Genomic DNA, 56371 nt, shown 5'->3' with positions numbered 1-56371 from the left:
CTGGCGCAAGCAGTCCGGAGCCGCGTAACAACCCTGCGTGAGAGAGCAAGGGACCTTTGCTGTCACTTTCCGGAAGAGAGTGAGAGCAAAGGTCCCTTGCTCGCTTGGCCGCCGGGACCGGGCTACCCGGGCTTAACGACCGGCATGGGTAGTATGCCGAACCGTGATCCGGCTCGAAGAGGTTTCCAAGGTCTACAAGACCTCGACCCGTCCCGCCCTCGAAAGGGTGTCGGTCGAGATCGACAAAGGTGAGTTCGTCTTCCTGATCGGTCCCTCGGGGTCCGGGAAGTCGACCTTCCTGCGTCTCCTGCTGCGCGAAGAGGTGCCGAGCAAGGGTCGCGTGATGGTCTCCAACTTCGACGTCGCCAAGCTCGCCCGTCGCCGGGTGCCGCGTCTGCGGCAGACCATCGGCTGCGTCTTCCAGGACTTCCGACTGCTGTCGAACAAGACCGTCGCCGAGAACGTCGCCTTCGCGCTCGAAGTCATCGGCAAGCCGCGTCCCACGATCCGCAAGGTCGTGCCCGAGGTCCTCGAACTCGTCGGCCTCGACGGCAAGGCCGACCGCCTCCCCAACGAACTCTCCGGTGGTGAGCAGCAGCGTGTCGCGATCGCCCGTGCGTTCGTGAACCGCCCGCTCGTGCTGCTCGCCGACGAACCGACCGGGAACCTGGACCCCGACACCAGCCAGGACATCATGTTGCTGCTGGAGCGGATCAACCGCACCGGCACGACGGTGCTGATGGCCACCCACGACCATTCGATCGTGGACTCGATGCGGCGAAGGGTCGTCGAGCTTCAGCTCGGCAAGGTCATCCGTGACGACGCCCGAGGCGTCTACGGCATCGGCCGCTGACCGGCCCCGCCCTCCTCCGTAACCCACGACTTCCAAGGGACATCAACCCCGATGCGCGCCAGTTTCGTCTTCAGCGAGGTAGTCACCGGCTTGCGCCGGAACGTCACGATGACCATCGCGATGATCCTCACCACCGCGGTCTCCCTCGCCATGCTCGGCTTCGGTCTGCTGGCCGTCGGAACGATCGACAAGATGAAGGCCAACTTCCTCGCCGACGTCGAGGTTTCGGTCTATCTGGTCAACGACATCAGCTCGGGTGACCCGAACTGCTCGCAGTCCGCCTGCCAGTCGCTGCGCCAGGACCTCCAGGGCAACGACGGCGTCGAGTCGGTCGTGTTCGAGAACCGCGAGCAGTCCTACGAGCGGTTCAAGAAGATGTTCGAGAGCCAGCCGGAACTGCTCGCGCTGACCGGGCCGGAGGCGCTGCCCGCGTCCCTGCACGTGAAGCTGAAGAACCCCGAGCGCAGCCAGGCGATCATCCAGGAGTACACCGGCAAACCCGGCGTCAGCAAGGTCGACGACCAGCAGAAGGCACTGGACCGCGTGTTCAACGCGCTCAACGGTGTGCGGAACCTGGCCTTCGGTGCCGCGCTGATCATGGCGATCGCCGCGCTGATGCTGATCGCCAACACGATCCAGGTGTCGGCGTTCACCCGGCGCACCGAGGTCGGCATCATGCGCCTGGTCGGCGCGACCCGGTGGTACACGCAGCTGCCGTTCCTCCTGGAGGCGGTGGTCGCCGGCCTTGTCGGTGCGATCATCGGCATCGTCTTCCTCGTGCTCACCAAGGTGCTGTTGCTCGACCTGGTGCTCACGGGTGACGTGTTCCCCGCGGTCGGCATGCTCGAATTGCTGTTCCCGGTGGCGCCGATCCTGCTCGCCGTCTCGGTCATCATTTCGGCCATCACCGGCTACGTGACGCTGCGCCTGTACGTGCGCCACTAACCACCCCGATAACCACCTGCCCGAACACAGAAACTCACGTAGAGTCGCCGCTATGCCCAAGGAACGTGGACACAAGGTGATCGTGTCGAACCGCAAGGCTCGCCACGATTACTCCATCCTCGATACCTACGAAGCCGGTCTCGTGCTCGTCGGTACCGAGGTGAAGAGCCTGCGTGAAGGACGGGCATCGCTGGCCGACGCGTTCGCCACGGTGGACGACGGCGAAGTCTGGCTGCGCAACGTGCACATCCCGGAGTACGTGCAGGGCACCTGGACGAACCACACGCCGCGGCGCACCCGGAAACTGCTGCTGCACCGCCAGGAGATCGAGCGGCTCATCGGCAAGACCAAGGAGAGCGGGCTTTCCCTGGTCCCGCTGTCGATGTACTTCAAGGACGGCAAGGTCAAGGTCGAGATCGCGCTGGCGAAGGGCAAGAAGTCCTACGACAAGCGCCAGGACATCTCGAAGCGTGACGCGGACCGCACCATCAGCCGGGCCTTGGGCCGGGCGCTGAAGGGCCGGTACAACGATTGATCCACGGACCCGCCTCGGACGCCGAGATCCCCGGGTGGGTCTCGGCGCTGGGCATCGACGGGCTCGTGGACCTTCACCTGCACTTCCTGCCGAAGCCGGTGATGGACAAGGTGTGGGCCTACTTCGACCAGGCCGAAGAGCACTACGGCATGGCCTGGCCGGTGCACTACCGGACCTCGGAAGAAGAGCGGATCGCCACGCTGCGCTCGTTCGGCGTGCGCAAGTTCGCGCCGCTGGTCTATCCGCACAAGCCGGGGATGGCCGAATGGCTGACGTCCTGGGCGCTGGAGTTCGCCGAACGCGTCCCGGACGCCGTGCCGACGGGCACCTTCTACCCGGAGCCGTCGGCGTTGTCCGTTGTGGACGGTGCGCTGCGCGCGGGTGCCCGCTGTTTCAAGGCGCACGTCCAGGTCGGTGCCTACGACCCGCGTGACGAGCTGCTGGACGGCGTGTGGGGCGCTTTGGCGGACGCGGGCGTCCCGGTGGTCGTCCACTGTGGACACGGACCGTTGAAGGGCGCCTACACCGGGCTACGACTGTTCGAAGAGATCCTCGTGCGGCATCCCGCTCTGACGCTGGTGCTCGCGCACGCCGGCATGCCGGAGATCGACTTCGCCTTCGAGCTGGCGCGGAAGTATCCGCGCGTGTACCTCGACACCACGATGGTCGGGGTGGAGTTCACCGAGCGCGGCAACCCGCTCCCGCCGGACTGGACGGACCTGCTGGCGGAGTTCCCGGACCGCGTCGTCCTCGGCACCGACTTCCCCAACATCCCGTACTCCTACGCCACACAGCTGCAGGCGATCGCCGGCTGGGCCGCCGACGATCGCCTGGGTGAGCCGTTCCTGCGAGCGGTGCTGCACGACACCCCCGCGAAACTGCTCAGCGTTTGAGCTGGGCCACCTCGGTGACGGCCACCGCGCGGCCGAGCAGCCGCGCTCCCAGGTCCGAGACCGGGATCTGCTTGCCCGCCAAGAGGAATCCGCCCGTCGCCAGCGCGACCCACGGCACCGGGCCCTGCGCGAGACCGTCGCTCAGCGGGGCGAAACCGTGCGCGGCCAGTCCGAGCAGGCCGCCGGCGATCGCCAGTCCGGCCACGACGAGCTGAGGCGTCTGCGCGGTCGAAGCCGGGCCCGAGCTCTGCGTTTCGAAGCGAGCGAAGAGCCGCAGGAGGCCGAGCAGCACCAGTCCGCAGGCGCCGAGCCAGGCCGGGACCATCGTCAGCCACAGCACGGAACCCGGTTCGGGGGTCTCGTAACCCAGGCCGTAGACCGCGACGCCGGAGACGACGATCAGGGCGGGCATGTGCCACAGGTAGACGCTCATGAACCGCGGGCCGATCCACTTCAGGGCGGCATCGAGGTTCGGGCGGGCGGCCAAGGCGTTCAGTTGCGGTTTGAAGGCCAGCAGGAGGCCGATCTGGCCGATCGCGAGGAAGGCCAGCAGCACGGTCGGCGGGCTCATGTTCGACACCGGGGCGCCCGGCATGCCGATCATGCTCGCGGGGTACGGGCCGAAGGCGACCATCAGCGCGGTGATGCCGAAACCGGCGGCGGACATGCCCAGCGCGGCGTTGCGGCTCAGTGCGCCGAGACGGCCCTGGGTGTAGTGGAAACCGAGCTGGTGCACGGCCATCCAGACGAAGACGGCGTTCGCGAAACCGATCAGGCCGAGGTCGTTGAAGCGGGCGACGTCGACGAGGACGGCGGCGGCGAGCATCACGAGCGGGACCTTGAGACCCCAGCGGCGATGCGCCGCGGCCAGCATCGGGGTGAGCAGCACGGTGAGCACGTACACGGCCAGGAACCACAGCAGCTGCGCGGCGATCGCACCGCCGACCTGAAGCGGCTGCTCCGGGATCCCCATGCCCCGCAGGATGTCCGGGACGAAGAGCCAGACGGCCACGAGCGGCAGCACCGGGATCATCAGCCGCTTGAGGCGGGCCGCGAGCCAGGACCGCGAACTCTCCGCGCGGCCCAAGGAGATCAGGTTCGCCGCGCCACCGGCGAAGAAAACCAAGGGCATTACTTGCGACAGCCAGGTCAAAACCCACCAGCCGGGCGTCGCGAGGGCGTTCCCGGTGGAGAGATGGCCGTCGGCGTAGGAGAGCACCGGCATGCCCCAGTGCTGGACGACGACCGCGAGGATCGCGACCGCTCGGACGATGTCCAGGAACCTGTCCCGGCCCTGTTTCTGGCTCGTGTGCATGGAAATGAGCCTGGTGCTTCAGGGCTGCGAAAACAGCGGGGTGGGCCGCCGTATCGATCTTCCGGTTTTCGCCCTTCGAAGGTGGAGTTTTCCCTACCCCACACCGTCCGATTCGGGCTCCGGTCGTGGCGCGGGCTCCGGAACCGGGGCGGAACACAGCCGGAACTCCCAGCAGTCGTCCTCGGCGCGGCCGAGTTCGTACCGGGTTTCGATCTTGGGCCCGTCGTGCAGATGGACGTGTTTGAGGACGGTGCCCGCGACCGGCTCGGTGTCACCGAGTTCCTGGACACGTCCGTCGAGGGGCCCGCCGAAGAAGCGGGCGCTGTGGGAGGGCCGGTCGGTCATGGGTCCTCCTCGGTTCGGCTCGTCACTCACCAACAGTCTGCCCATGTTAGGTGAGTGACGGCTTCGCCACCAAGAGCTACTTCAGCGTCCTAAGTAAGTGAGGACCGCGCGGACGCGGCGATGTTCTTCGGAGCTCGCTTCGAGGCCGAGCTTCGAGAAGATGTTGCCGATGTGCTTCTCGACGGCGCCGTGCGAGACGACGAGCGAGTTCGCGATGGCGTTGTTGGACAGGCCCTGCGCCATCAGCCCGAGCACCTCGGATTCGCGCGCGGTGAGCGCGTCGAGGGGGTTCTTGCGGCCTCGGGCCATCAGCTGCGCGATGACGTCCGGGTCGATGGCCGTGCCGCCGCCGGCGACGCGCTTGACCGCGTCGAGGAAATCCCCGACGTCGGCGACGCGTTCCTTGAGCAGGTAACCGACTCCGCCCGCGCCGCCGGACAGGAGCTCGACGGCGTAGCTCTCTTCGACGTACTGCGACAGCACCAGAACGGGCAGCCCGGGGATCGCCTCACGGGCGCCCAGCGCCGCGCGCAGGCCCTCGTCGGTGAAGGTGGGCGGCATCCGTACGTCGACGATCGCGAGATCCGGCCGGTGCTCCTTGACCGCGCCCAGCAGATCGTCGCCGTTGTCCACGGCCGCGACGGTCTCGATCTTCTCGTCGGCGAGCAACCGGATCACCCCCTCGCGCAACAGAACCGCGTCCTCGGCGATGACAACCCGCATCCTGCCCCCAGCGTCGTGAGTGAATGGCAGAGCCTATTCACTCACGAGCGGGTCACCATTGACACGGCAGGTCCGCGCGAATCACCGTCGGGCCACCGGGCGGGCTGACGACGGTGATGACGCCGTCGATCGTGGCCGCCCGGTCGGCGAGACCGGCGAGACCGCCGCCGGGCCGGACCTCGGCGCCACCGTGGCCGTTGTCGGTGATCTCGACGATCACCATCGAGTCGGAGCGCCACACCTTTACGCCTGCTTCGGTCGCTCCGGCGTGCTTCGCGATGTTCGTCAGCGTCTCGCCGACGATGAAATATGCCGTCGTCTCGACCGCGGCGGGCGGCCGCGGCTCGACGTCCACCTGGACGTCGACGTGGATCGGGGACTTAGCGGCCTGAGCGGACAGCGCCGCGTCGAGGCCCCGGTCGCCGAGGACGGCGGGGTAGATGCCCCGGGCGAGGTCGCGCAGTTCCGACACCGCGAGCTTGGCGTCGAGGTGCGCTTCGTCGATCAGGTCGCGGACGGCGTCCGGATCGTTGTCGAACTTCGACTTCGCGCGGCCGAGGCTCATCGCGACGGCGACCAGGCGTTGCTGCGCGCCGTCGTGCAGGTCACGCTCGATGCGGCGGCGTTCCGCCTCGGCGGCGTCGACGCCACGAGCCCGCGACGCCTGCAGCCGCTCGGCCTTCTGCTCCAGCCGCTGGGTGCGGTTCGGGCCGAGGAAGCTGAACGCCAGGTTGCCGTGCAGCCAGCCGATCCACGGCGTCACCCAGATCGCCATCGGCAGCAGCACGATGGACGCCAGCGCGATGGGGAGTTCCAGGCAAGCCAGCGGGAACGCCACCATCAAGTAGGCGAGGTCGCGCCAGGTCGTCGGGTCGGTCAGCCGGGTCAGCCAGCGCTTGACGAGCGAAAGGCCCTCCAGCGGGAGGCGTTCGACCGGCTCCAGCGGGGTGCCGAGCATCTTCCGCGCCCAGCCGCGCTCGCGGTCGGCGGACCAGCGGATGAAGTTGGTCGTGGCCAGGAGGATCGGGAAGCCGATCCACACCGCCACCGTCGCGATGCCGACCGACAGGCCGACGATGATCAAGACGAACTGGAGCAGCCGCAGGACGAAGCTGACGATCATGTAGACGATCGACTTCAAGGGCCGCGGCCGCGGAATCTCGACGTGCTGGATCTGCTGGTCGATCGTCATCCGTTCACCGTGCTCATCTTCGGAACCTCGCCCCATGAATCCTCCAGACGGCGGCGCTGGGCGTGAGTGGGCCCGAGCAGCGCCGTCGCCAGCCGGGCGTGCATCCCGGCCAGTGCCTTCGTCAACGCTACCGAGAGCGCGATGCACAGCACGCCGAGAGCGGCCCAAGGCAAGGCCGAGACCGTCGAGTCGACGGTGAACCACGGAACGTCCCAGTTCGGGAAGCGGTACTCGCCGCCCGGCAGGAACCGGTAGTAGATCGGCAGGCCCGCGAGACCGAGACTGGTCGACCAGAACGCCGTGACCAGGACGAACTCGATGATCCCGAGAGGGAAGAGCAGGAAGAAGTAGCCGAGGTCGCGCCAGGTCGAGCCGTCCTTCAACCGCGCCTTCCACCGCACGGACTGGCCGGCGGCGGGCAACGGGAGGTACGGCAGGTCGATGTAGCGGTCGAGCAGCGCGTACACCCTGGCGCGTTCCATCCGGGCCGCCCCGCGGACCGACAGGATCACCAGCGCGAGGATGGGCAACCCGATCCAGACGATCGCCGTGCCGATGCCCGCCCAGATGAACGCCATCAGGAGCGCGAACGCGCACACGCCCATCGGCAGGTTCATCAGCAGGTAGGCCAGGGAGCCGCCGAACGACGGATCGGACCTGCTCAGCTCCCGCTCGGCCGCTAGCGAACTCATGGTCGTGCTCCTCTCCAGGGTCGATGGCACAAGCATCGTCCCCAGGAGGGGCGGGCGACATGGTGCCCGCGGGCATCTCCCGGGTGGGGTTAGCCCCACCTGCGGGATTAACCCGGTTGCCGTCCGCGTTATGCTGTACAGGTTGTGTCCCACCAAGGGGGTGAACGGTTTCGACTTTGGACGTTGAATCAGGAGAAGCGTGCCGGTGCAGGCGAGAGACCACCGTAAGCGTCATCGCAAACCAATAAGCGCCGAGCCTAAGAGCCAGCGCGAGTTCGCTCTTGCTGCCTAAGCAGTAGAGTGACTCTGTCGGTCCGGGGTTGCCTCCGACCCGGTCACCGGCATCAGCTAGGAGGCTTACCGCCGCACTCGGCTACGGGGTGTGGTTGGGAATCAAACAGTGGCTGGGCTCGTCACTTCAGCTCGTTCGCGTGACTGAAGGGGCCAAGTAGAGACATAGCGGACTGCGCACGGAGAAGTCCTGGTGACACGCCAGAGGACCCGGGTTCAATTCCCGGCACCTCCACTGGTCGACGGAAGCGGCTCTGCCCCTCGGGCGGGGCCGCTTCTTCATGCGGGTCGTGCGGCGGCGTGGCAACGCTGCCGCTCTTGTTCCCAGATCGACTCGGCGTCGAGGTCGCGGTACTCGGCCCGTAAGCGCCGGGTCAGAAGGTAGAAGCCCGAGCTGGGCCGTCCGGTCACCTTGGAGACGACGAGCGCGCTCCACAACGGTTCGGTGCGGTCCGCGGCGCGAATCGACGCTTGCCGATAAGGCGGTTGTCGGCGTTACAGTTCGCGAAGCGCCTGAAGGTGTCTAGGGTGCTCTATAAAATCCCAGTTTTGACCTCTTTGGGTGGTCGTGCTCGAAGTGATGTCACATGAATATGCGATAGTACACCTGTTCGATTCGACGTATCGTTGATGTCGTGGCCAGCGACGATGCATCCCAGGCGACACCCGTCGAGTGGTGGCGTGTCGATACTGCGACGCTGCATGCCCGTAAACAGGAACTCGAAGTTCTCAAGCGGCAATTGGATGCGGAGCAGAACGCGATTCTCGCGGAAATCAATATCCGTGGGGTTCGTGGGTGTTCGGGTCATGCGACGTTGTCGGCGATGATTTTCGAGGACCTCCTTGTGACTGACAAGGAGGCCGATGCTCGTGCTGATCGGGTGTTGGCGTTGCATGCGGGTGTGGCGGTGGGTGGTGATCGGGTGCCGCCGCTGGCTCCGTTGACCGCTGATGCCGCTGCGGAGGGTGCGATCGGTGGTTCGCAGATCGACGCGATCATCCGCACTCTGGCGCGTATCCCGTCGTTTGTTCCGGAAGAGGACGTGCGGGGCGGGGAGAAGATCCTCGTGGATCTGGCCCGGCGCGCCGGGCCCCGTCAGATCACCCAAGCTGGACGGAGACTCCTGGACAAGCTCGATCCCGATGGGAAAGAGCCCCGGGACGAGAACCCGAAGGACGCGCGGCCGGAGTTGCGGTTCGTCAAGCACCGCAACGGCACCCTGGGCTTGAAGGGCACGCTCGATCTGGAGACCTACGCGCGGTTGAAATCCGACCTCGACCCCATGGCCAAACCCCACAAAGCCATCGACGGAGTCCGCGACTCCCGCACCCAGGACGAACGCTACGGGGATGCTTTCACCGACTATGTGCGGTTGAAGACCACGAGCCGGAACCTTCCCGGCCACGCGGGCGAGGCCACGCACATCCTCGTGACCATGTCTTACGAGGACTTGATCAGTGACTTGGGTGAAGCCCATTTGGATCTGGTCGGGCCGATCAGCGCCACCGACGCACGCATCCTCGCCTGCGACGCCCGTGTCCGGCCCGGAGTCCTCGGCACCGCAGGGGAACCCCTCGACATCGGCCGCTCCAAACGCACCGTGTCACTCGCCCAGAAATACGCGCTCACCATCCGAGACGGCGGGTGCGCCTTCCCGGGCTGCGACATGCCCGCGCCTCGTCGTACGGCTCACCATATTGTTTTCTGGCGACACCACGGCGAAACCAAAATCGACAACCTCGTTCTGCTGTGTACCAAGCATCATCGGTTGATCCACCACAGCCAATGGAAAGTCGCCATCGCCCAAGACGGCCTCCCGGAATTCACCGCACCCGCCTACCTCGACCCCACCGGCCAACCCCGACGCAACACCATGCACCTCAGGACATAGGCCGACCCGTTTGGCCGCCTTTTCGGGCGCCAAGGAGAAAATCCCCGGGATAGGCTCGCGAGCATGCGGCTTCACGTACATCAATGGGGATCAGGACCTCGCGTCGTGCTCGTCCATGGCGTGCTGCTCGGCGGCCGGGAGGCGTGGCGGGCTCAGCGCCCGTTGACCGAGCGGTGGACGTTGCTCGCACCCGACCGCCTCGGCCACGGGAAATCGCCGGATGGTGTGCAGGATTTCGAGGTCGACGCCGGTTTGATCGCGGAGCAGGTGCTCGACGAGCCTGCGCATCTGGTCGGGCTGTCCTATGGCGCGATCGTCGCGATGCTCGCGGCCGCGCGGAGGCCGGAGATGGTCCGGACGCTCACGGTGGTCGAGCCGCCCGCGACCGGGGTCGCCCGAGGTGACGAGGTCGTCGACGCGTGGGACGGCGAACTGCGGCAGCTCCTCGCGGGCTCGCTGGACGACCCTCGCGAGGTCTTCGAAGCGTTCTTCCCGCTCGCGGGTGTGCCGCTGCCCATCCCGGATCCGGTGCCGGAAACGTTGCGGCGCGGTGCCCGCGCGTTGCTCGGGATGCGGCCGCCGGGAGACGCGGAAATACCGCTCGATGTGTTGGCCTCAGCGGATTTCCCGATGCTCGTGATCACGGGTGGCCATCGGCAGGAGTACGAAATCATCGCCGACGCGATCGCGGACAGGACCGGCGCGGACCGCGACGTCGTGGCAGGGATGAGCCATTTGGTGCCTGACACGGGTGCGCCGTTCAATGACCGACTCGAGTCCTTTTTGAATCACGGAGCGTAGCCAAATCTAGATCATTTTCATCTCAATTCACCCGCGCCGGGAACTGTCGAGGGGTGGGATGTCATGCTAGGTGTCCGACCATGGCCCTCTTTCGAACCGACCCCGTGTCGCCGGAGGGCCGGAAGAAGGTGGCAGATGACCTGGGCTAGGCATTCCAGTCGTCCCGACCCCGCTGAAGACCAGAGCCGGATGGCGGGTGTGCGCGCGGAAGAAGAAGTCCGCCTCACCCTGCAGAACGGCAGAGCCGCGCGAACCGTCGCCGGGCACTCTTCGAGTGCTCTCGACTGTGCGGAACTGCTGGCGATGCTCGGTCTTGAGGGAGTCCAGAAGAGGCACGCTCAGCGCACCTGACCCCCGATCCGGGTGGTCAGTTCGGCCGCGGTCAGACGGACCTCTTCCGCGAGGTCAGGCCAAGTTTCCTTGCATCCCTCGGCTCCCGGGCAGAGGTGGCGGAGGGTCACGCTGATCGCGGCCATCGGCCGGCCGCCGTGGTCGAAGACCGGGCAGGCCACCGAGGCGAATCCTTCGGTCACGTGACCGTCCTCGACCGCCCAACCGAGTCTACCCTCAGCGTTCAGCGTGCGGCGTAGCTCGGCGAGGGTGCGCGGGCCGCGGCCGGTGCGCAGGACGAACGCCGACGCGGCCGGGAAGAGCGCACGCACGTGTGGTGACGGCAGGTGCCGCAGCATCGCCCTGCCCGACGCCGTGAGCTGGCCGGGCAGCCGGACGCCGACCTCGGTGACCAGGGTTTCCGGTCGTGTGGGGCGCTCTTTGACCAGGTAAAGCGACTCGTTGCCGTGCAGTACGCCGAGATGAGCGGTGTGGCCGACCCGGTCGGCCAGCTTGCGCAGCAGCGGGACGGCGAGCCGTTCCAGCGGGTCGTGCCGCAGATATGCCGAGCCCAGTTCGAACGCGGCGATGCCGAGTCCGTAGCGGCGTTCGGTGGGTAAGTGCGCCACAAAACCGGCGGCCTCCAGCTCGGCGAGCAGGTGATACGTCGTCGAGCGCGGCAGATTCAGCTCGCGCGCGATCGCGGCTGCCGACACCGGACCCGGCCGCGCCGCCAGGGCGCGAAGGATGCCGAGGCCGCGTCGTAGCGCCGGGACTTCGCTGCTCTCACCCATGCCGACCTCCTGTCTCGCTCAACGGCGATAGCAAGGGACCTTTGCTCTCACTTCTCTCAATGTTGAGACAAGCGAGAGCAAAGGTCCCTTGCTCCCGCCGGGTGTGTCTTGGATACCAGACACAACCACCGGTTGGGGCCGCCCACCAGCGGGCATGGCGTTGTCCAATGGGGCTATGCCGGAAACCGTACTTCTGGGGTCCGAATCGCTTCGGCCCGAACAGGTCGTCGCGGTCGCCCGTGACCACTCGCCCGTCGCGGTCAGCGAAGCGGCCGAGAAGAACCTCACCGCGACGCGTCAGCACATCGACAACCTCGCCCACGCCGAGGCGCCGACGTACGGCGTTTCGACCGGCTTCGGGGCGCTCGCCACCAGGCACATCCCGCTCGAGAGCCGCACCGCGCTCCAGCGGTCGCTGATCCGCTCGCACGCGGCGGGAGCGGGCCCGGTCGTGGAGACCGAGGTCGTGCGCGCGTTGATGCTACTGCGTCTCCGCACCCTCACCAGCGGTTACACCGGCGTCCGCCCGCAGACCGCGCAAGCGCTTGCGGCCCTGCTCAACGCCGGGATCACCCCGCTCGTCCACGAGTACGGCTCCCTCGGCTGCTCCGGCGACCTCGCGCCGCTGGCCGCTGTCGCGCTCGCGCTGATGGGGGAGGGCGAAGTCGAGTACAACGGCGAAGTCGTCCAGGCCGCCGTCGCGCTGAAGCACGCTGGGATCGAACCGGTCGTTCTCGCGGAGAAGGAGGGCCTCGCCCTCACTAACGGGACCGACGGCATGCTCGGCATGCTCCTGCTGGCCGCAGCAGACCTGCGCAAGCTTCTCGACACCGCCGACATCACCGCGGCGATGAGCGTCGAAGCGCTCCTCGGCACCGATCGCGCCTTCGCCGCCGATCTCCAGGCCCTGCGCCCGCACCCGGGGCAGGCGTTGAGCGCCCAGCGCATGTGGACCGCGCTCCAGGATTCGAAGATCGTCGAGAGCCACCGCGGCCCGGACTGCAACCGCGTCCAGGACGCGTACTCGCTCCGCTGCTCGCCGCAGGTGCACGGAGGCGCACGGGACAGCCTCACGCACGCCGAGCTCGTCGCCGAGCGTGAGCTTCACTCCGCGGTCGACAACCCGGTCGTGTTGTCCGACGGTCGCGTCGAGTCGAACGGCAACTTCCACGGCGCCCCGGTCGCGTACGTGCTCGACTTCCTCGCCATCCCGCTCGCGGATGTCGCCAGCATCGCCGAGCGCCGCACGGACCGCATGCTCGACAAGGCCCGTTCGCACGGCTTGCCGCCGTTCCTCGCGTTCGACCCGGGCGTCGATTCCGGTCACATGATCGCCCAGTACACGCAGGCGGCCGTGGTCAGCGAGCTCAAACGCCTCGCGGTGCCGGCGTCGGTCGACTCGATCCCGAGCAGCGCCATGCAGGAGGACCACGTCTCCATGGGCTGGTCCGCCGCGCGCAAGCTGCGCAAGGCCGTCGAGGGTCTCAACACCGTCCTCGCCATCGAACTGCTCACCGCCGCGCGGGCACTCGACATGCGCGCGCCCCTGGTCCCGTCGCCGGTCACCGGCCGGGTCCGGGATCTCGTCCGCACCAAGGTCGAGGGCCCCGGCCCCGACCGTCATCTGGCGCCGGAGATCGCCGCCGCCGAAGAACTCGTCGCGTCGGGTGCCGTCCTCGCCGCGGCCCAACTGGAGGTCTGAGCCCATGACCCGCACGGTCCGTGCCGCCCGAGGCACCACGCTCACCGCGAAGAACTGGCAGACCGAAGCCGCGTTGCGGATGTTCCACAACAACCTCGACCCCGAGGTCGCCGAGCGCCCCGAGGACCTGGTCGTCTACGGCGGCACCGGCAAGGCCGCCCGCAACTGGGCCAGTTTCGACGCGATCACCCGCGAACTGACCACTTTGGAGGGTGACGAGACGCTGCTCGTCCAGTCCGGCAAGCCGGTCGGCGTGTTCCGCACGCACGAGTGGGCGCCGCGCGTGCTCATCGCGAACTCCAACCTCGTCGGCGACTGGGCGACCTGGCCGGAATTCCGCCGCCTGGAAGCGCAGGGCCTGACGATGTACGGCCAGATGACCGCGGGGTCCTGGATCTACATCGGCACGCAGGGAATCCTGCAGGGCACCTACGAGACCTTCGCGGCCGTCGCGAAGAAGCGGTTCGGAGGGAGCCTCAAGGGCACGCTCACCGTCACCGCCGGGCTCGGCGGCATGGGCGGCGCGCAGCCGTTGGCCGTCACGATGAACGACGGCGTCGCGCTCGTCATCGAATGCGATCCGCAACGCGCCCACCGCCGCGTCGAGACCCGCTACCTCGACGAGGTCGCCGATGACCTCGACGACGCGATCCGCCGCGTGGAAGCCGCGAAGAAGGAGAAGCGCGCGCTGTCCGTCGGCGTGGTCGGCAACGCCGCCGAGGTGCTGCCGGAACTGCTGCGCCGCGGCGTCGAGGTCGACATCGTCACCGACCAGACCTCCGCGCACGACCCGCTTTCCTACCTGCCCAAGGGCATCGGTGTCGACGAGTGGCAGGACTACGCGGACAAGAAGCCCGACGAGTTCACCGAACGCGCCCGCGAGTCGATGGCGGAGCACGTGGAGGCGATGCTCGGCTTCCTCGACAAGGGCGCCGAGGTCTTCGACTACGGCAACTCCCTGCGCGGTGAGGCGAAACTCGGCGGCTGCGAGCGCGCGTTCGACTTCCCGGGGTTCGTGCCCGCCTACATCCGCCCGCTGTTCTGCGAGGGCAACGGCCCGTTCCGCTGGGCGGCGCTGTCGGGTGACCCCGAGGACATCGCGGCGACCGACCGCGCGATGCTGGAACTGTTCCCGGAGAACGAATCCCTCGCCCGCTGGATCAAGCTGGCAGGCGAGCGCGTCGCGTTCCAGGGGCTCCCGTCGCGGATCTGCTGGCTCGGCTACGGCGAGCGGCACCTCGCGGGGCTGCGGTTCAACGAGATGGTCGCCAGCGGTGAGCTGAAGGCGCCGGTCGTCATCGGCCGCGACCACCTCGACTCGGGCAGTGTCGCTTCGCCGTACCGCGAGACCGAGGGCATGGCCGACGGCTCCGACGCGATCGCCGACTGGCCGCTGCTGAACGCGCTGGTCAACACCTCGTCGGGGGCCAGCTGGGTGTCGATCCACCACGGCGGCGGTGTCGGCATGGGCCGCTCCATCCACGCCGGCCAGGTCAGCGTGGCCGACGGAACCCTGCTGGCCGCGCAGAAACTCGAGCGGGTGCTCACCAACGACCCGGGGATGGGCGTCATCCGGCACGTCGACGCCGGATACGACCGCGCGGCCGACGTCGCCGACGAGCGTGGCGTCCGCGTGCCGATGCGGGACGCCGAGTGACCGCGTCCTCGCTGCTGGCGGAGATCTCCGACGTCGGCCGCGACCCGAAGCGTGGCGGTTACTCGCGCCACGCCTTCGACGCGGGCGAAACCGAACTGCGCGCGTGGTTCGTCGAGCGTGCGGGGCGGCTCGGGCTGGGCGTCGAGACGGACCGCAACGGCAACATCTGGGCCTGGTGGGGCACGCCCGGTCCGGACGCGGTCGTCACCGGCAGCCATCTCGACTCGGTTCCCGGCGGCGGCGCCTTCGACGGCCCGCTCGGCGTCGCCAGCGCGCTCGACGCGGTGGAGAGCTTGCAGGCCAAGGGATTCCGTCCCGCCAAGCCGTTCGCGGTCGTGGTCTTCGCGGAAGAGGAAGGCGGCCGGTTCGGCGTGCCGTGCCTCGGTTCGCGACTGCTGACCGGGACCATCGACGCGGACAAGGCGCGCGGCCTGCGCGACCCGGACGGTGTCACGTTCGCCGAAGCGGCGGCGAAATCCGGCCTCGATCCCGAACGCGTCGGCCGCGATTCCGAGCGGCTCGGCCTGATCGGGCGGTTCCTCGAACTGCACGTCGAGCAGGGGCGCGGGCTGATCGATCTCGGCTCGCCGGTCGCCGTCGGCAACACGGTGATCGCGCACGGCCGCTGGCGGTTCTCCTTCCAAGGTCAGGGAAACCACGCCGGCGCGACACTGATCGGCGACCGTCGTGACCCGATGATCCCGGCGGCCGAGACCGTTCTTGCCGTGCGGAAACTGGCGAGGGCGAAAGCCGACGCCAGGGCTACGGTCGGCAGGCTCGTGCCGGTCCCGGGCGGGACCAACGTCATCGCGTCCACCGTGGACCTCTGGCTGGACGCGCGGGTGCCGGGTACGGACACGCCCGAACTGGTGGCGGAGATCGCGAAACTGGCCGAAGACGCGGCAAGTCAGGAAGGCTGCCGGGTCGAGGTGACCAGGGAGTCGTACTCGGACGACGTGATCTTCGACGACGCGCTGCGGCGCGACCTGGGCACCTGGCTGGGTGGTCCGCCGGAGCTGCCGACCGGCGCCGGGCACGACGCGGCGATCCTCGCCGGGTTCGTTCCGTCCGGGATGCTCTACGTGCGCAATCCGACCGGGATCAGTCATTCCCCGGAAGAGTTCTCCGAGGCCGAGGACGTCGACCACGGTGCTCGCGCGCTCGCGGACGTCCTGGAGAAACTGTCGACATGACGACATATTGGTGTGAGCGCGCCTGGTTGCCGGACGGGATCGCCGATGCCGTCCGGCTCGAGGTCGGCGGCGGGAAGATCACGTCCGTGACGGCGAACGCGCTCCGCGAAGGAACCGTCCTGAACGGACTGACCTTGCCGGGTTTCGCCAACGGGCACTCGCACGCGTTCCATCGGGCGCTGCGGGGGCGGACGCACCATGACCGCGGGACGTTCTGGACGTGGCGCGAGCGGATGTACTCGCTCGCGTCCCGGCTCGATCCGGACTCGTACCACCGCCTGGCGCGCGGCGTCTACGCCGAGATGGTGCTGGCCGGGTACACGAGTGTCGGCGAGTTCCACTATCTGCACCACGCGCCGGGCGGAAAGCCTTACGCGGAGCCGAACGCGATGGGCGAGGCACTGCGGCAGGCCGCCGAGGACGCCGGAATCCGGCTGACGCTGCTCGACACTTGCTACCTCGCGGGCGGTATCGGTGTGGAACCCGACGAGGTCCAACGGCGATTCTCCGACGGCTCGGCCGCGAAGTGGGCGCAACGAGTCGGCGACTTGCGGGAGAAAGAGACGTTCCGGGTGGGCGGCGCGATTCATTCGGTGCGCGCCGTTCCCGAAGCTCAACTGTCCGAAGTGGACAACGGTACGCCCGCGGATCGCCCACTGCACATCCACCTTTCCGAGCAGCGGGCCGAGAACGAGCAATGCATGGCGGCCTACGGCTGGACACCGACGGGCTTGCTCCACGACCACGGGGTGCTCACCGAACGCCTCACCGCGGTGCACGCGACACATCTGACGCCGCTCGACATCGAGCGACTGGGCGCTGCCCGCAGCCGAGCGTGTTTCTGCCCGACGACGGAGCGGGATCTCGGCGACGGCATCGGTCCGGCGCGGACATTGCTGGACGCGGGGGTGCGGCTGTCCCTCGGCAGTGACAGCAACGCTGTCGTCGACGCGTTCGAGGAGACCAGGGCGCTGGAACTGAACGAGCGGCTCGCCAGCGAGCAGCGCGGCCGGTTCACCGCGGAGGAACTGCTCGCGGCGGCGACGGATCACGGCGCGATCGGCTGGGACGAGGTCGGTTCGCTGGACGTGGGGGCGGGTGCGGACTTCGTGACCGTCGGCCTCGGTTCGGTGCGGACCGCGGGGATCGAGCCGTCCGGGGTGGTCTTCGCCGCCTCCGGGGCGGACGTCCGGGATGTCGTCGTCGCCGGGCGTGAGATCGTCCGCGACGGCGCGCATCAGCTGATCGACCGGCCGGAAACGGTCTTGGCCAAGGAGATCGAGGCATTGTGGCAGTCCTGATCACGGGTATCGGCGAGCTCACCACGAACGACGCCGAACTGGGCAAACTCCGCGACGCGGCCGTCGTCGTCGAGGGCGAGACGATCGTTTGGGCGGGCTCCGCGACGGACGCGCCCGACGCGGACGAGCGGATCGACGTGGACGGCCGCGCGGTGCTGCCCGGCTGGGTGGACAGTCACACGCACCTCGTCTTCGCCGGGGACCGGACGGCCGAGTTCGAGGCGCGGATGGCCGGGAAGGCGTACAGCGCCGGGGGCATCGCGGTCACCGTCGACGCGACGCGGTCGGCCTCCGACGAGCAGCTGGCGGCGAACCTGCGGCGTCACGTCGACGAAGCGGCGAGGCAGGGGACGACCTGTCTGGAGACGAAGACCGGGTACGGGCTCAACGTCGAGGACGAGGTGCGCTCGGCGCGGATCGCGGCCGGTGTGGCGGACGAGGTCACGTTCCTCGGCGCGCATCTGGTGCCGCCGGGTGCGGACGCGGAGTCCTATGTGGATCTGGTGTGCGGCGACATGCTCGACGCGGTGGCGCCGCTGGTGCGGTGGGCGGACGTGTTCTGCGAGACCGGAGCTTTCGACGAGGCGCAGTCCGGGCGGGTGCTGAAGGCGGCGCGGGAGCGTGGTCTCGGGCTGCGGGTGCACGGGAACCAGCTGGGGGAGGGGCCGGGAGTGCGGCTCGCCGTCGAGCTGGGGGCGGCGAGTGTCGACCACTGCACGTACCTGAGCGAAGCGGACGTAGAGGCTCTCGCCGCTTCGGACACTGTCGCGACCTTGCTGCCCGCGTGCGATCTGTCGACCCGGCAGCCGTTGGCGCCGGCGCGGCGGCTGCTGGACGCGGGGGCGACGGTCGCGCTGGCCAGCAACGCGAACCCGGGCAGCTCGTACACGACGTCGATGGCGTTCTGCGTCACGACCGCGGTGCTGCAGATGCGGATGACGATCGACGAGGCGGTCTGGTCGGCGACGGCGGGCGGCGCTCGCGCTTTGAGGCGTGACGATGTGGGCTTCGTGCGGCCAGGAGCGCGTGCCGACCTTCACGTGCTTGAGGCGCCTTCGACGACCCATCTGGCGTACCGGCCGGGGGTGCCGCTGACGGCCGCTGTCTGGCGGCGCGGTGAGCTTCTGACCAGCGGTTTCGCTTCAAAGTGATAGCAAAGGTCCCTTGCTCTCCCCGCCGGGGTCAGGAGGCTTGACCGAGGGTTTCTTCGACGCGCTCCCGCAGCTCCGGCGGGAGTTCGCCGAGCAGGTGGGACCACTGCTCGATCCGCTGCTCGCTCAGGTGGGTGAGCAGGTCGAGCACCGGCGCCCACAGGTCCTCGTCGGCGGCCGCGACCCGCAGGAGGCCCCGGAACCGGCTCTCGGAGAGCAGCCCGAGGACGTGATCGATCCGGCTCTTGTCGTCGAGGACGAACGCGATCCGGATCAGTGCCTCGTCGCCGATGACGCCGAGAGCCCTTCGCACGGTCGGATCGGGCAGGTGGCCGACGAACCGGCCGACGGTGATCCAGTCCTCGCGGCGCACCAGTTCCCCGGCGACCGCGACCACGGTGTCGAGTGGGATCCGCGCGATGATCGCGCTCGCCCGGCGCGGGTCCAGTTCGGCCGCGACGTCGGACAGGAACTGCGGTTTCAGCCGCTTCGCGACGTCGACACCCCGGGAGGCGTCGACCAGCCCGGCGATCCGGGCGCACAGAAGCGGGCCGAAGACCTTCTCGGCGATCTTCGCGAGAATCGGGCTCGGGACGAGCTTGCTCGCCATCGCCATCCGCTCGAGGGCGGCGAGATTGGCGTCGAACAGCGTGTCCGTGACCTGCTCGCGGAACGTCTGGAGTTCGGCCGCGTCCACGTTCTCCAGGTAGGAAAGCCGCTCCGGGGTGGTGCCGAGGACGCGGGCGAGTTTGAGGATCTCCGCCTGCGAGGCGAAGTTCTCCGTGCTCACAGGCCCACCACCTTGCGGACGGTGCCCCGCAGCAGCGCGGGTACGTATTTCAGACCCTCTTCGCCCGCTTCGGCCAAGGCTTTGGCCTGGCGGTGGCGCGCGTCGCGCAACGCGTCGGAGAGGTCTTGTTTCTCGTTGTCGGCCAGCGCTTCGATACCTGCCGGGACAGGACCGCCTAGCTGACCGGAGAGTGTGCGCTCGGCCATGGTCGATCATCATGCCTCATCACCCCTGTGGAGGCCGGGTGATCGGACCTTCTTGACTTTCGTCCATGGCGAAGCGGCTGTCGCGGCTTGTAGCGTCCGATCCCGTGAAGGATGCGGAGGAGCCTGTGCGGCGTGGGCGGCGGCTGGCCATGGACGTCGCGCTGTGGCTCGGTCTCTGCGGTTGGGTGGTCATCGACGCGGGATCCAGCACGAGACACTGGGAGCTGATCGTCGGGCTCGTCGCGACCACGGCCGCGATCGGGTTGTCACGCCGGTACCCGGTGGTCTCGCTCGCCATCGCGATGGTCGCGAGCTTCGTCATCCTGGGCAGTTTCGGCGGCCGGGTGCCGATCTGGGAAGGGTTCGTCCTGGTCACGGTGAGCTATCTCGCCGGCTACCGGCAGCCGATCGCGAAGCCGATGCTGCGCGTTTTCACCGTCGTCACCCTGGTCGCGATCCCCGTGGCGCTGATCTGGGGCGACGACGGGTTCGCCGACTGGGGCGCCCTGCTCGGACTCTTTGTCTTCGCTTCGGTGACGCCGTGGCTGCTGGGCAAGTACATCCGGCAGCGCGAGGACATGGCGCGCGACGGCTGGCGTCGTGCCGAGGAGATGGAAAGCCGTCAACGGCTCATCGCCGATCGGGCGCGGCTGCGCGAGCGCACCCGGATCGCCAGTGACATGCACGATTCGCTGGGGCACGAGCTCAGCTTGATCGCGGTCCGTGCCGCGGCGCTCGAGGTCGCGGGCGGCCTCGACGAGAAGCAGCGGGAGGCCGCCGGTGACCTGCGGCAGAGCGCGGCGACGGCAACCGAACGGCTGCGCGAGATCATCGGCGTGCTGCGTGAGGACGACGCGCCGACCGAGCCGGTGGACGAGAGCATCGACGAACTGCTCGACCGGGCGAGGACGTCGGGCGTGCTGATCAAGTCCTTTGTGGACGATCCGGCCGACGGTGAGCCGCGGATGGTCGACCGCGCGGCCTATCGCGTGGTGCAGGAGTCGGTGACGAACGTCGTGAAGCACGCGCCCGGCGCCGCCGTCACCGTCCGGGTCGTGCGATCCGAAGGGCGGACCGACGTCCTGGTCACCAACGCGCCGCCACCGGCGGGCCCCCTGCCCGGCCGGGCCTCGGGACGACGCGGGTTGATCGGTCTGCGTGAGCGGGTCCGGCTGGTGGGCGGGACCTTGCGGGCGGTACCGCACGACGGCGGCTTCGAGGTCAGTGCGAGCTTGCCGCATGATGCCGCGCCGTCGGAGGAGTCGCCGGAAAGCCAGGCGGCGATGGACGCCGAAGTGGGACAGTCGACGTCGGCGAGGGAACTCGAACGCGCCCGCCGGGATGTCCGGCGCAGCCTGATCCAGGCGATCGTCGTGCCGATCGGGCTCTTCGGGGTGCTGGTAGGGATCAGCGGGGCGGTGTTCCTCGTCCAGTGGTACAGCTCGGAACTCCCCAAGGGGGACTACGACCGCATCCGGCTGGGCCAGCCGAGGGCGGAGATCGCGTCCGTCCTGCCCGCTGGTCAGCGGATCGCGCGACCTCGTCAGGCGGAACCGCCGGTGCCCGCCGGGGCGACCTGCGAGTACTACGGCACCGAGCGCACCCTGTTCCACAGGTACTACGAGGCGTACCGGTTGTGCTTCGCCGACGGGAAACTCGTGGCGAAGGACGTGATCAGTGAAGACGAGCAAAGGGGGAACCCGGATGATCCGGGTGGTGCTGGCCGATGACGAGGCGATGATCCGCGCCGGGGTGTCGGCGATCCTGGCCGCGGACGCCGGGATCGAAGTGGTCGCGGAGGCCGAGGACGGCCGCGCCGCCGTCGAGCAGGTCCGTGCGACCCGGCCGGACGTCGTGCTCCTCGACATCCGGATGCCGGTCATGGACGGGCTCAAGGCGGCCGAGGAGATCCGGCGGCTGCTGCCCGAGATCGGCGTGATCATGCTGACCACGTTCGGCGAAGACACCTACATCGAGCGTGCGCTGGGCCTCGGCGCGAGTGGCTTCCTGCTGAAATCCGGGGATCCCCGCGAGCTGCTGTCCGGGATTCGCGCGGTCGCCGGTGGCGCGGCGTTCCTTTCGCCGAAGGTCGCGCAGCGGGTCATCGCCCGCTTCTCCGGCAATCGGGTTTCCCGGGCCGAAGAGGCGAAGGCGCTGATCGGCAAGCTGACCCCGCGCGAACAGGAAGTGCTGGCGCTGCTGGGTTCCGGACTGTCCAATGCGGACATCGCCGGGAAGCTGTTCGTGGTCGAGGGCACGGTGAAGGCCTACGTGAGCACCATCCTCAACCGGCTCGGCGCGCGGAACCGGGTGCAGGCGGCGATCACCGCGTACGAGGCGGGGCTGGTCGGCGGGGAACGGGAGGAATCCAGCCGCTGACACCGGCACCGGCGCGGGCGGTGAGCGCGCCGGGGAGCAGGCGGGCCACGCCGTTGCGGACGGCGACGGCGAGCGGGTTGCGCAGCTGCGGGCCGAGTTTCCCTGCCTGGACCGAGGCTTTGGCGACCGCTTGGCTGCGCGGGCGGCGCTGCTCGTCGTAACTCTTCAGCGCCGCGTCGACGTCTTCGGTGTCGCTGAGCGTGGCGGCGAGGACGACGGCGTCCTCGATCGCCTGGCAGCCGCCTTGGCCGAGGAACGGCGGCATCGCGTGCGCCGCGTCGCCGAGGAGCGCGACGCGTCCCCGCACGTACGACGGCAAGGGAGTGCCGAGCAGGTAGAGATCGTGGTGGAGCAGCGTTTCCGGAGCGGTGGCGTCGATGAGCTCGGGGATGGGTTCGTGCCAGCCGCCGAAACGGCTCCGCAGGTACGCCTTCGGGTCTTCGTATCGGATTCCCGGTTCGGTGACATAGCTCGCCCACCAGTAGACCCGGCCGTCGTGCAAGGGGATGACGCCGATCTCGGCGCCGTCGTCCCAGCTCGTGCTGAGGTCGGCCGCGTGGGGAAGGGCGGTCACCGCGCGGAAGGCCGTGCTGCCGCTGTAGACCGGTTCGGGATGCTGCGGCCACAGCTGTTTCCGGAGTGTGCTGTTGATTCCGTCGGCGGCGACGATGACGTCCGCGTCGAGATCGCCGAGGCCGGTGACCTCGGTGCCGGTGCGGACGCAGCCCGCGGGCAGGGCGTCGCGGAGCGCGTCGATGAGGTCGGCGCGGTGGATGGCGGCGAGCGGGCGCCCGTGGTGCCGGCGGAACGCCTCGGCATCCCAACGGGTGATGCGGCGGCCCGCGCGGTCGTGGAGGCCGCCCGACGCTTGTTCCTGCAGCTTGCCGAGGTGGATGCCCAGTGTTTCGAGTGACCGCAGGGCGTTCGGCCACAGGGAGATGCCCGCGCCGGCGGCGGTGAGTTCCGGCGCCCGTTCCAGGACGGTGACCTCCCAGCCGATGCCGTGCAGTCCGATGGCGGCACTCAGTCCGCCGATTCCTCCGCCGACCACGATCGCTTTGCGCATGTCGACCTCCTCTACATTTGTAGAGTACTACTACACTTGTAGAGTGCGAAAGGCGACGATCGGGGACGCGGCCATCGAGGTGATCGCGGCCGAAGGGATGCGCGGGCTGACGCATCGGGCCGTCGACCGGTTCGCCGGGCTGCCCGCGGGTTCGACGTCGTACTACGCGCGGACGCGGGCGGCGCTGCTGGAACTGGCGATCTCGCGGATGGTCGAACTCGACGACGTCACTCTGGATCCCGCGCCCGGGCAGCTGGCGGAGTACGTGGCGGGGTTCGCCCACGCGGCGATCACGCGAGGGCGGACGCGGATGCTCGCGCGGTACGAGTTCGCGCTGGAGGCGACGCGGCGGCCGGAGTTGCGCGAGGCGTACGACCGCGGGGGGCTGGTCATCCGGCGACGGTGCGCCGAGGTGCTGGCCGGACGCGGATCGGCCGAACCGGAGCGGCACGCGCGGGTGCTCGTCGCGTGGCTGGACGGGACGATCTTCGACGCGCTGGCCGGGACCGGCTCGCTGCGGCCGCCGGATCTCGCGGAGCTGACGCGGGGAGCGCGGGAGGTCCTGGCGGGGCTCGGAGTGGCGGGGTAGCGGGGGACCTTTGCTATCGCCTGGGCGCTGACCTGCGGTTTTGGCGCGGAAGGGAGCAAGGGACCTTTGGTGTCGCTTCTCTCGATGTTGAGGTGAACGGTCACCTCTCGGGCGTGATCGGACCGGTGGTCACCCTCGTCAGGGCGCTGCCCGGGAAGCCCTGGGACCCGAGAGTCCGTGAAGGCCTCCTTGCCTACCTTGAGAGTAGGGAAGGAGGCCTTCACAGACCTGCCGCTCCACCTGAGGTGTCGTGTAAAGGCGAGAGCAAAGGTCCCTTGCTTCCCGCTCAGGCGTCGCGCCGCCGGAGCACGGTGGAACCGGCGGCGAGTCCGGCCGCGGCCCAAGCCGTGCAGAGCACGATGCCGACCCAGGGCGCGTAGGGCGCGATGCCGCCGAAGATGGGGTTCGGCTCCCCGGCGGAGAGCATCGCGTTGACGCCCGCGAAGCCGGGGAAGTAGTTCACGAGGTCTTCGCCGCCCAGCGAACCGGCGAACATCGGGATCATCACCAGCAGCACGAACATCGTCACGATCGTCCCCGCCGTGCTCCGCAGCGCCGTCCCCAGGCCGAGGCAGAGCAGGCCCAGTAGTCCGAAGTAGCCACCCATGCCCGCGGCGGTCGTGAGGACATCGCCCACCGAGGAGTCCCGCTCGGGGATCAGCGGTGCCGAGACCGCCACGCCGAGGAGCGTGTTCAGGACGCCGTAGCCGAAAAGGACCGGCAACAGGACCGCCGATTTCGCCGCGAGAAGCCGGTTTCGCACCGGGACCCACTGCAAGGTCGAGCGGATGCTGCCGCTGGCGTATTCGCTCGTGATGAACAGCGCCGCCAGCGCGACCACGGCGAATTGCGTGAGGTAGAAAGCCGCCCCGGTCACCACGGCGTGCGGGGCCATCGAGCGTTCGACGCCCGCGTTCGCGGCCAGGCCCAGCGCGCCGGAGTAGGCGAGCATCAGGACGACCCCGATGCTCAGGCACCACCACGTCGAGCGGACCGACCAGAACTTGGTCCATTCCGAAGAGATCGCGTTCATCGTGCGCTCCACTGCTTGAAGAAACCGGTCAGCCGGTCACGGAAGAAGTCCAGCGCCTTCCGGGAATCGATCGAGCCGTACTGGTTCTCGACCTCGGTCGGCGGAATCTGCGGCCGCAGCCCCAGTTGGTCGATCAGGATCGCCGCGTCGGTCACCGACGAATGGCCGCTGTCCTCGACCAGGAACCGCTCTTTCGGCCCGGTGAGCCGCGGCCAGGTCTCGTCCCAAGTCGGGCTGAAGTGCTTCTCGCCGATCGGACTCGTCAGGAGAAGCAGCGGCCGGTCGAGGGAAACAGTGCCGTAGAAGGGGCCGTCGATGTTCACGCCCGCTTTGATCCGCCGGTCGGCGGCCATCGCGGCGGCGGTCGCCGAACCACCGGCGGAGTGACCGGCCATCCCGATCTTCCCGGCGTCGATCGACCAGCGCGAGTCCTTCAGCAGGGTGTCGATGACGAACGACGTGTCGATCGCGCGATTCGCGATCGCGGCGGGCCACGGGTCGTCCGGACGCCCACAAGCGACACACTGACGCAGCCCGTCGGGGAACTCCGTCGCCCAGGCTTCGTGGGCGTGGTCGATTCCGGCGACCACGAATCCTTGTGAGGCAAGGCGTTCGGCCATCGCGGTGAGGGTGATCCGGTTGTTGCCCGCGCCCGGCGACAACAGCACGAGCGGACGCCGTCCCGGTAGGGAAGGCGCGTTCTCCCTCGAGTGGACCCGCACCTTGCTCAGCGTGTCCGGCGGCAAATCGAGCTTCCGCCCGGCGACCGCGGCCGCAGATTCCGCGTGCGTCATGTACAGCGGCGCCCGCCCGACCGGGAAGGCCGGGTACCAGACGTTGACCATCAGTTCGCGCCGCTTCTCGGGCACCCAAGGATCGGCTCGTGCCTGGTCGGTGAGGTGCAGCGTGCGCAGTCCGATCGGGACCGGGCCACCCGGTGCGGGCAGCGACAGGTCCGGTGCCGCCGACGCGGCCGCCGGCACCCCCAGCAGGCCGGCGATCACCGCCACCAGGACCATGAGTGACTTCATGCCGCGACTCCCGTTCCGTATTCGACCGACGACGCGGTCAATTCCATGTAGGCCTGTTCCAGCGACGCGGTCCGTTCGGTCAGCCCGTGCACGCGGATCCCGAGTTCGTGCACCGCGTCACCGACACGGTGGACGGGCAGGTCGTGCACGATCAGTTCGTCCCGGTCGGCTTCCGTGGTCGCGCCGAGCGCGCGCAGACGCTGTTCGAGCGCCCGGAGTTCCCCGGGAACGGGCACCCGCACCGCGACCGACGTCCGCGAATTGCCCGCGATGAATTCGTCCACCGGGGCGTCGGCGAGCAGCTTTCCCTTGCCGATGACGACCAGCCTGTCCGCGGTCAGCTGCATCTCGCTCATCAGGTGGCTCGAAACGAACACCGTGCGGCCCTCCGCCGCCAGCGAACGCATCAGCTGCCGCACCCAGCGGACGCCGTCGGGGTCGAGGCCGTTGACCGGTTCGTCGAACATCAGCACGCCCGGGTCGCCCAGGAGCGCGCCCGCGATGCCCAGGCGTTGTCCCATGCCGAGCGAAAACGTCCCGGCTCGTTTGCCTGCGACATCGGTGAGACCGACCGTCGCGAGCACCTCGTCCACCCGGCTCGCCGCGATCCCGTTGCTGCGCGCCATCGCCAGCAGGTGTTTGCCCGCGCTCCGCCCGGGGTGCAGGGCCTTGGCCTCCAGCAGCGCACCGACCTCACGCAGCGGATACCGCAGGTCCGCGTACTTCTCGCCACCGATGTGGACCTCGCCGCCGCTCGGCGTGTCGAGGCCGAGCGTCATCCGCATGGTGGTCGACTTGCCCGCGCCGTTGGGACCGAGGAAACCGGTCACCTTGCCCGGCTCGACGGCGAAGGTCAGCCCGTCGACCACTGTCTTCCCGCCATAGCGCTTCGTGAGTCCTCGAAGCGTGATCATCCGCGCCCTCCTTCGTGTACCGAAAGTTTCCGACGCGGGGACACGTGCGGGCATCGCCCCGAAGTCATCGGTCATCCCTTACTTTCGACAGGTGCCGCTCGGCACGAGTCACCCCGGAAAGGCAGAATCGGCGCCATGACCACCCGCGAACAACGGCGCGTCAATCCGCTCGACCTGGTGATGCTCGTGCTCGCCGTGTTCTCGGTCGGGCTGCTCGTCTACGTGACGTTCTTCCCGCATTCGGACGAGACGGCGCACACCGTCTTCATCATCGACACCGTGGTGTGCGGGATCTTCGCGCTCGAATTCCTGTGGCGATGGCGGCGCAACGGCTGGGAGAAGTGGTTCCCGCTGCGCAACTGGTACGAAATCCTCGGCATGATCCCGATCGCGCATCCGGCGCTGCGCGGGTTCCGGCTGCTGCGGATCCTGGTCGTGCTCGTCCGGCTCGCGCGCACAGCCGACCGCGCGTTCGGGGAGCGGTTCACCCAGCGGCTGGTCGAACGGCTTTCGCGGCCGATCGTGCTGGCGATCAAGAAACCGATCACGATCGCGGTGCTCGACGAGGTCGTCAAGGTGCTGGAAACCGGGAACTACCCACAGAACCTCGCGCGGTCACTGGGTGACAACCAATCGCTGCTGCGGGGGATCATCGCCGAGAAGCTGAAGAACGACCCGCAGGCGGGACGGCTTTCCAAGCTGCCGTTCCACGACGAGGTGGTGCGTTCGGTGATCGACACCGCGATGCGCGTGATCCTCGAAGTGCTGACGGACCCGCGGATCGACGAGTTCTTCGCGCATGTCGTGCGGGAGAACCGGGAGCAGATCCGGAGCGCGGTGCAACTCGGGCTGAACGAGAAAGAGGACGACGAGGAGCTGGCCGCGCAGCTGCCGACCAGGCCTCAGCACCAGATGATGGACTGAGCGGTCACGTCCCGCCGCGCCGCGTGGTCCGCCGCGTGGGCGCGGCACCCAGCGGGTCTTCCGGCCAGGGATGCTTCGGATAGCGCCCGCGGAGATCGGCGCGTACGGCCGCGTAACCGTTGCGCCAGAACGACTCCAGATCCGCGGTGACCGCCGCGGGCCGACCGGCCGGTGAGAGCAGGTGCAGGACGACGGGGACGCCCGCAAGCTCCGGTGTCGCGAGCCAGCCGAAGGTCTCCTGCAGTTTCACGGCCAGCACGGGCTGCTCACCCGAATAGTCGACCCGGATCCGCGAACCCGACGGCACCTCCAGCCGGTCCGGCGCCAACTCGTCCAAGCGCGACGCTTCGGGCCAGGGCATCAGCCCGCGCAGCGCGGCGCCCGCGTCCAGCGAAGCCAGGTCCGACCGGCGGCGCGCCGAGCCGAGATCGAGCCAGCTGTCCACAGTGGACAACAGAGCGGCTTCGTCGACCGCGGGCCAAGGCGAGCCCAGCACCCGATGCAGGAAAGAGAGCCGTTCGCGCAGTCGCCGCCCGTCCTCCGACCAGCGCAGCAGGCCGAGCCCCTCGGTGCGCAGGCCGTCCAGCAGCGCGGCGCGGATCGCGTCCGGCGCGGGGGAGCGCAACGGCTTCTCCGACAGCACGATCGCCCCGAGCCGCCGCACTGAACGCGCCACGACATCCCCGCCCGCCCAGTGCACTTCGTCCACCGTCGAAACGAGATTCGGCGCCGCGCGCACGGCGAGGGCCTCGTCGGCGGGGGCGGCCAGCCGGATGATGCCCTGCGCGCGGCCGGGATCGCGGGTCGCTTCGGCCACCGCCAGCCATTCGACGTCCGCCAGCCCGCTGCCGCGCGGCAGTTCCGCCGCCGTGCCACCGGCCATCAGGTACACCGGCGTGCCCGCGGAACGCCGCCGTGCGAGCCGCTCGGGATGCGCCAAGGCCACTACCAGCGCAGGATCGGACGCCTTGCCGCCGTCGGGTACCAGCTTGGTCAGCCGCCGCACGTCGGACTTCCAGCGCCCGTCGTCCCGCACGCGCCGCAGTTCGGCTTCGAGATCGGTCAGCGTGCCGCCGCTGTCCAGCAGCGCGACGACCTCGGCCGCCGAACGCGCGTTGGTCCGCGCCGCGCCGTCCAGCAGCGCCCGCGCCAAGCGCGGATGCAGGCCGAGCCCGGCCATCTTTCGGCCGCGTTCGGTCACCGTCCCGTCTTCCGTGGTCGCCCCGAGCGTGGTCAGCAGCGCGCGACCGGCGGCCAGCGCGCCTTCGCCCGGCGGGTCCCACCAGGAGAGGCCGGAGCCGTCCGGAGTGGACCAGCACGCGAGTTCGAGTGCGAAACGCGCCAGTTCCGCCGTCCTGATCTCGGGTTCGGGATAGGCGGGCAGGGAACCCTGCTCGTGCGCCGCCCAGCACCGGTACGCGCGCCCGGGCGCCTCGCGCCCGGCCCGGCCGGTGCGCTGTTCCGCGACCGCGGCCGAAACGCGGACCGTCGCCAGCCCCGGCAGTCCGCGCCGGTGATCGACGCGGGGGACCCGGGACAGGCCGCAGTCCACCACCGCGCGGACACCCGGCACGGTCAGGCTGGACTCGGCGACCGACGTCGAGAGCACCACCCGGCGGCGGGCACGCGGGCGCAGCGCGTCGTCCTGGCTCGCCGCCGAAAGCCGCCCGTGCAGGGGCAGTACGTCCGCGTCCAGGCCGCCGAGCATTCCGCTGACCCTGGCGATCTCACCGGCGCCGGGAAGGAAGGCGAGTACGTCACCGTCTCCTTCGGACAGTGCTTTGTGGATCGCCCGGACCACGGTCGTCTCGATCCGCTCGCCACGTGCGGGCGGGGAGTACGAGACGTCGACCGGATAGGTCCGCGCGTGCGCGGTGATCACCGGCGCGTCCCCGAGCAGGGCCGCCAGCCGTCCGGCGGCCACGGTGGCCGACGTCGCGAGCAGGCGCAGGTCGTCCCGCAGCCCGGCGCGCACGTCCAGCAGCAGCGCGAGCAGCAGATCCGCGTCGAGGTGGCGCTCGTGGCATTCGTCGAGCAGGACGGTCGACACCCCGGCCAGTTCGGGATCGCCCTGCACCCGCCGGACCAGCAGACCCGAGGTGACCACTTCGATCCGTGTCGAAGACGACACCTTCCGATCTCCGCGCACCGAGTAACCGACCGTCTCGCCGACGCGTTCGCCCAGCAGGGACGCCATCCGCGCCGCCGCGGCCCGCGCGGCCAGCCGCCTCGGTTCGGCGACGATCACCCGGCCTTCGCCGTTGTCCAGCGCGAGCGGCACCAGGGTGGTCTTGCCGGTTCCAGGGGGCGCGACGAGCACGGCGGTGCCATGGGCGTCGAGCGCGGCTTCGAGTTCGGGCAGGACGGCGCGAACCGGCAGATCGGGAAGGATCACTGCTCGGTGACCTGCGGCGGGGGCGGGATCCGGTAGCCGGACGGGCCGATGTTGCGGTTCAGCGAGTCGAGCCAGTCACCGGAAGAGATCATCTTCTGGATGGCCCTGGCCACCGCGGCGCGGCCCTCGATGTCACCCTTGCGCAGGCCGACGCCGTATTTCTCCTTCGAGAACGGCTTGCCGACGACTCTCAGCAACTCCGGGTTCTGCGCCACGTAGCCCGCCAGGATGACGTCGTCGGTGGTCACCGCGTCCACCTGTCCCGCGAGCAGCGCCGTGACGCAGTCCTGGTAGCGCGGGTACTCGACGAGCTGCACGGCTTGGGCGAACTTGTCGCGCACCTGCTCGGCCGAGGTGGTGCCGCCCACGGCGCACAGTTTGCGGCCGTTGAGGTTCTCGGGACCGGTGATGTCGGTCGATCGGAGGCGGACGAGCAGGTCCTGGCCGGTGTCGAAATACGGCCCGGCGAAGGCGACCGTCTGTTTCCGTTTTTCGGTGATCGAGTAGGTCGCCACGATCAGGTCCGTCACCCCGGATGTTATGTCCGTCTCGCGCGACGACGGCTTGCTGTCGTGCCAGGTGATGTGATCCTGGTCGACACCCAATTCGCTCGCGATGTACTTCGCCACGTCGACGTCGAAGCCGACGTACCGCCCGTCGACCGTCCGTTTGGAGAGTCCCGGCTGGTCGAAGCGGATGCCGATGGTGAGTTTGTTGGACCCGACGGCGCGCGCGACGAGGGAATCCGCCGGACCGGCCTCTTTGCTGCAGGCCGTCGTTGTGACCAGCATCAAACAGACCATCAGCAGGGCGCGTCCCCTCATCGGGTACCTCCGTCCGCCGCCTCACGTTGTTCTCAGGGTCGACGGCTAGCCTAGGCCCGTGCGTAGACCGCCCCAAGTCGTGCTCGACGCCGTGGGCACCCTCGCCCGGCTCGGACTGGCCGCCGTCTGGTTGATTTCCGGAGCGCTGAAGATCAGCGATCCGGGGCAGACCTATGTCGCCGTGCAGGCGTTCGACGTTCTGCCGGCCGGGCTCGTCCGCCCGGTCGCGATCGGGATGCCGCTCGCCGAACTGGCGCTCGGCCTGCTCCTGCTCGCCGGGTTCGTGACCCGCTGGGTGTCGGTGCTGTCGGTGCTGCTGCTCGCGGTGCTCATCGCCGCGATCGCCCAATCGTGGGCGCGCGGGCTGAGCATCGATTGCGGCTGCTTCGGCGGTGGCGGTCAGATCGCCGCGGATCAGACGCAGTATCCGCAGGAGATCGCCAGGGACCTCGGGTTCGCCCTGCTGGGTGTCTGGCTGATCGTGCGGCCGCGGACCTGGCTGTCCGTGGACGGCTGGCTCGGGAACTCTCGGGTCCCCGCCGACGACGACTATGTGGGTATCGCTGAAGGGAACGAATAATCGTGGGTGGAGCTGAGCGCAACGCTCGGAAACGCAAGCAGCAGCAGACGGCCTCGCGCTCGGTGGCACAGGCCAGGGGCGTCGCGGGCGGCGACAAGAAGAAGGTCGTCGCGATCACGGTCGCGGTGGTCGTGCTCGCCGCGCTGGTGATCGGCGGCGTGATCTGGACGACGTCCAGCAAGGACAGCACCGAGGGCAAGGTGATCGCGGCGCAGTCGGGCACCTGGGCGGCGGGTGTCGTCGAGAAGCGCGACGGGGCCGTCGTGACGGCCGGCAAGCCCGAGGCGAAGAAGTCCATCGACGTCTACGCCGACTTCCTGTGCCCTGTTTGCAAGCAGTTCGAAGAGTCGTTCAAGGGGCAGATCGAGGAGCAGGTGAACAACGGGACCCTGCAGGTCCGCTATCACATGCTGCCGATGCTCAACCAGCGTTCCGACCCGCCGGGCTACTCGCTGGACTCCGCCAACGCCTCGCTCGCCGCGGCCGACGCGGGCAAGTTCATCGCCTTCCACGACGCGCTGTTCAAGGACCAGCCGCAGGAAGGCGCGCGCGGATTCGACAAGGCGCAGCTGATCAAGCTCGGCCAGGACGTCGGCATCACCGACCCGGCCTTCGCGACGGCGATCAACACCGGTGCTTACGAGCAGCAGATCCAGGACGCGTACAAGAAGATCTCCACGGATCCGTCGCTGCAGCAGGACTTCGGCAACGGTCCCGGCTTCGGTACGCCGACGGTCGCGTCGAACGGGCAGGTCGTGAAGCTCGAGCAGGACTGGGTGAAAAAGGTCGTCGGCTAGTTTTTCGCCGCGTTTCGTCCTCTAGTTGCGCGTGCAAGGATCGCAACTAGAGGACGAAACGCGGGGGCGTCAGGGGCGCGAAGCGGAGGCGACGGACGCGAGGGCCTGCACGCGGGCTGTCTCGGCGGAGCGCGGCCAGACGAGGCCCCACTCGACGTCGGGTGAACCCGCGAAGGGCACGAAGCGGATTCGCGGGTGGCTGAAGTACTCCTGCGCGTGCGCGGCGAGCGGGCAGATTCCGGCGCCGGTGGCGATCGCGGCGAGCAGTTCCTGAAACGTCGCGAAGGGTTTGCCCCGGGTCACGAGATGTCCGGCAGGCGTCAGCCATTGCCGCGGTTCCTCGAACCAGTACGGCTCCGGTGGATGTGCCGCGCGGAGGATGGTGTCGCGCGCGAGATCGTCCAGGGTGACTGACTTTCGTCGCGCGAAAGGGTGTTTCGACGACACCGCGAGCACCATCGGTTCGGTGTACACGGCCGGTCCGGTCGCGAGATCGGCTTCGTCGACCGGAAGCAGGGTCACCAGGACGTCGATCTCACCCGATCGCAGCATCGCGAACGGGTCGGCGAACTCGGCCTCCCGGATGAGCAGTTCCGTGCCGGGATGCCGCTGCCGGAAGCGATTCAGGAGATCCTCGGTCAGATCGGCGACGCCGGGGGCCTCGAAGCCCAGCCGCAGCACGCCGCCGATCCCGCGCCCGGCCGCGACCGCGCGTTCGATGCCTTCGTGCAGCGCGCGGTACGCGGGGCCGAGGTCGTCGCGCAGCCGTTTGCCGATCGGGGTGAGCTGGACCCGCCTGCTGGTGCGGGCGAACAGCGGGGCGCCGATCCGGCGTTCCACCTGTTTGATCGTCTGGCTCACCCGTGCCTGCGAGACGTGCAGCCGCTCGGCGGTGCGGCCGAAATGCAGCTCGTCGGCCAGCGCCAAGAAGATCTCGATGTCCCGCAGTTCCATAATCCCCAGGTTATCGATCCGGGCCGGTGTCGGTCACCGGGAACCGTCTTTTCCGCAGGTCTAGACCATGCGACCTCCATCATGCGTTAATTCAAGCCTTGAACTTACGCATGGTGTCGAGGAGGACCCGGATGCGGAGATTCACCCTGGGGATAGTGACGGCCGCGCTGGTGCTGGGGTCGCATACCCCGGCAGTCGCCGGAAACGGCCCCGCTTACCGGGACGCCTGGCGGCCGGTGAAAGTGCGCGTGGCCGATCTGCTTTCGCGGATGACCCTCGACGAGAAGATCGGCCAGATGACGCAGGCCGAGCGGCTCGGGATCAAGGCGCCCGGTGACGTCACCAAGGGCATGCTCGGTTCCCTGCTCTCCGGCGGCAGTTCCCAGCCGACCCCGAACAACGCGGTCACGTGGGCCGACATGTACGACAACTTCCAGAAGGAAGCTCTCGCGACCCGGCTCGGCATTCCGCTGATCTACGGTGTCGACGCCGTCCACGGCCACAACGGGCTCTACGGCGCCACGGTCTTCCCGCACAACATCGGCCTCGGCGCGACGCGCGATCCCGCGCTGGTCGAGAAGATCGGCCGCGCGACCGCCGAAGAGGTCTCGGGCACCGGAATCGACTGGAATTTCGCGCCGTGCCTGTGCGTCGCGCGCAACGACCGGTGGGGACGCACGTACGAATCCTTCGGCGAGGTGCCGGAAATCGCGTCCGCGATGACGACGGCCATCGACGGTATGCAGGGCCGTTCGCTGTCCGCGCCCGGATCGGTGCTCGCGACCGCGAAGCACTACATCGGCGACGGCGGCACCACCGGGGGCGACGACCAGGGCGAGACCGACATCAGCGAAGCCGAACTGCGCGCGGTGCACCTGCCGCCGTTCCGCGAGGCCGTCCGCCGCGACGTCGGCTCGGTGATGATCTCCTACAGCAGCTGGAACGGCCTCAAGATGCACGCCGGTTCCTACCTGATCAACGACGTGCTCAAGAAGGAACTCAAGTTCTCCGGCATCGTGATCTCGGACTACAACGGCATCGACCAGATCGACCGGCAGCCGGGCTTCACCCCGGCCGAGGTCACCGCGTCGATCAACGCCGGCATCGACATGGTGATGGTGCCCTTCGAGTACCAGAAATTCATGGACACGCTCAAGGCCGAAGTCCTCGCCGGGCGGGTCACGCAGGCGCGGATCGACGACGCGAACAAGCGCATCCTGACGAAGAAGTTCGAGCTGGGCCTGTTCGAACGGCCGCTGACCGATCGCCGGTTCCTCAAGACCGTCGGCAGCGACGAGCACCGCGCCCTCGCGCGGCAGGCCGTCCGGCAATCGCAGGTGCTGCTGAAGAACGAGAACCGGGTGCTGCCGCTGGACAAGTCGCGCAACCGGATCTTCGTCGCGGGCAAGAGCGCCGACGACATCGGGAACCAGAGTGGCGGCTGGACGGTCGGCTGGCAGGGCAAGAGCGGTCCGGTCACCGAGGGAACGACCATCCTGCAAGGGATCCGGCACACCGCGAAGCCGTCGTCCACGGTCACCTTCGACAAGGACGCGAACGGGATCGACATGTCCTACGACGTCGCAGTCGCGGTGGTCGGGGAGACGCCGTACGCCGAAGGCCGCGGTGACAAGCCGGAGGGAATGGAGCTCGACGCCGAAGATCTGGCGACCTTGAAGCGGCTGCAGGACAGCGGCGTCCCGACGGTGGTGGTGCTCGTTTCCGGGCGGCCGCTGGACATCGCCCGGCAGGTGCCGGCTTGGGACGGGTTGATCGCGTCGTGGTTGCCCGGCTCGGAAGGCCAGGGCGTCGCGGATGTGCTCTTCGGCGACTACAACCCCACCGGCAAGTTGCCGGTGACCTGGATGCGCAGCGCTGACCAGCAGCCGATCAACGTCGGCGACGGAAAGTCCGGGCTGTTCCCGTTCGGGTTCGGCCTTCGCTATCGGCATGGGTGGTGAGCAAGATGAAGAAAATCGCGGTCCGGCTCGCTCTGCTGTTCGTTTCGTGTCTCGCACTGGCGCTGGCGCCGGTGACGGCGCAGGCGGCACCCGCGTTCAAGGTGCTGGCCTTCTACAACGGCACCTACGACGCGGCGCACATCAGCTTCGTCAAGGAAGCCAACCAGTGGTTCCCGAACACCGCTTCGCAGAACAACTTCAGCTACACCGCGACCAACAACTGGAACCAGCTGAACTCGCTGCAGCCTTCGCAGTACCAGGTCGTGCTGTTCCTGGACGACCTGCCGCAGACCTCGTCGCAGCGCGCGGGCTTCGAGCGCTACGTGAAGGCGGGCGGCGCGTTCTTCGGTTTCCACGTGGCGGCGTTCAACACCAATCCGTCCACTTGGGACTGGTACCACAACAGGTTCCTCGGCACGGGCGGGTTCAAGTCCAACACCTGGGGGCCGACGACGGCGACGCTGAAGGTGGAGAACCGGCCGCATCCCTCGACCACGCGGCTGCCCGCGACGTTCACCTCGTCGGTGAGCGAGTGGTACGCCTGGAACAGCGACCTGCGCAAGAATCCGGACATCCGGATCCTCGCGTCGGTGGACCCGGTGAGCTTCCCGCTGGGGACCGACCCGAACCAGTCCTGGTACAGCGGGTACTACCCGATCCTCTGGACCAACAACAAGTACAAGATGCTGTACGCCAACTTCGGCCACAACAAGATGAACTACGAGACGAACCAGCCGCTGTCGTCGACGTTCGGCAGTGAGGTGCAGAACCGCTTCGTCATCGACGGTCTGCTGTGGCTCGGCGGCGTGAAGACCTCGTAAGTCCAGTCCGTGAAGGCCTCCTTGCCTACCCTGAAGGTAGGGAAGGAGGCCTTCACGGACAGCTCGGCCCGGTGCCCCCCCCAGCACCCAGTCGCGCGGGCGATACCAAAGGTCCCTTGCTACTCCTCGATGGCGCCGCCGACCGATCGCAGGTGTTCGCGGAACGTCAGCGAAGGCGTCTTCGCACGCTCCGCGAGGAAGTCGGCGAAGCGCACCTGCTCGCGAAGGGACTCTCCGGCGCGGATCCGCTCGGCCTGGAGCCGTTCGGTGTCGCGGATGCCTTCGGCGCGGTCCAGGACCTCGTCGGCCCGGTCGGCCGCGATGAACAGGACCCCGTCCTCGTCGCCGAACACGAGGTCGTCCCGGGTCACCGTCCATTCGCCGACGACGGCCGAGTCCAGCGCGCCGTCCGGGCGGGCCGAGACCGAGAGTGGGCCGGTCGGGATCGAGCCGAGGCTGAACACGGGCAGGCCGATCTTCTTGATGTCGGCGGTGTCGCGGTGCAGGCCCCAGATGACGACGCCGCTCAGCCCGGCCGCCTCCGCTTCGAGGACGGCGAGGTCCCCGACGCAGCTTTCGTCGAGCCTTCCGCGGTTGTCGACGACGAGGATGTCGCCGGGGTTCGCGGTTTCGTACGCCTCCAGGAAGACGTCGACACTGCCGACGTGCCGGGCGGGGGTGACCCGCCCGGCCACGCGGCCGCCGGGCACGACCGCGTGCGTGCCGGCGGGCGCGCATCGGACCGGTACGCCCGCGCGGACGCAGCCGTCGGTCAGATGCGCGGTGGTCAGCTGGGAGAACCGCTGACGAAGCTCCTCGGGATCCATATCCCGACCTTAGCCACGGCGCCACACCACAGGAGCGTTCTCGTAGCCGCCCTGCAGCGCGCCCGCGACCTCGCCGTTGTCGCCCACGACGACGCCGTGCCCCTGAATGGGCGCGGGGAGCGTCGTGATCGTGCCGCCCGGTGACCACACCGCGGGGGTCCTCGGTGAGATGTAGCCCGTGACCAGCCCGGATCCGTTGAGCGCCGTCGTGTACATGCCGCCCGGGATCTCCTCGGAGGTGTCGATGGACGACCAGAGCCGGTCGCCCAGCTGAGTCGACGCCAGCACCTTCCCGTTCCGGATCGCGATTCCCCTCGATTCGCGAAGGCCCTCGGGGAGGACGAGTTGCCGCAGCACGCCTTCCTTCCAGAGCCAGGTGCCGCCGAACTGTTCGTTCAGCAGGATGGTTCCGTCCTGGTCGATGTCGACGGGGGAGAGCAGCGGCGGGACGTCCAGCAGCACCGGGTGCTCACGGTCGCCGGACGGCCAGAAAGCGGCGGTGGAGCCGTAGCGGATGTCGTTGAACACCGTGCCGACGACGTCGCCGCGGTCGTTCGTGCCGAGGGCTTGCGTGTTGTGGTAGCCCGGAACCTTCCCCAGGAACCGGAAGCCGCCGTTCTCGAAGGCGAAAGCGTGCTTGCCCGGGTAGCGGCTCCCTTCCGGGTAGTAGACGGCGTTGCCGAGGACCGACCCGGACGCGTTCTCGTCCACCGCTTCGACCGAGGTGTAGCCCGCCGGGAGGCCGCGGTCCTGGAAGGTCCCGCCCGCCCAGGTGATCAGCCGCCCGTCGTAGGTCCCCGCGTAGCCACCGGCGCCGTCCGTCGTGGTCACTCGCGCGGCGGCGCCGCCGGGCGGCAACGGCAGGTAGCTCATCGTCCATTCGCTCGCCGACGCGGTGCCCGCCGACAGCAGTCCGGCGGCGACGGTGGCCGCCATGACCAGGCTCGTACGTTTCATCGAAACCCCCTGTGAGTCGTGTCCACCCTGTTTAACGGGGGTGCGAGCCGGCCGTCTGCGTCACCTGACACTGAGCGTGCCGTAAGTAACATCCGTGCAGGATTGTATGTAAGGGGTTGATAAATACAGACCTGTCTGTATCTTCAGTTCCAGTAGCGACCGGCAACGACAAGGAGCGTCGTGGTGGCCAACAAGGTGTACGTCGTCGGCGTGGGCATGACGAAGTTCGAGAAACCCGGACGCCGCGAGGACTGGGACTACCCGCAGATGGCCAAGGAGTCCGGGACCAAGGCGCTCGCAGACGCCGGGATCTCGTTCGACGAGGTGCGGCAGGCTTACGTCGGCTACGTCTACGGCGAGTCGACCTCAGGGCAGCGCGCGGTCTACGAGCTGGGCATGACCGGCATCCCGGTGGTCAACGTCAACAACAACTGCTCGACCGGGTCGACCGCGCTGTACCTGGCCGCGGAGGCGATCCGGGGCGGCCGCGCGGACTGCGTGCTCGCGCTGGGGTTCGAGAAGATGCAGCCTGGATCACTCGGCTCGACCTACGACGACCGCGAGCAGCCGATGGGCAAGCACCTCCAGGCGCTCGCGGAGATCTCCGAGGTGCTCTTCCCGCCCGCGCCGTGGATGTTCGGCGCGGCGGGCCGTGAGCATATGAAGACCTACGGCACGACCGCCGAGCACTTCGCCAAGATCGGCGAGAAGAACCACCGGCACTCGGTGAACAACCCGTACGCGCAGTTCCAGGAAAGCTATTCGCTGCAGGACATCCTGGACTCGCGGATGATCTACGACCCGCTCACGAAGCTCCAGTGCTCCCCGACTTCGGACGGTTCGGGCGCGGCGATCCTCGCCAGCGAGTCCTTTGTGGACTCGCACGGGCTCGCGGACCAGGCCGTCGAGATCGTCGGGCAGGCGATGACCACCGACTTCGCCAGCACCTTCGACGGGACCGCGAAGAACATCATCGGCCACGACATGAACGTCCAGGCCTCGCGCCAGGTCTACGACCAGGCCGGGCTCGGACCGGAGGACTTCCAGGTCATCGAGCTGCACGACTGCTTCTCCGCCAACGAACTCCTGCTCTACGAAGCGCTGGGACTCTGCGCCGAAGGGGAGGCCGGGAAGCTGGTCGACTCCGGGGACACCACCTACGGCGGGAAATGGGTCGTCAACCCGTCCGGCGGGCTGATCTCCAAGGGGCACCCGCTCGGCGCCACCGGCCTCGCGCAATGCGCCGAACTGACCTGGCAGCTGCGGGGAACCGCGGACAAGCGCCAGGTCGACGGCGTCGAAGCCGCGCTGCAGCACAACATCGGACTCGGTGGCGCCGCCGTCGTCACCGCCTACCAGCGCGCCGTGCGCTGATCTCACCGAAAGGAAGAACCATGGGCAAGATCAGTGCCTCCGTCGAACTCCCCGCCGCTCCCGACAAGGTCTGGGCGGAGTTCTCCAACCCCAACAACTTCGAGAAGTGGCTGACCATCCACACCAAGTGGAAGGGCGAGGTCCCGGCCGAGTTCTCCAAGGGGGCGCAGGCTTCCGAGGTCGTCACGATGCTCGGGATGCCGAACACGATCACCTGGACCGTCGACGAGTTCGAGGCGCCCTCGAAGCTCGCGATCTCCGGGACCGGGATGGCCGGGGTGAAGGTCAAGTTCGAGCTGTCCGTGGAAGCGTCCGGCGACGGCTCGCTCGCCAGCATCGACGCGGAGTTCGCGGGCCAGATGATCATCGGCGCGCTCGGCAAGGCCGTCGAGAAGGACGGCAAGAAGAACCTCGACGCCTCCCTCGAGAACTTCAAGGCGCTGGTCGCGTGACCGACGAGCGGTTCGATCCCGCCGGGCTCGGCAAGTGGACCGACGAGTCCCGGTTCGAGGTGACCCGCGAACGGCTGATCGAGTACGCGAAGGCCACCAACGACCCGATCCCGGCGCATCTCGCCGGGGACGTCGCGAGCCCCGTGTTCGCGATCGTGCCGGTGTTCGAGTCGCTGATGGAACCCGCGCTGGAGGTCGTCCCGGTCGGGCTGTTCGGCCGGATCGTGCACGGGGAACAGGAATTCCGCTTCCACCGGCCGATCAAGCCCGGTGACAAGCTCGTTTCGCGGGCGCGGATGACCGGGTACGAGGGTCTCCCGAACGGCACCCGCGGCACCATCCACCTCGAATGCCGGACCGAGGGCGGCGACCTCGTCAACGAGCAGTACGTGACGTTGTTCGTCCGCGGGTTCGACACCGGCGAGACCCGGGGCGAACTCGGGCCGGAGCACAAGTTCGACGACGCGCTGCGTGCACAGGCACCGGTGGCGGAGGTGAAGCAGCACGTCGACGACGACCAGACGTACCGGTACGCGCCCGCCGCGGGCGACCCGATGCCGATCCACCTCGACGAAGAGGTCGCGAAGGATTCGGGACTGCCGGGGATCATCGCGCACGGCCTGTGCACCATGGCGTTCACGTCCTGGGCGCTGCTGACCGAGGTCGCCGGGTCCGATGTGGACAGACTGAAAAGGTTCGCCGTCCGGTTCGCCAAACCGGTACTGCCCGGCCAGGACCTGACGACGCGGATCTGGCGCGCGGGCGCCGGGAGTCACGCGTTCGAAACCACCGTCGGCGAGACCGTCGTGATCAAAGACGGTCTCGCGGAATTCGCGGAGTAGGAGCCAAAGTCATGGGAGCACTCGACGGGCGGGTCGCCGTCATCACCGGCGCCGGTCGCGGGATCGGCCGCGAGCACGCGCTGCTGTTCGCGCGGGAGGGCGCGAGCGTCGTGGTCAACGACCTCGGCGGGGCGAACGACGGAAGCGGCGCCGATGTCGGCCCGGCACAGGAGGTCGCCGACGAGATCCGCGCGGCGGGCGGGAAGGCCGTGGCGAACACGGCCAATGTCGCGGACTGGGCGGGCGCCGCCGAGCTGGTCGCGCAGGCGGTGGACGAGTTCGGCAGGCTCGACGTCGTCGTGAACAACGCGGGAATCCTGCGCGACGCGTTCATCGCCGGGCTCGAGGAGTCCCAGTGGGATTCCGTGATCGCGGTGCACCTCAAGGGGCACGCGGCGGTGCTGCGGCACGCGGCCGCGTACTGGAAGACGGCGAGCAAGGCGGGCGAGCGGGTGGCGGGCTCGGTGATCAACACCGCGTCGGCTTCCGGGGTCACGCTGCCGAATGCGGGACAGGCGAACTACGGTGCGGCGAAAGCGGGGATCGCCGCGCTGACCCTGGTCGCCGCCGAGGAACTGGAACGCTACGGCGTACGGGTCAACGCGATCGCGCCGATCGCGCGCACGCGGCTCACCCTGGCGACGCCGGGGATGGGCGCGATCTTCGCGCAGGAGGTGGAGGAAGGGGAGTTCGACGCGTTCTCCCCGGCCAACATCTCCCCGCTGGTGGCCTACCTCGCGACCGAGAAGTGCCCGCTCACCGGCAAGGTGTTCGCGGTGCAGGGTGGCGCGATCTCGGAACTCGCGGGCTGGCACGACGTCAAGGTGATCGAAACCGAGGAAGCCTGGCGGATCGACGACATCGCGGCGAGGCTGCCGTGATCGAGTGGTCCGAGACCGAACTGCTGATCCGGGACGCGATCCGCGAGTTCGTCGACAAGGAGATCCGGCCGCACGTCGACGAACTCGAAAGCGGGACGCTGCCGCCGTACGACCTCATCCGCAAGATGTTCGCCGCCTTCGGCATCGACGCGCTCGCGCGGGAATCGGTGACGAAACTGCTGGCGAAGGAGGGTGGCTCGGGATCCGGTGGCGGTGGGCTCGCGTTCGGTGGGCAGGAGGCGATGGCGCTCATCGCGGTGAGCGAGCTGGCCGGGGTGAGCCTCGGCATCGTCGCTTCGCTCGGCGTGAGCATCGGTCTGACCGCGCAGACGATCCTGACCAAGGGCACGCGGGCGCAGAAGGAACGCTGGTTGCCCGGGCTGGCGACGTTCGAGAAGGTCGGCGCGTGGGCGATCACCGAGCCCGACTCCGGCTCGGACGCTTTCGGTGGCATGAAGACGTCGGTGCGGCGTGACGGCGACGAGTACGTCCTCAATGGACAGAAGACGTTCATCACCAACGGCCCGTACGCCGACACGATCATCGTCTACGCGAAGCTCGACGAAGGCAACGGTGCCGCCGTCCGTGATCGCCAGGTGCTGACGTTCGTGCTGGACAAGGGCATGCCCGGCCTCACGCAGGGCAAGCCGTTCAAGAAGATGGGCATGATGTCGTCGCCGACCGGCGAGCTGTTCTTCAGCGACGTCCGGCTCGGGCGCGATCGGCTGCTGGGCGAGTCCGAGGACGGCCGAGACGGCGACAGCAAGGCCGAGGTGAAGTCCGGCTTCGCCGTCGAGCGGATCGGGGTGGCGGCGCTGGCGCTCGGGATCATCAACGAATGCCACCGGCTCTGCGTGGACTACGCGAAGAACCGGAAGCTGTGGGGTCAGGAGATCGGGCGGTTCCAGCTGATCCAGCTCAAGCTGGCGAAGATGGAGGTCGCGCGGATCAACGTGCAGAACATGGTGTTCCAGCTGATCGAGACGCTGCGCGCGGGCAAGATGCCGACGCTGGCCGAGGCTTCGGCGATGAAGCTGTACTCGTCGGAGGCGGCGACCGAGGTCGCGATGGAGGCCGTGCAGCTGTTCGGCGGCAACGGGTACATGGCGGAGTACCGGGTGGAGCAGCTGGCCCGGGACGCGAAGTCGCTGATGATCTACGCGGGGAGCAACGAGATCCAGGTGACGCACATCGCGAAGGGGCTGCTGGGTCGCTGAGCGGGAGCAAGGGACCTTTGCTATCGCGTGCGTCAGGAAAGGGTCGTTCAAGACGAAAAACGTCCTGAACGACCCTTTCCTGACACTGGGGCGGAGGTCACCCGAGGACGACCGACCGGCCCAGTCGCACGGAGTCGGCGAGCGACTCCAGCACCGACACGGTGCTGCCCAGGTCGAGACAGGCGTCGGTGATGCTCACCCCGTACGGCGCCGGATGGTCCTGTCGTCCCGCTTCGAGGAACGACTCCATCATGATCCCCGCGATTCCCCGCTCACCACAGGCGATCCGGCGCGCGATGTCGGCGACGACACCGCCCTGGCGACGATGGTCCTTGCGGGAGTTGCCGTGCGACGCGTCCACGACGACACGGTCCAAGGACTTCGTGGCGCGTAACCCCTCGATGGCCGCGTCCACGTTCTCCGGGTCGTAGTTGGCCCCGGCCGCGGTGCCACGGAGGATCAGGTGTGCCGCCGGGTTGCCGGGCGAACTTCGCACGACGAGCGCGCCGTGTTCGTTCACCGCCGGGTGGCGCTGCGCGGTGCGGGCGCAGTGGATCGCGGCGGTGGCGACCGACAAGTCACCGTCGAGACCGTTCTTGATCCCGATCGGCATCGGCAGCTGGGACGCGAGTTCCCGGTGCGACTGGCTGGAGACCGTCCGCGCTCCGATGGCACCGTAGCTGAGGAGATCGCTCACATAGGGGGCGAGCATCGGCTCGACGAATTCCCCCGCCAGTGGCAGACCACTCTCCGCGGCCATGGTCAGGAACCGGCGGCCGGTGCGCAGGCCACCGGCGATGTCTTCGGAGCCGTCGAGCCAGGGATCGTGGAGCAGGCCCTTCCAGCCGACCCCGGTTCGCGGTTTTTCCAGGTACGCCCGCAGCACGACGAGCAAGTGGTCCTTCATCGGTTCGGCCGCCTTCGCCAGCCGTTCGGCGTAGTCGAGGACAGCGACCGGGTCGTGGACGGAACATGGGCCGACGACGGCCAGCACCCGTCCGTCACGACCGTTGAGCACGTCGGTGATCTCCGAGCGGTGTTCCCGGATTTCGTCGATGACCTGGCTGGGAACGGGATGTTCGGCGGTCAGTTCCGCCGGGCTCGGCAACAGTTCGTAATCGGGGATCGTGGTCACTGCGCTCTCCGTTTCTTGGTCCGGGAAACGCCGACGCCGGCAAGGCACAGAGCCCCGCCAAGGACTGCGAGCAGAGTGGGAACCTCGTCGAGGAACAGCCAGGACAGCGCGATCACGATCACCGGGACCACATAGGTGGTCACACCGAGCTTTCCGGCGGGCGTCCGGGACAACGCGTAGGCCCAGGTGTAGAAGGCGAGCGCGGTGGGCAGCAAGCCCAGATAGACCACCGACCAGGTGGCCGATGCCGGTGCTGTCGCCACATCGTGGATCAGCTGACCGCTGAACGGAAGACAGGCGACGGCGCCGACGACGCAGCCGAAGGTCGTGGCCTGCAACGCGGTCGCGTGACTCAAAGCCGGTTTCTGGGAGACGACGCCCACCGCGTATCCCGCCGCCGCCAGCAAGCAGAGCGCGACGCCGAGGGCACTGGAGGAGCCGTGCTGCGAGGCGAGTCCCACGATCGCCGCGCCGGTGAAAGCGACGACGAGCCCGATCACCAGAGGGCGGGGGAGCCCTTCCTTCAGGACGATCCCGGCGAGGATGGCGGCGAAGACCGGGCCGATCCCGACCAGGAGCGACGCCGTCCCCGCGTCGGTATAGCGTTCGCCCCAGTTCAGCGCGACCATGTACAGGCCGAACCAGAAGACCCCGGCGCCGGCGATGCCGGGCCAGGCCTTGCGCGGCGGGAGCGGCATTCCCTTGATCGCCGCGATCGCGCCCAGGGCGAGCGCGCCGACCAGGAGCCTGCCCAAGGCGAGCGACCCCGGCTCGTAGTGCGCACCGGCGAAGCGGATCCCGACGAAGGCGGACGCCCACAAGACCAACGTGACGGTGATCGCGGCGACGGCCTTGATGTCGAGCCCGGCCTCGGCCTCGGTCCGGGTGCTCATCGGACGGCCGCCAGCGTCCGGAGCGCCCGGCGGTCCAGCTTGCCGACCGGAGTGCGGGGAAGGGATTCGACGACGATGATGTCCTCCGGGATCTCGTACCAGCTCAGGTTCTTCTGTGTCAGGGAACCGATCTCGGCGATCACCCGGTCCGGCTCGGCGCCCTCGTCCAGTTCGACGTGGGCGCGCAGTGAAGTCGTGGAGGACTCCCGGCGCACCGAACAGACACCGGCCGCGCGGACGGCGGGGTGACTCACCAGGAGATCTTCGATTTCGGCGGGATGCACGTTCTGCCCGCCGACGATCTCGATGTCGTCCAGCCTGCCGTGCAAGCGGACGAAGCCGTCGGGATCGACGGTGGCGGCATCGCCGGTCACGTACCAGTCGTCCGGCGTGCGCAGTGGCGTGTCGGAACCGCGAGGGACCCCGGGCGCGATCGTCGGGCCACGGACCTCCAGCTTCCCCTCCACACCGGCCGCCACCTCTCGGCGCAGCTGGTCGACGATCCGCATGCGGTACGGCGGGAGAATCCGGCCTATGCTGCCGTCCCGTTGCGAGGACAGGGTGTTCGCGATCAGCGCGTGACCTATTTCAGTGGTGCCGAAAATATTGAGGAACCTCGCCCCGAGCGTTTCGCGGAGCGTGGTTTCGACGCTTTCGGGCAGGGGTTCGCCGGCGACCAGCGCCAGCCTCAGGCCGCGGAGCACCGCGGCGAAGGGAAGCTGGAGCAGCCGGGCGTAGAAGCTGGGCTGTCCATAAAGGACCGAAACCTGATGCCGGGTGATCAGCTCCAGGGCCGCGGATTCGGTGAGACGCTCGCGGCTGAGCACCGTCGAGCCTCCACGAAGCAACGGCAAGAGGATGGAGTTGCCGAACCCGTAGGAGAAGTACATTCGCGAAACGGAAAGGGTGACGTCGTCCGGGGTGAGGTCCACCACCGAGCCGATGGCCTGGTCGTAGATCTCCGGGTCACCGTGCGTGTGGAAGCAAAGCCGGGGAGTCCCTGTCGTGCCGGAGGTGAAGAAGGCGAACGCCGGCGTATCCGCGTCGGCCGCGGCGTACCCGGTCACCGGCTCATGGTCGCGCAGCCGGGCCGGTGGGACCGGGTCGACCTGGTCGAGCCCGGGTGTCCCCGGTTCCGCGATGGTCAGGAAAGGGCTCGCGGTTTCGGCCGCACGCTGGATGGCCGCCTCGTGGATGAAGGTGTTGAGAGGGATCGCCACGGCCCCCAGCCGGATCGTGCCGAGGACGGCTTGCACGAGTTCGACACCGTCGGGGAGCACCAGCAGGACACGGTCTCCCGCCTTCACCCCGTGTGCGGCCAGTCCACCGGCGTAGCGTGCCGAACCGGCGTACAACTCCGCGTAAGACACCTTCGTATCTTCGGTGTGGTAGGCGATTCGCCCTGACCAGCCTTTTTCTTCGGCGAGTGCGGCAAGATGACGGGTCAGATTCATTGGACTATCGCCTCGATTTCGACGAGCAGATCGGGGCGGCAGATGTCGACGTTCAAATAGACGACCCGCGCATCGGGAGAAAAGACTTCCTTGCACCGCGAGCGGACGAACGGGATGTCTTCGGAACGGCTGACGTAAACCTTGATCAAGTCGAGGTCCTGGAGGGTGTAGCCGCCTTCCGCCCGGACTTTCCCCAGGTTTTCCGTGCTGATCAACGCCGCGATGTTCTCCAAGGTGACGTCGACCTGGCCGGAGATGTCCCCCTTGTGCACGGTTTCGTCGCCGATGATGCTGGCGGTCCCGGAAATGTACAGGATTCCGTCGGCGAAGGTGGCTCGCGCGAAACTCGGCGCCTTGGGGCCATAGCTGTCCGGGTAGTGGTAGGCCGGAGTCTGCCGGGGGTTCTCGAGGTGGTGCACGTCGGCATCGGCGCGCCCGGAGATGAAGTAGAGGTACACGCCGTTGCCCCGGGTGCCGATCCCGGTGGCCGCCGGGATGTGCAGGATTCTGCCTGACCACAGGGCGAAGGCTTCGGACCGTCCCGCGCAGAAGTCGCGGTAGACCTCCACGCCGTCGGCGTTGTCGTCGATGATGCCGCCGACCAGGTTCCACATGCGCAGGATGTTCGGGTAGCCGAGACGCGTGGCGAGCTCGAAGGCGGAGTCATAGGCGATCCGGGCCGCATCGCGATAAACGCCACGCTCGCTGACCTGAACGGAGCAGAACAGATGGCGGCCGTCCACGGCGTAGACCAGGCCGCCTTCCTTGCCCGCCACGACCGGGCCCGAAGCGGCGAAAACCTCGTGGAATCCCGGCTCGGTCTCCGTGGTCATCGGTACGCCCACCGTCGGCACGCCCTTGTGCAATTCGGGGGCGAACCCATTCTTTTCGAATGCGACGCGGGCAAGAATGTTCTGACTGTCCGATTGTTCTCCTGGCTGTTCGAACTTTATGTTCGGTCGCGTGTCTTTCGGTGAGTTGAGCAGGTCGACAAAACTCGACATCCGAATTCCCCTCAGTACAAGAGTCGCAGCTCTGCTATCCGCGTCATTGCGTGAAGTGTCTGGGCCGAGCTGGCCGATCGGAAATGTATCCGCAGCCCGGCCGCAAGGTCAACTGGAAACAAGGAAAATGGGAATCGCCCGAATGGACTCTTGAAATGCCGGGACGCCGGAGTTCGGATGAGGTTCCCGAGTCGTCATGCCCTGGATCCCTACGATTTCGGCAACGAGGCCGAGAGATCTATGCTGAAAACGCCGCGTGGCCTGGGCGCTCAGGTGAGCGAAGGTCCCAGGCTTGCCTCTTAGGGGCGCAGACAGTGCCCTCATGTCTTACGCCATCCGCAGGCAGACGGCCGTCCGGAACAGGAAACCCCCTTGCTCGCGCCGGGCGCGAGCAAGGGGGCAGGAGGCGTTTCGCATTCAGAGGACTAAATGCGGCGACGGCCTAGGTGCGTTCGATGAGGTGACCCACGACCTCGGGACCCGGGTGCGCGTGGCCGGAGCCGTCGCGGCGCGGGTCGATCTCGGGCAGTTCCACGGGGTCGCCGTTGCGGGCCGCGCCGGCCGGGCGCGGGCCGATCCAGCCGACGATCAGTCGCGTCTCGCCCTTGAGGAACCGCTGTGCCCGGACACCGCCGGTCGCGCGGCCCTTGGCCGGGTACTCGTTGAACGGGGTCACCTTCACGCTCGCGCCGGTCGCGGTGACGACCATCGGCTCGCCGTGCTCGGCGTCGTCGGTCCGGATCGCACCGAAGAAGACCACTTCCGCCTCACCGCGCACCACGATCCCGGCCATGCCACCGCCCTTGAGGCCCTGTGGCCTTACCAGCGAAGCGGCGTAGCGCAGCAGTGACGCTTCGGACGACAGGAACGCCAGTGTCTCGTTGCCGTCGGTGAGCCAGGTGGCGCCGACGACCTCGTCGCCGTCCTTCAGGCTGATCACGTCGAACTCGTCGGAGCGGACCGGCCATTCCGGCGCGCACACCTTCACGACGCCGAGTTTCGTGCCGAGCGCGAGGCCTGGGGAGCCGGCCGCCTGCTCGCCGAGCGGAGCCAGCCCGACGACGTGCTCGCCCTTTTCCAGCGGTACCAGTTCCTTCGCGGCCATCCCGCCGCGCAGGGAGACGGTGCCCGCCTGCTCGGGCAGCACCGGCAGCGGCAGCACATCGGTCTTGAACGCACGTCCGCGGTTGGTCACCAGCAGCACCTGACCGCGCGCGGTCGAATGCACGACGGCGGACACGGAGTCGTGTTTGACGCGGCCGTTGCGGCGCCGTACTTCCGACGCCTCCTCCGATTCCGCGGCCGTCCGCGCGACCAGGCCGGTGGCCGACAGGATCACCTGGCACGGGTCGTCGGTGACCTCCAGCGGACCGGACGGCTTCGACGCGGCGAGGACCTCCTTGAGGTCGCCGTCGATCAGCGCGGTGCGGCGTTCGGTCGGGGAGTCCTTGGCGACCTTGGCCAGTTCGGCCGAGACGACCTTCTTCAGCACCGTCTCGTCGTCGAGGATCTTCGACAGCTCGGCGATCTCTTCGCGCAGCTTGTCCTGCTCGGCCTCGAGTTCGATGCGGTCGTACTTCGTGAGCCGCCGCAGCGGGGTGTCCAGGATGTACGTCGCCTGGATCTCCGAGAGCTTGAACCGCTTCATCAGGCCGTCCTTCGCGGCCGCGGCGTTCTCGCTCTCGCGGATCAGCTTGATCACCTTGTCGATGTTGAGCAGGGCCGCCAGCAGGCCCTCGACCAGGTGCAGACGCTCTTCGCGCTTGCGGCGGCGGTAGCGCGTGCGGCGGGTGACGACCTCGTAGCGGTGGCTGAGGAAGACCTCCAGCAGCGCCTTGAGCCCCAGCGTCCGCGGCTGTCCTTCGACCAGCACCAGGTTGTTGATGCCGAAGGACTGCTCCAGCGGCGTCAGCCGGTACAGGTCCGCCAGCAGCGCCTGCGGGTTCACGCCGACCTTGCATTCGACGACCAGCCGTGTGCCGTTCTCGCGGTCGGTGAGGTCCTTGACGTCGGCGATACCGGTGAGCCGCTTGGACTTGTTGACCTCGTCGGTGATCTTCTCGATCACCTTCTCCGGGCCGACGCCGTACGGCAGCTCGGTGACGGTGATCGCCTGGCGGCCGCGGCTGCCTTCCAGCGGGCCGGTCTCGGCGCTGGCGCGCATGCGCACCACGCCGCGGCCGGTCTCGTACGCGCGGCGGACCTCGTCGAGGCCCAGCAGCGAACCGCCGGTCGGCAGGTCGGGGCCCGGGACGAACTCCATCAGCTTGTCGAGGGTGGCGTTCGGGTGGTTGATCAGCCACCGCGCCGCGCCGATGACCTCGGTCAGGTTGTGCGGGATCATGTTGGTCGCCATCCCGACCGCGATCCCGGAAGTGCCGTTGACCAGCAGGTTCGGGAAGGCCGCGGGCAGCACCGACGGCTCTTCGAGCGAACCGTCGTAGTTCGGCCGGAAGTCGACGGTGTCCTCGCCGAGTTCGCCGACCAGCAGCATCGCCTCCGGGGACAGCCGCGCCTCGGTGTATCGCGAGGCGGCCGGGCCGTCGTCGGGCGAGCCGAAGTTGCCGTGCCCGTCGACCAGCGGGACGTTGAGCGAGAAGTCCTGCGCGAGCCGGACCATGGCGTCGTAGATCGCCGTGTCGCCGTGCGGGTGGTACTTGCCCATCACGTCGCCGACCACGCGGGACGACTTCACGTACGCGTGCGTCGGCCGGTAGCCGTTCTCGTTCATCGAGTACATGATCCGGCGGTGGACCGGCTTCAACCCGTCTCGCGCGTCCGGGAGCGCCCGCGAGTGGATGACGGAGTAGGCGTACTCCAGGTACGAATCCTCGATCTCCGTCTTCAGCGAGTTGTCGAAGACGTTCGCGCCGGGCCGGTCGAACGCGGAGGGGTCGACCTTGGTGGTGGTGCCCTTACGGCGTGCCATTGCTCAAAGCTCCTTGAATAGCAACGAAATCAGGCGTCGATGGCTTCGCGGTCGACCCGGTCGGAGGATTCGACCAGCCAGTTGCGGCGCGGCTCGACCTTCTCGCCCATCAACAGTTCGAGCGCGTTCTCCGCGGCTTCGACGTCGTCGAGGGTGATACGGCGGACCGAGCGGGTGGCGGGGTTCATCGTGGTGTCCCACAGTTCGTCGGCGTCCATCTCGCCGAGGCCCTTGAACCGCGGCACCGGCGTGACGATCTGCTTGCCCGCGCGCTCCAGCGCCGCGAACTTGGTCTCCATCTCCTTCTGGCTGAAGGTGAAGTGGGTCTCCGGGTTGCGGCCCTTGGTGACCAGTTTGTGCAGCGGCGGCATCGCGGCGTAGAGCCTGCCGTCCTCGATGACCGGCCGCATGTACTTGGCGAACAGCGTGATCAGCAGTGTCCGGATGTGCGAACCGTCGACGTCCGCGTCGGCCATCAGGATCACCCGGCCGTAGCGCATGGTCGTGAGGTCGAACGTGCGCCCGCTGCCCGCGCCGAGCACCTGCACGATCGAGGCGATCTCGGCGTTCTTCAAGGTGTCGCCGAGCGACGCCTTCTGGACGTTCAGGATCTTGCCGCGCAAGGGAAGCAGCGCCTGGTACTCCGACACGCGCGCCATCCGGGCCGAACCGAGCGCGCTGTCACCCTCGACGAGGAACAGCTCACTGCGGGAGACGCCGGTGGTGCGGCAGTCGACCAGCTTCGGCGGCATGGCCGCGCCTTCGAGCGCGGTCTTGCGCCGGGCGGCGTCCTTCTGCTGCTTCTGGGTGAGCCGGACGCGTGCCGCGTCGACCACCTTCTGCAGCACGATCTTGGCTTCGGACTTGGTCTTGCGCTCTTCGGTCCAGGCGCGGATGTGCTTGTCGACGACGCCCTGGATGACCCGGGTGATCCCGGCGGTGGACAGTTCGTCCTTGGTCTGCGAGGTGAACTGCGGCTCCGGCAGCCGGACGTGGACGACCGCTGTCATGCCTTCGAGGACGTCCTCGACGGTCGGCATGTCCTCCTTGGGCTTGAGTAGCCCGCGGGTCTTGGAAATGGCGTCCTGCAAGGACTTCAGCACCGCGCGGTCGAAACCGCGGCGGTGCGTGCCGCCGTGCACGTTGCGGATGGTGTTGGTGAAGCACTCCACCGTGCGCTCGTAGCCGGTGCCCCAGCGCAGCGCGACCTCGATCTCGGCGTGACGCTCCACATTGGACTGCATGACCCCGCTGGCGTCCGCGGCGTTCTCCTTGTACGTGCCCTCGCCGTTGATGATCAGCGTGCCGCAGACGGGTTTTTCGCTGTCCGGGGCGAGGAAGTCGACCATGTCGGCCAGGCCGTCGGGGAAGTGGAAGGTCTCTTCGCTGATCGAGTCGTCGACGGCGGTGCGCAGGATGTACGTGACGCCCGGGACCAGGAACGCGGTGTTGCGCATCTTCGCGCGGACGCCTTCGACGTCGAGCACGGCGCCCGTCTCGAAGTAGCGCGAGTCGTACCAGTACCGGATCGAGGTGCCGCCGCGCTCGCCGCGCTTCATCTTCCCGGTGATGTTCAGCCCGGACTTGCGGGTGAACTTCGCCTTCGGGCCGGGCCCGTCGAACACGCCGGGGACGCCGTGCGCGAACGACATCTGGTGGACCTTGCCGTCCTGCTTCACCGTGACGTCGAAGCGGTGCGACAGCGCGTTCACCGCCGAAGCGCCGACACCGTGCAGGCCGCCGGAGGTCTTGTAGCCCGAGCCGCCGAACTTGCCGCCGGCGTGCAGCCTCGTCAGCACCAGCTCGACACCGGACAAACCGGATTTGGCGTGCGTGCCGGTGGGGATGCCGCGGCCGTCGTCGTCGACCTGGACACTGCCGTCGGCGTGCAGGGTGACCACGATCTTCGCGGCGTGACCCGCCACACCTTCATCGGTCGAGTTGTCCACGACCTCGGAGAACAGGTGGTTGATGCCGCGGCTGTCGGTGGAGCCGATGTACATCCCGGGACGCTTGCGGACCGCTTCCAGACCCTCGAGATGCGTCAGGTCGTCGGCCCCGTACAGGGTCTCAGCAGTCACTGGGTCTTTCTCCTGGAGTCGTGGCTCGCGAACTTGCTCGTGACGGTGGCGTTCAACGCGACACCGTACTGGAGGATATCCGGCCGCCCCGACAGTTAGTCTTCCCGAGCGCCCTCGGTGTGGCGAACCACCTGTCCCGATGGCCGGGTCATGGCCGCCGCGAGTGGCTTTCTCCTTCTTCGGATGAGGCGTTATCGTTTCCCGTGTCACAGGGTGACGGGGGGAAGCAGTGGTCGTCGGAATCGGCCCCACACGTGCGTCGACCGCACAGCGCGTGGTGAGTCTCTGGTATTTCGTGGTGGCGGTAGGATCACTCGGCGTGTTCGCGCCGCTGGCGTTCGTGCACGCCGCGTGGCGGCTGCGACGGGCCGCCCTGTGGTTCTACGTGCTCGGCTACAGCCTCATGTCCTTCTTCATGACCTACTCGCTCGCGCGGGCGGGCGACGCGGACAACACGGAGATAGCGTTCGGCTTCTTCTGGTTCTTCGGCACGATCCTGTTGGTCACAGTGTCCTGTGTGCACCTCGCTCTGCTGCGGAAGAAGATCCTCTATCCGCCGCCGACGGTGTGGGTGGCGTCCGGCATGCACTGCGGGCTGTTCTCGATCGACATCGCCGGGTTCGGGCAGGTCGGGCGCAGCAGCGAGATCTTCGTCCAGGTCCGGCGGATGCTCTTCGGCCTGCTGGAGAACGCCTTCACGGGCAGCGGGATCGCCTGGGAAGTCTGCCTGAAGAGCGACACCGGGGACGGGATGATCGTGGTCATCCCGCCGCAGTTCCCGAAGTTCAGGCTGCTGTACCCGCTCCTCGCCCAGCTCGCGGCGGACCTGGCCAGGTACAACGTGGTCACGGCGCCCGAGCTGCGGATCAGGGTGCGGGTCGCGATCCACGCCGGCGAGGTCACGCTCGACGAATACGGCGTGACGGGGCGGCCGAAGGTGCTGCTGGCCCGGCTGCTCGATTCACGGGTGTTGCGTGACGCGCTGGCCGAGGCGCCGGACGGTTCGCCCATGGTCGTGCTCGTCTCGGACCGGTTCCACGAGGACGTCCAGGACCAGGGCGGCCCCGGTCTCGACACGATGAGCTACCGGCAGGTGCTCGTGCACGAGAAGGAGACCGAGGTCCGCGCCTGGCTGCACGTCCCGGATCCGGTGATCAGAGTGCTGCCGTGAGTACCTCCAGCGCGCTGTGCTGACGAGCGGCGTCGACCTTGTCGACCGGTCCCGGCCAGCGCAGGCCGTGCTGGTCTAGCGACGTGCGGTTGTGCGCGATCGTCGCGTTCGCTTGGCGCGTCAGGTAAGCGCGGTACGGCCTGCCCGTCAGTGCCCGGTCCAGCTCGCCGAGGTTGCGGGCGTACGCGCCCTTGAACGACGGTCCGTCGGCGCCGCAGTCGCCGGACTCGCACGGATCGCGCAGGATCCCGTTCGCGTGCAGCAGTGACGTCGTGGTGGAGGCGTCGGCGAGCCGGCGGGCACGGGTGAGCAGGGCGGTGTCACCGGTCGCGCGGTTCAGTTCGAGCAGCGCGCCGAGGACGATGCCCTGGTTGTAACTCCAGACGGCTTGCCCGTTGTTGGCGCAGGAGGCGTTCAGGCCGTCGTTGATCAGGTCGTTCCCGTTGATCATGCCGCTCGCGCGGAACCAGTCCCAGACCTCGCGTGCCCGCGCGAGCTGGCGTGTGTCGCCGGGGAGCCGGTTGTGCAGTGACGCGGCGACCTTGACGTACAGCTCGTTGGTGACGGCGTTCTTGTACGTCTTCGCCGTCGACCACCAGAGGCCGCCGCCGCAGGTGCCGTCGCGGTAGGAGTACATGTAGTCGGCCGCGATGACGGCGGTGTCGAGGTAGCGGCGGTCCTTGGTCAGGTCATAGGCGCGGATCCAGGCGAGCGCCCACCAGCCGGTGTCGTCGATGTACTCGTTCGTGAAGTTGTCGCCGCGGTTGCGGTCGAAGGTGTTGGCGATGGCGTGGCGGTAGTTCCGCGAGCCGGTGCGGGTGCTGTAGTCGAGGATCGCGGTGAGCGCGTTCGCCGAGTTCCACCAGCCCGTGGTCTGCCAGAGGCCGGTGCCGTTGTCGTAGAACTGCATGAGCGCGGTGGCCGCGGCTTCGGCGCGGTCGCGCGCGGCGACCGTGGTGCGGAACCACGGCGTGCAGGCGATTTCCGGCCGGTTGCCCGCCTTCCCGCACGCGCGCAGGGCGCCGAACCGGTGGGTGGCGGGGTCGTCCACGTTGAACATCAGGGTCCGCCAGCCGCGCTGGCCGGCGGGGATCTTCGTGTCACCGATCCGGCTGTCGCCGGCCCAAGTGCGGCCGCCGTCGAAGGAGCGGTCGAGCCAGACCTCGTCGCCGGGGTCGCCGTTGGCGATGCTGCCCCAGCCCATGTCGTCGCCGTCGGAGAGATGCAGTGTGATGTCGCGGCCCCAGACCGTCGCCGTGCTGGGTCTTCTTTCGCCGACGGCCAGTGCGGGATCGCGGCTGTCGCAGTACTCGGCGCAGATCGTCGCGGCGACGGTGGGTTCGGGAGTGGTGGTGGCCGGCGTGAAAGCGAATGTCAACGTTGTCACAAGCAGGGAGGTGAGCCACATGGATTCGAGTGTGAGGGCGGCCACTTTCCGGGACTGATCAAGTCACTCGATCAGCTGGCGCCGAACGTCTGGAATACTTCTTGCGCGCGTAAGGTTGAACGCTCAAGCAACAGTAACCCGGTCTAGGGAGCAGGTCATGCAGTTCGGAATCTTCACGGTGGGCGATGTGACGACCGACCCGACCACCGGGGAGGCGCCCAGCGAGTACGAGCGGATCAAGGCGATGGTGCGGATCGCGCTCAAGGCCGAAGAAGTCGGCCTCGACGTCTTCGCGACCGGCGAGCACCACAACCCGCCGTTCGTGCCCTCTTCGCCGACGACGATGCTCGGCTACATCGCCGCGCAGACGTCGAAACTCATCCTTTCCACCTCGACCACGCTGATCACCACGAACGACCCGGTGAAGATCGCCGAGGACTTCGCGATGCTGCAGCACCTCGCCGACGGCCGCGTCGACCTGATGATGGGCCGCGGCAACACCGGCCCGGTGTACCCGTGGTTCGGGCAGGACATCCGGCAGGGGATCCCGCTCGCCATCGAGAACTACCACCTGCTGCACCGGTTGTGGCGCGAAGACGTGGTCAGCTGGTCCGGCAAGTTCCGGACGCCGCTGCAGGAGTTCACCTCGACCCCGCGGCCGCTCGACGGGGTGCCGCCGTTCGTCTGGCACGGTTCGATCCGCAGCCCGGAGATCGCGGAGCAGGCCGCCTATTACGGCGACGGGTTCTTCGCGAACCACATCTTCTGGCCGAAGGAGCACTTCCAGGCGCTGATCGAGCTGTACCGCGAGCGGTACGAGCACTACGGGCACGGCAAGGCGGACCAGGCGATCGTCGGCCTCGGCGGCCAGGTGTTCCTGCGCCCGAAGTCGCAGGACGCGGTGCGGGAGTTCCGGCCGTACTTCGACAACGCGCCGGTGTACGGGCACGGGCCGTCGCTGGAGGAGTTCACCGAGCAGACGCCGCTGACCGTCGGCAGCCCGCAAGAGGTGATCGACAAGACGCTGACCTTCCGCGAGCACTTCGGCGACTACCAGCGTCAGCTGTTCCTGCTGGACCACGCCGGGCTGCCGTTGAAGACCGTGCTGGAACAGCTCGATCTGCTGGGCGAGCACGTGATCCCGGTGCTGCGTAAGGAACTCGACTCCCTTCGTCCCGCTCACGTGCCTGAGGCTCCTACGCACGCTTCGCTTCTTTCGGAGGCTTCTTCGGCGGTGACCGCATGACGACGATCGCTGTCGTGACCGCGGGGTTGAGCCAGCCGTCCTCGACGCGGCTGCTCGCGGACAAACTGGCCGCGGCGACTTCTTCGGTGCTGCCGGACGTGAAGATCGAGGTGATCGAACTTCGTGACCTCGCCCTCGACGTCACGAAGAACATGCTGACCGGGTTTCCCTCCCCGGCCCTGCGCGCGGCCATCGACACGGTGACCGCCGCGGACGGCCTGATCGCCGTGACACCGGTGTTCACCGCGTCGTACAGCGGACTGTTCAAGTCGTTCTTCGACGTGCTGGAGCAGAAGGCGCTCGACGGGAAGCCGGTACTGATCGGCGCCACCGGCGGAACCGAACGGCACTCGTTGGTGCTCGACTTCGCGCTGCGTCCGCTCTTCGCCTACCTTCGCGCCGAGCCAGTCGCGACGGCGGTGTACGCGGCTTCGTCGGACTGGGCGTCTCCCGGGGATCTCGACGCGCGGGCTTCGCGGGCTGGGCGGGAGTTCGCTTCGCGGCTCTCGTCGGAGGGAGCGGTTGTGGCTCCGAGCAGTGGGTTTGTGCCGTTCGAGCAGCTGTTGGGCGCGGGGGAGTGAGCAAGGGACCTTTGCTATCGCCGGGGATGAGGGGTCGGGGTGGGGGTCGGTCCGGTTGGTCGTGAGTGGCG

The 56371-nt window shown here is 68.2% G+C and carries 53 protein-coding genes and 1 other RNA gene (1 of these 54 cut by a window edge); 30 read left to right on the top strand and 24 right to left on the bottom strand.

Annotation, left to right across the window (positions count from 1 at the left end):
- From prfB to ACLJRM_RS42870, 5 genes are all read left to right on the top strand, one after another.
- A protein-coding gene (gene prfB, locus ACLJRM_RS42890) for a peptide chain release factor 2 (protein WP_101612635.1) crosses the window boundary here: on the top strand, window positions 1-28 show its end. It extends 1076 nt beyond the left edge of the window; 28 of the gene's 1104 nt are visible here — the last part of the coding sequence; its start codon lies off the left edge, out of view; it ends in the stop codon at window positions 26-28.
- A gap of 135 nt (window positions 29-163) precedes the next feature.
- A complete protein-coding gene (ftsE, locus tag ACLJRM_RS42885; protein ID WP_005168409.1) occupies window positions 164-853 on the top strand; it encodes a cell division ATP-binding protein FtsE in 690 nt (229 codons plus the stop codon).
- A gap of 51 nt (window positions 854-904) precedes the next feature.
- Window positions 905-1798 carry a permease-like cell division protein FtsX gene (ftsX, locus tag ACLJRM_RS42880; protein ID WP_101612636.1) on the top strand — a complete coding sequence of 298 codons (894 nt, stop codon included), beginning with the start codon at window positions 905-907 and terminating at the stop codon, window positions 1796-1798.
- A 52-nt stretch (window positions 1799-1850) separates the two neighbouring features.
- Window positions 1851-2333: an SsrA-binding protein SmpB gene (gene smpB / locus ACLJRM_RS42875; protein ID WP_101612637.1), complete on the top strand. Its 483-nt coding sequence runs from the start codon at window positions 1851-1853 to the stop codon at window positions 2331-2333.
- Complete coding sequence (locus ACLJRM_RS42870) at window positions 2330-3226, top strand: amidohydrolase family protein (RefSeq protein WP_410666306.1); 897 nt, start codon at window positions 2330-2332, stop codon at window positions 3224-3226. The genes smpB and ACLJRM_RS42870 overlap by 4 nt, the downstream gene beginning before the upstream one ends.
- On the opposite strand, the gene ACLJRM_RS42865 is transcribed toward ACLJRM_RS42870, so the two are convergent.
- The 5 genes from ACLJRM_RS42865 to ACLJRM_RS42845 form a co-directional block, all read right to left on the bottom strand.
- Window positions 3216-4541, bottom strand: coding sequence for an acyltransferase family protein (locus ACLJRM_RS42865; RefSeq protein ID WP_410666305.1), 1326 nt, complete (start codon window positions 4539-4541; stop codon window positions 3216-3218). The genes ACLJRM_RS42870 and ACLJRM_RS42865 overlap by 11 nt on opposite strands.
- A gap of 93 nt (window positions 4542-4634) precedes the next feature.
- Window positions 4635-4886 (bottom strand): hypothetical protein, encoded by a 252-nt coding sequence (locus tag ACLJRM_RS42860; protein WP_101612640.1) that lies wholly within the window; start codon window positions 4884-4886, stop codon window positions 4635-4637.
- An 81-nt stretch (window positions 4887-4967) separates the two neighbouring features.
- Window positions 4968-5609, bottom strand: a complete 642-nt coding sequence (locus ACLJRM_RS42855; protein WP_101612641.1) for a response regulator transcription factor — start codon at window positions 5607-5609, stop codon at window positions 4968-4970.
- 52 nt (window positions 5610-5661) lie between these two features.
- A complete protein-coding gene (locus ACLJRM_RS42850) occupies window positions 5662-6801 on the bottom strand; it encodes a sensor histidine kinase (protein ID WP_101612642.1) in 1140 nt (379 codons plus the stop codon).
- Complete coding sequence (locus tag ACLJRM_RS42845) at window positions 6798-7493, bottom strand: sensor domain-containing protein (protein ID WP_101612643.1); 696 nt, start codon at window positions 7491-7493, stop codon at window positions 6798-6800. The genes ACLJRM_RS42850 and ACLJRM_RS42845 overlap by 4 nt, the downstream gene beginning before the upstream one ends.
- Window positions 7494-7649: 156 nt before the next feature.
- Here ACLJRM_RS42845 and ssrA point away from each other — a divergent pair.
- From ssrA to ACLJRM_RS42825, 4 genes are all read left to right on the top strand, one after another.
- Window positions 7650-8022: a transfer-messenger RNA gene (gene ssrA / locus ACLJRM_RS42840) on the top strand.
- Between the two features lie 397 nt (window positions 8023-8419).
- Window positions 8420-9676 (top strand): DUF222 domain-containing protein, encoded by a 1257-nt coding sequence (locus tag ACLJRM_RS42835; RefSeq protein WP_410666304.1) that lies wholly within the window; start codon window positions 8420-8422, stop codon window positions 9674-9676.
- Window positions 9677-9739: 63 nt separating this feature from the next.
- Window positions 9740-10477 carry an alpha/beta fold hydrolase gene (locus ACLJRM_RS42830; protein WP_410666303.1) on the top strand — a complete coding sequence of 246 codons (738 nt, stop codon included), beginning with the start codon at window positions 9740-9742 and terminating at the stop codon, window positions 10475-10477.
- Window positions 10478-10612: 135 nt separating this feature from the next.
- Window positions 10613-10828 carry a hypothetical protein gene (locus ACLJRM_RS42825; protein WP_146044386.1) on the top strand — a complete coding sequence of 72 codons (216 nt, stop codon included), beginning with the start codon at window positions 10613-10615 and terminating at the stop codon, window positions 10826-10828.
- Here ACLJRM_RS42825 and ACLJRM_RS42820 read toward each other — a convergent pair.
- Window positions 10816-11601 carry an IclR family transcriptional regulator gene (locus tag ACLJRM_RS42820; RefSeq protein WP_410666302.1) on the bottom strand — a complete coding sequence of 262 codons (786 nt, stop codon included), beginning with the start codon at window positions 11599-11601 and terminating at the stop codon, window positions 10816-10818. The genes ACLJRM_RS42825 and ACLJRM_RS42820 overlap by 13 nt on opposite strands.
- A 175-nt stretch (window positions 11602-11776) precedes the next feature.
- On the opposite strand from ACLJRM_RS42820, the gene hutH reads away from it, so the two are divergent.
- The 5 genes from hutH to hutI are packed head-to-tail and all read left to right on the top strand — an operon-like array spanning window position 11777 to window position 18605.
- A complete protein-coding gene (hutH, locus tag ACLJRM_RS42815; protein ID WP_410605865.1) occupies window positions 11777-13303 on the top strand; it encodes a histidine ammonia-lyase in 1527 nt (508 codons plus the stop codon).
- 4 nt (window positions 13304-13307) lie between these two features.
- Entirely contained in the window at window positions 13308-14960 is a 1653-nt protein-coding gene (gene hutU, locus ACLJRM_RS42810) for a urocanate hydratase (protein WP_101612648.1), read from the top strand.
- On the top strand, window positions 14957-16153 hold the full coding sequence (locus ACLJRM_RS42805; RefSeq protein ID WP_410666301.1) for an allantoate amidohydrolase: 1197 nt from the start codon (window positions 14957-14959) through the stop codon (window positions 16151-16153). Before hutU ends, ACLJRM_RS42805 begins: the two co-directional genes overlap by 4 nt.
- Entirely contained in the window at window positions 16150-17454 is a 1305-nt protein-coding gene (locus ACLJRM_RS42800; protein WP_410666300.1) for a formimidoylglutamate deiminase, read from the top strand. The genes ACLJRM_RS42805 and ACLJRM_RS42800 overlap by 4 nt, the downstream gene beginning before the upstream one ends.
- Window positions 17442-18605, top strand: coding sequence for an imidazolonepropionase (hutI, locus tag ACLJRM_RS42795; protein ID WP_410666299.1), 1164 nt, complete (start codon window positions 17442-17444; stop codon window positions 18603-18605). The genes ACLJRM_RS42800 and hutI overlap by 13 nt, the downstream gene beginning before the upstream one ends.
- A gap of 31 nt (window positions 18606-18636) precedes the next feature.
- Here hutI and ACLJRM_RS42790 read toward each other — a convergent pair whose 3' ends face one another.
- Window positions 18637-19395 (bottom strand): hypothetical protein, encoded by a 759-nt coding sequence (locus tag ACLJRM_RS42790; protein WP_101612652.1) that lies wholly within the window; start codon window positions 19393-19395, stop codon window positions 18637-18639.
- Window positions 19392-19601 carry a hypothetical protein gene (locus ACLJRM_RS42785; protein WP_101612653.1) on the bottom strand — a complete coding sequence of 70 codons (210 nt, stop codon included), beginning with the start codon at window positions 19599-19601 and terminating at the stop codon, window positions 19392-19394. The genes ACLJRM_RS42790 and ACLJRM_RS42785 overlap by 4 nt, the downstream gene beginning before the upstream one ends.
- A 125-nt stretch (window positions 19602-19726) precedes the next feature.
- Between ACLJRM_RS42785 and ACLJRM_RS42780 the strand changes: the two genes are divergently transcribed.
- Both ACLJRM_RS42780 and ACLJRM_RS42775 read left to right on the top strand, forming a co-directional pair.
- Window positions 19727-21331: a sensor histidine kinase gene (locus ACLJRM_RS42780; protein ID WP_101612654.1), complete on the top strand. Its 1605-nt coding sequence runs from the start codon at window positions 19727-19729 to the stop codon at window positions 21329-21331.
- The gene (locus ACLJRM_RS42775; protein WP_101612655.1) at window positions 21306-21980 is read left to right on the top strand and encodes a response regulator transcription factor; all 675 of its coding nucleotides are present in this window, start codon (window positions 21306-21308) and stop codon (window positions 21978-21980) included. The genes ACLJRM_RS42780 and ACLJRM_RS42775 overlap by 26 nt, the downstream gene beginning before the upstream one ends.
- On the opposite strand, the gene ACLJRM_RS42770 is transcribed toward ACLJRM_RS42775, so the two are convergent.
- Entirely contained in the window at window positions 21925-23046 is a 1122-nt protein-coding gene (locus tag ACLJRM_RS42770) for an FAD-dependent monooxygenase (RefSeq protein ID WP_410666298.1), read from the bottom strand. The two genes, ACLJRM_RS42775 and ACLJRM_RS42770, sit on opposite strands and share 56 nt — an antisense overlap.
- A gap of 43 nt (window positions 23047-23089) precedes the next feature.
- Here ACLJRM_RS42770 and ACLJRM_RS42765 point away from each other — a divergent pair, with 43 nt between their 5' ends.
- Window positions 23090-23635 carry a TetR/AcrR family transcriptional regulator gene (locus ACLJRM_RS42765; RefSeq protein ID WP_101612657.1) on the top strand — a complete coding sequence of 182 codons (546 nt, stop codon included), beginning with the start codon at window positions 23090-23092 and terminating at the stop codon, window positions 23633-23635.
- A gap of 286 nt (window positions 23636-23921) precedes the next feature.
- On the opposite strand, the gene ACLJRM_RS42760 is transcribed toward ACLJRM_RS42765, so the two are convergent.
- From ACLJRM_RS42760 to ACLJRM_RS42750, 3 genes are read right to left on the bottom strand one after another with little or no spacing between them, the layout of a single operon-like run.
- Window positions 23922-24668: an ABC transporter permease gene (locus ACLJRM_RS42760; protein ID WP_410666297.1), complete on the bottom strand. Its 747-nt coding sequence runs from the start codon at window positions 24666-24668 to the stop codon at window positions 23922-23924.
- Window positions 24665-25699 carry an alpha/beta hydrolase family protein gene (locus ACLJRM_RS42755; protein ID WP_410666296.1) on the bottom strand — a complete coding sequence of 345 codons (1035 nt, stop codon included), beginning with the start codon at window positions 25697-25699 and terminating at the stop codon, window positions 24665-24667. Before ACLJRM_RS42755 ends, ACLJRM_RS42760 begins: the two co-directional genes overlap by 4 nt.
- Window positions 25696-26613, bottom strand: coding sequence for an ATP-binding cassette domain-containing protein (locus ACLJRM_RS42750; RefSeq protein ID WP_410605875.1), 918 nt, complete (start codon window positions 26611-26613; stop codon window positions 25696-25698). The genes ACLJRM_RS42755 and ACLJRM_RS42750 overlap by 4 nt, the downstream gene beginning before the upstream one ends.
- A gap of 135 nt (window positions 26614-26748) precedes the next feature.
- On the opposite strand from ACLJRM_RS42750, the gene ACLJRM_RS42745 reads away from it, so the two are divergent.
- On the top strand, window positions 26749-27537 hold the full coding sequence (locus ACLJRM_RS42745) for an ion transporter (RefSeq protein WP_101612660.1): 789 nt from the start codon (window positions 26749-26751) through the stop codon (window positions 27535-27537).
- Window positions 27538-27541: 4 nt separating this feature from the next.
- Here ACLJRM_RS42745 and hrpB read toward each other — a convergent pair whose 3' ends face one another.
- A complete protein-coding gene (gene hrpB / locus ACLJRM_RS42740; protein ID WP_101612661.1) occupies window positions 27542-29932 on the bottom strand; it encodes an ATP-dependent helicase HrpB in 2391 nt (796 codons plus the stop codon).
- Entirely contained in the window at window positions 29929-30756 is an 828-nt protein-coding gene (locus tag ACLJRM_RS42735; protein WP_101612662.1) for a glutamate ABC transporter substrate-binding protein, read from the bottom strand. Before ACLJRM_RS42735 ends, hrpB begins: the two co-directional genes overlap by 4 nt.
- 91 nt (window positions 30757-30847) lie before the next feature.
- Here ACLJRM_RS42735 and ACLJRM_RS42730 point away from each other — a divergent pair, with 91 nt between their 5' ends.
- Complete coding sequence (locus ACLJRM_RS42730; protein WP_410666314.1) at window positions 30848-31336, top strand: MauE/DoxX family redox-associated membrane protein; 489 nt, start codon at window positions 30848-30850, stop codon at window positions 31334-31336.
- A gap of 2 nt (window positions 31337-31338) precedes the next feature.
- The gene (locus ACLJRM_RS42725; RefSeq protein WP_410666295.1) at window positions 31339-32133 is read left to right on the top strand and encodes a DsbA family protein; all 795 of its coding nucleotides are present in this window, start codon (window positions 31339-31341) and stop codon (window positions 32131-32133) included.
- Window positions 32134-32202: 69 nt separating this feature from the next.
- Here ACLJRM_RS42725 and ACLJRM_RS42720 read toward each other — a convergent pair whose 3' ends face one another.
- On the bottom strand, window positions 32203-33087 hold the full coding sequence (locus ACLJRM_RS42720; protein ID WP_410666294.1) for a LysR family transcriptional regulator: 885 nt from the start codon (window positions 33085-33087) through the stop codon (window positions 32203-32205).
- 131 nt (window positions 33088-33218) lie between these two features.
- Between ACLJRM_RS42720 and ACLJRM_RS42715 the strand changes: the two genes are divergently transcribed.
- Both ACLJRM_RS42715 and ACLJRM_RS42710 read left to right on the top strand, forming a co-directional pair.
- Window positions 33219-35048 (top strand): glycoside hydrolase family 3 protein, encoded by a 1830-nt coding sequence (locus tag ACLJRM_RS42715; RefSeq protein ID WP_410666293.1) that lies wholly within the window; start codon window positions 33219-33221, stop codon window positions 35046-35048.
- A 5-nt stretch (window positions 35049-35053) separates the two neighbouring features.
- Window positions 35054-35869 carry a ThuA domain-containing protein gene (locus ACLJRM_RS42710; RefSeq protein WP_410666292.1) on the top strand — a complete coding sequence of 272 codons (816 nt, stop codon included), beginning with the start codon at window positions 35054-35056 and terminating at the stop codon, window positions 35867-35869.
- 119 nt (window positions 35870-35988) lie between these two features.
- On the opposite strand, the gene ACLJRM_RS42705 is transcribed toward ACLJRM_RS42710, so the two are convergent.
- Window positions 35989-36696, bottom strand: a complete 708-nt coding sequence (locus ACLJRM_RS42705; RefSeq protein ID WP_101612667.1) for an RraA family protein — start codon at window positions 36694-36696, stop codon at window positions 35989-35991.
- 9 nt (window positions 36697-36705) lie between these two features.
- Window positions 36706-37653 carry a hypothetical protein gene (locus ACLJRM_RS42700; protein ID WP_410666291.1) on the bottom strand — a complete coding sequence of 316 codons (948 nt, stop codon included), beginning with the start codon at window positions 37651-37653 and terminating at the stop codon, window positions 36706-36708.
- Between the two features lie 180 nt (window positions 37654-37833).
- Here ACLJRM_RS42700 and ACLJRM_RS42695 point away from each other — a divergent pair, with 180 nt between their 5' ends.
- Genes ACLJRM_RS42695 through ACLJRM_RS42675 form a run of 5 tightly spaced genes read left to right on the top strand, consistent with a single transcriptional unit; the run spans window position 37834 to window position 42419 of the window.
- Entirely contained in the window at window positions 37834-39027 is a 1194-nt protein-coding gene (locus ACLJRM_RS42695; protein WP_410605884.1) for a lipid-transfer protein, read from the top strand.
- Between the two features lie 20 nt (window positions 39028-39047).
- On the top strand, window positions 39048-39479 hold the full coding sequence (locus tag ACLJRM_RS42690) for an SRPBCC family protein (RefSeq protein WP_101612668.1): 432 nt from the start codon (window positions 39048-39050) through the stop codon (window positions 39477-39479).
- Window positions 39476-40321: a MaoC/PaaZ C-terminal domain-containing protein gene (locus ACLJRM_RS42685; RefSeq protein WP_101612669.1), complete on the top strand. Its 846-nt coding sequence runs from the start codon at window positions 39476-39478 to the stop codon at window positions 40319-40321. The genes ACLJRM_RS42690 and ACLJRM_RS42685 overlap by 4 nt, the downstream gene beginning before the upstream one ends.
- A gap of 11 nt (window positions 40322-40332) precedes the next feature.
- Entirely contained in the window at window positions 40333-41202 is an 870-nt protein-coding gene (locus ACLJRM_RS42680; RefSeq protein WP_410666290.1) for an SDR family oxidoreductase, read from the top strand.
- On the top strand, window positions 41199-42419 hold the full coding sequence (locus tag ACLJRM_RS42675) for an acyl-CoA dehydrogenase family protein (RefSeq protein WP_410666289.1): 1221 nt from the start codon (window positions 41199-41201) through the stop codon (window positions 42417-42419). Before ACLJRM_RS42680 ends, ACLJRM_RS42675 begins: the two co-directional genes overlap by 4 nt.
- Window positions 42420-42516: 97 nt before the next feature.
- Here ACLJRM_RS42675 and ACLJRM_RS42670 read toward each other — a convergent pair whose 3' ends face one another.
- The 6 genes from ACLJRM_RS42670 to ACLJRM_RS42645 all read right to left on the bottom strand — a co-directional run bounded on the left by ACLJRM_RS42670 (window position 42517) and on the right by ACLJRM_RS42645 (window position 51915).
- Entirely contained in the window at window positions 42517-43554 is a 1038-nt protein-coding gene (locus ACLJRM_RS42670; protein ID WP_410666288.1) for a 3-deoxy-7-phosphoheptulonate synthase, read from the bottom strand.
- Complete coding sequence (locus ACLJRM_RS42665) at window positions 43551-44447, bottom strand: DMT family transporter (protein ID WP_101612673.1); 897 nt, start codon at window positions 44445-44447, stop codon at window positions 43551-43553. The genes ACLJRM_RS42670 and ACLJRM_RS42665 overlap by 4 nt, the downstream gene beginning before the upstream one ends.
- Window positions 44444-45901, bottom strand: a complete 1458-nt coding sequence (locus tag ACLJRM_RS42660) for a class I adenylate-forming enzyme family protein (protein WP_410666287.1) — start codon at window positions 45899-45901, stop codon at window positions 44444-44446. The genes ACLJRM_RS42665 and ACLJRM_RS42660 overlap by 4 nt, the downstream gene beginning before the upstream one ends.
- A complete protein-coding gene (locus ACLJRM_RS42655) occupies window positions 45898-46905 on the bottom strand; it encodes an FkbO/Hyg5 family chorismatase (protein ID WP_101612675.1) in 1008 nt (335 codons plus the stop codon). Before ACLJRM_RS42655 ends, ACLJRM_RS42660 begins: the two co-directional genes overlap by 4 nt.
- 442 nt (window positions 46906-47347) lie before the next feature.
- Window positions 47348-49834 carry a DNA topoisomerase (ATP-hydrolyzing) subunit A gene (locus ACLJRM_RS42650; RefSeq protein WP_101612676.1) on the bottom strand — a complete coding sequence of 829 codons (2487 nt, stop codon included), beginning with the start codon at window positions 49832-49834 and terminating at the stop codon, window positions 47348-47350.
- Window positions 49835-49863: 29 nt separating this feature from the next.
- Window positions 49864-51915, bottom strand: a complete 2052-nt coding sequence (locus tag ACLJRM_RS42645; protein WP_101612677.1) for a type IIA DNA topoisomerase subunit B — start codon at window positions 51913-51915, stop codon at window positions 49864-49866.
- Between the two features lie 298 nt (window positions 51916-52213).
- Between ACLJRM_RS42645 and ACLJRM_RS42640 the strand changes: the two genes are divergently transcribed.
- Window positions 52214-53086 carry a hypothetical protein gene (locus ACLJRM_RS42640; protein WP_233223788.1) on the top strand — a complete coding sequence of 291 codons (873 nt, stop codon included), beginning with the start codon at window positions 52214-52216 and terminating at the stop codon, window positions 53084-53086.
- On the opposite strand, the gene ACLJRM_RS42635 is transcribed toward ACLJRM_RS42640, so the two are convergent.
- Window positions 53070-54494: a glycoside hydrolase family 76 protein gene (locus ACLJRM_RS42635; protein WP_410666286.1), complete on the bottom strand. Its 1425-nt coding sequence runs from the start codon at window positions 54492-54494 to the stop codon at window positions 53070-53072. The genes ACLJRM_RS42640 and ACLJRM_RS42635 overlap by 17 nt on opposite strands.
- A gap of 136 nt (window positions 54495-54630) precedes the next feature.
- Here ACLJRM_RS42635 and ACLJRM_RS42630 point away from each other — a divergent pair, with 136 nt between their 5' ends.
- Both ACLJRM_RS42630 and ACLJRM_RS42625 read left to right on the top strand, forming a co-directional pair.
- A complete protein-coding gene (locus ACLJRM_RS42630; RefSeq protein ID WP_410605894.1) occupies window positions 54631-55719 on the top strand; it encodes an LLM class flavin-dependent oxidoreductase in 1089 nt (362 codons plus the stop codon).
- On the top strand, window positions 55716-56300 hold the full coding sequence (locus tag ACLJRM_RS42625; RefSeq protein WP_101612680.1) for an FMN reductase: 585 nt from the start codon (window positions 55716-55718) through the stop codon (window positions 56298-56300). The genes ACLJRM_RS42630 and ACLJRM_RS42625 overlap by 4 nt, the downstream gene beginning before the upstream one ends.
- The last annotated feature ends 71 nt before the right edge of the window (window positions 56301-56371 follow it).

Source organism: Amycolatopsis sp. lyj-84 (genome assembly GCF_046549075.1).
GTDB lineage: Bacteria > Actinomycetota > Actinomycetes > Mycobacteriales > Pseudonocardiaceae > Amycolatopsis.
This window is presented reverse-complemented; position numbering and strand designations above follow the sequence as displayed.

What these genes read in the sequence shown, in the direction of transcription:
- ftsX (WP_101612636.1), top strand. Translation starts at nt 905, where the DNA reads ATGCGCGCCAGTTTCGTCTTCAGCGAGGTAGTCACCGGCTTGCGCCGG.
- ACLJRM_RS42665 (WP_101612673.1), bottom strand. Translation starts at nt 44,447, where the DNA reads ATGAGCACCCGGACCGAGGCCGAGGCCGGGCTCGACATCAAGGCCGTC.
- ACLJRM_RS42630 (WP_410605894.1), top strand. Translation starts at nt 54,631, where the DNA reads ATGCAGTTCGGAATCTTCACGGTGGGCGATGTGACGACCGACCCGACC.
- ACLJRM_RS42770 (WP_410666298.1), bottom strand. Translation starts at nt 23,046, where the DNA reads ATGCGCAAAGCGATCGTGGTCGGCGGAGGAATCGGCGGACTGAGTGCC.
- ACLJRM_RS42850 (WP_101612642.1), bottom strand. Translation starts at nt 6,801, where the DNA reads ATGACGATCGACCAGCAGATCCAGCACGTCGAGATTCCGCGGCCGCGG.
- ACLJRM_RS42655 (WP_101612675.1), bottom strand. Translation starts at nt 46,905, where the DNA reads ATGTCGAGTTTTGTCGACCTGCTCAACTCACCGAAAGACACGCGACCG.
- ACLJRM_RS42775 (WP_101612655.1), top strand. Translation starts at nt 21,306, where the DNA reads ATGATCCGGGTGGTGCTGGCCGATGACGAGGCGATGATCCGCGCCGGG.
- ACLJRM_RS42735 (WP_101612662.1), bottom strand. Translation starts at nt 30,756, where the DNA reads ATGAGGGGACGCGCCCTGCTGATGGTCTGTTTGATGCTGGTCACAACG.
- ACLJRM_RS42625 (WP_101612680.1), top strand. Translation starts at nt 55,716, where the DNA reads ATGACGACGATCGCTGTCGTGACCGCGGGGTTGAGCCAGCCGTCCTCG.
- ACLJRM_RS42635 (WP_410666286.1), bottom strand. Translation starts at nt 54,494, where the DNA reads ATGTGGCTCACCTCCCTGCTTGTGACAACGTTGACATTCGCTTTCACG.
- ACLJRM_RS42855 (WP_101612641.1), bottom strand. Translation starts at nt 5,609, where the DNA reads ATGCGGGTTGTCATCGCCGAGGACGCGGTTCTGTTGCGCGAGGGGGTG.
- ACLJRM_RS42750 (WP_410605875.1), bottom strand. Translation starts at nt 26,613, where the DNA reads ATGATCACGCTTCGAGGACTCACGAAGCGCTATGGCGGGAAGACAGTG.
- ACLJRM_RS42800 (WP_410666300.1), top strand. Translation starts at nt 16,150, where the DNA reads ATGACGACATATTGGTGTGAGCGCGCCTGGTTGCCGGACGGGATCGCC.
- ACLJRM_RS42700 (WP_410666291.1), bottom strand. Translation starts at nt 37,653, where the DNA reads ATGAAACGTACGAGCCTGGTCATGGCGGCCACCGTCGCCGCCGGACTG.
- ACLJRM_RS42745 (WP_101612660.1), top strand. Translation starts at nt 26,749, where the DNA reads ATGACCACCCGCGAACAACGGCGCGTCAATCCGCTCGACCTGGTGATG.
- ACLJRM_RS42720 (WP_410666294.1), bottom strand. Translation starts at nt 33,087, where the DNA reads ATGGAACTGCGGGACATCGAGATCTTCTTGGCGCTGGCCGACGAGCTG.
- ACLJRM_RS42865 (WP_410666305.1), bottom strand. Translation starts at nt 4,541, where the DNA reads ATGCACACGAGCCAGAAACAGGGCCGGGACAGGTTCCTGGACATCGTC.
- smpB (WP_101612637.1), top strand. Translation starts at nt 1,851, where the DNA reads ATGCCCAAGGAACGTGGACACAAGGTGATCGTGTCGAACCGCAAGGCT.
- ACLJRM_RS42660 (WP_410666287.1), bottom strand. Translation starts at nt 45,901, where the DNA reads ATGAATCTGACCCGTCATCTTGCCGCACTCGCCGAAGAAAAAGGCTGG.
- ACLJRM_RS42715 (WP_410666293.1), top strand. Translation starts at nt 33,219, where the DNA reads ATGCGGAGATTCACCCTGGGGATAGTGACGGCCGCGCTGGTGCTGGGG.
- ACLJRM_RS42690 (WP_101612668.1), top strand. Translation starts at nt 39,048, where the DNA reads ATGGGCAAGATCAGTGCCTCCGTCGAACTCCCCGCCGCTCCCGACAAG.
- ACLJRM_RS42710 (WP_410666292.1), top strand. Translation starts at nt 35,054, where the DNA reads ATGAAGAAAATCGCGGTCCGGCTCGCTCTGCTGTTCGTTTCGTGTCTC.
- ACLJRM_RS42845 (WP_101612643.1), bottom strand. Translation starts at nt 7,493, where the DNA reads ATGAGTTCGCTAGCGGCCGAGCGGGAGCTGAGCAGGTCCGATCCGTCG.
- ACLJRM_RS42860 (WP_101612640.1), bottom strand. Translation starts at nt 4,886, where the DNA reads ATGACCGACCGGCCCTCCCACAGCGCCCGCTTCTTCGGCGGGCCCCTC.
- ACLJRM_RS42760 (WP_410666297.1), bottom strand. Translation starts at nt 24,668, where the DNA reads ATGAACGCGATCTCTTCGGAATGGACCAAGTTCTGGTCGGTCCGCTCG.
- ACLJRM_RS42785 (WP_101612653.1), bottom strand. Translation starts at nt 19,601, where the DNA reads ATGGCCGAGCGCACACTCTCCGGTCAGCTAGGCGGTCCTGTCCCGGCA.
- ACLJRM_RS42755 (WP_410666296.1), bottom strand. Translation starts at nt 25,699, where the DNA reads ATGAAGTCACTCATGGTCCTGGTGGCGGTGATCGCCGGCCTGCTGGGG.
- hutU (WP_101612648.1), top strand. Translation starts at nt 13,308, where the DNA reads ATGACCCGCACGGTCCGTGCCGCCCGAGGCACCACGCTCACCGCGAAG.
- hutH (WP_410605865.1), top strand. Translation starts at nt 11,777, where the DNA reads ATGCCGGAAACCGTACTTCTGGGGTCCGAATCGCTTCGGCCCGAACAG.
- ACLJRM_RS42705 (WP_101612667.1), bottom strand. Translation starts at nt 36,696, where the DNA reads ATGGATCCCGAGGAGCTTCGTCAGCGGTTCTCCCAGCTGACCACCGCG.
- ACLJRM_RS42825 (WP_146044386.1), top strand. Translation starts at nt 10,613, where the DNA reads ATGACCTGGGCTAGGCATTCCAGTCGTCCCGACCCCGCTGAAGACCAG.
- ACLJRM_RS42650 (WP_101612676.1), bottom strand. Translation starts at nt 49,834, where the DNA reads ATGGCACGCCGTAAGGGCACCACCACCAAGGTCGACCCCTCCGCGTTC.
- ACLJRM_RS42820 (WP_410666302.1), bottom strand. Translation starts at nt 11,601, where the DNA reads ATGGGTGAGAGCAGCGAAGTCCCGGCGCTACGACGCGGCCTCGGCATC.
- ACLJRM_RS42680 (WP_410666290.1), top strand. Translation starts at nt 40,333, where the DNA reads ATGGGAGCACTCGACGGGCGGGTCGCCGTCATCACCGGCGCCGGTCGC.
- ACLJRM_RS42830 (WP_410666303.1), top strand. Translation starts at nt 9,740, where the DNA reads ATGCGGCTTCACGTACATCAATGGGGATCAGGACCTCGCGTCGTGCTC.